General features: G+C 64.6%; 50 protein-coding genes and 1 tRNA gene (1 of these 51 only partly in view). 25 read left to right on the top strand and 26 right to left on the bottom strand.

Annotation, left to right across the window (positions count from 1 at the left end; all coding sequences use genetic code 11):
- On the top strand, positions 1–1,469 hold the 3' portion of the coding sequence (locus VGL01_RS19405; RefSeq protein ID WP_331572199.1) for a hybrid sensor histidine kinase/response regulator. Its footprint begins 523 nt before the window's first position; only the last 1,469 of its 1,992 coding nucleotides appear in the window; its start codon lies off the left edge, out of view; it ends in the stop codon at positions 1,467–1,469.
- A 68-nt stretch (positions 1,470–1,537) separates the two neighbouring features.
- On the opposite strand, the gene mscL is transcribed toward VGL01_RS19405, so the two are convergent.
- A complete protein-coding gene (gene mscL / locus VGL01_RS19410; protein ID WP_331572201.1) occupies positions 1,538–1,984 on the bottom strand; it encodes a large conductance mechanosensitive channel protein MscL in 447 nt (148 codons plus the stop codon).
- A gap of 143 nt (positions 1,985–2,127) precedes the next feature.
- The gene (locus tag VGL01_RS19415) at positions 2,128–3,534 is read right to left on the bottom strand and encodes a methyl-accepting chemotaxis protein (RefSeq protein WP_331572203.1); all 1,407 of its coding nucleotides are present in this window, start codon (positions 3,532–3,534) and stop codon (positions 2,128–2,130) included.
- A gap of 392 nt (positions 3,535–3,926) precedes the next feature.
- Between VGL01_RS19415 and VGL01_RS19420 the strand changes: the two genes are divergently transcribed.
- Positions 3,927–5,579, top strand: a complete 1,653-nt coding sequence (locus VGL01_RS19420) for a methyl-accepting chemotaxis protein (RefSeq protein WP_331572205.1) — start codon at positions 3,927–3,929, stop codon at positions 5,577–5,579.
- Positions 5,580–5,590: 11 nt separating this feature from the next.
- Here VGL01_RS19420 and VGL01_RS19425 read toward each other — a convergent pair whose 3' ends face one another.
- The 4 genes from VGL01_RS19425 to VGL01_RS19440 all read right to left on the bottom strand — a co-directional run bounded on the left by VGL01_RS19425 (position 5,591) and on the right by VGL01_RS19440 (position 9,964).
- Complete coding sequence (locus tag VGL01_RS19425; RefSeq protein ID WP_331572207.1) at positions 5,591–7,072, bottom strand: NAD(P)/FAD-dependent oxidoreductase; 1,482 nt, start codon at positions 7,070–7,072, stop codon at positions 5,591–5,593.
- Between the two features lie 76 nt (positions 7,073–7,148).
- Positions 7,149–8,309 carry a tetratricopeptide repeat protein gene (locus VGL01_RS19430; RefSeq protein WP_331572209.1) on the bottom strand — a complete coding sequence of 387 codons (1,161 nt, stop codon included), beginning with the start codon at positions 8,307–8,309 and terminating at the stop codon, positions 7,149–7,151.
- 142 nt (positions 8,310–8,451) lie between these two features.
- Complete coding sequence (locus tag VGL01_RS19435; protein WP_173258159.1) at positions 8,452–9,132, bottom strand: PspA/IM30 family protein; 681 nt, start codon at positions 9,130–9,132, stop codon at positions 8,452–8,454.
- Positions 9,133–9,397: 265 nt separating this feature from the next.
- A complete protein-coding gene (locus VGL01_RS19440; protein WP_331572211.1) occupies positions 9,398–9,964 on the bottom strand; it encodes a plasmid mobilization protein in 567 nt (188 codons plus the stop codon).
- A gap of 395 nt (positions 9,965–10,359) precedes the next feature.
- On the opposite strand from VGL01_RS19440, the gene VGL01_RS19445 reads away from it, so the two are divergent.
- Positions 10,360–12,843, top strand: a complete 2,484-nt coding sequence (locus VGL01_RS19445; protein ID WP_331572213.1) for a penicillin-binding protein 1A — start codon at positions 10,360–10,362, stop codon at positions 12,841–12,843.
- Between the two features lie 97 nt (positions 12,844–12,940).
- On the opposite strand, the gene VGL01_RS19450 is transcribed toward VGL01_RS19445, so the two are convergent.
- The 3 genes from VGL01_RS19450 to mfd form a co-directional block, all read right to left on the bottom strand.
- Complete coding sequence (locus VGL01_RS19450; protein ID WP_331572215.1) at positions 12,941–13,960, bottom strand: threonine/serine dehydratase; 1,020 nt, start codon at positions 13,958–13,960, stop codon at positions 12,941–12,943.
- 38 nt (positions 13,961–13,998) lie between these two features.
- Entirely contained in the window at positions 13,999–15,273 is a 1,275-nt protein-coding gene (gene argE / locus VGL01_RS19455; protein WP_331572217.1) for an acetylornithine deacetylase, read from the bottom strand.
- A 117-nt stretch (positions 15,274–15,390) separates the two neighbouring features.
- Positions 15,391–18,867, bottom strand: a complete 3,477-nt coding sequence (mfd, locus tag VGL01_RS19460) for a transcription-repair coupling factor (protein WP_331572330.1) — start codon at positions 18,865–18,867, stop codon at positions 15,391–15,393.
- Positions 18,868–19,036: 169 nt separating this feature from the next.
- On the opposite strand from mfd, the gene ispD reads away from it, so the two are divergent.
- Together ispD and ispF are read left to right on the top strand one after the other, a co-directional pair.
- On the top strand, positions 19,037–19,747 hold the full coding sequence (gene ispD / locus VGL01_RS19465; RefSeq protein WP_331572219.1) for a 2-C-methyl-D-erythritol 4-phosphate cytidylyltransferase: 711 nt from the start codon (positions 19,037–19,039) through the stop codon (positions 19,745–19,747).
- Between the two features lie 85 nt (positions 19,748–19,832).
- Complete coding sequence (gene ispF / locus VGL01_RS19470; protein WP_331572221.1) at positions 19,833–20,312, top strand: 2-C-methyl-D-erythritol 2,4-cyclodiphosphate synthase; 480 nt, start codon at positions 19,833–19,835, stop codon at positions 20,310–20,312.
- A gap of 22 nt (positions 20,313–20,334) precedes the next feature.
- Here the strand turns inward: ispF and VGL01_RS19475 are convergent, their stop codons facing one another.
- From VGL01_RS19475 to ompR, 4 genes are all read right to left on the bottom strand, one after another.
- The gene (locus VGL01_RS19475) at positions 20,335–20,862 is read right to left on the bottom strand and encodes a carboxymuconolactone decarboxylase family protein (protein ID WP_331572223.1); all 528 of its coding nucleotides are present in this window, start codon (positions 20,860–20,862) and stop codon (positions 20,335–20,337) included.
- Between the two features lie 90 nt (positions 20,863–20,952).
- Positions 20,953–21,501, bottom strand: a complete 549-nt coding sequence (locus VGL01_RS19480; protein ID WP_331572225.1) for a peroxiredoxin — start codon at positions 21,499–21,501, stop codon at positions 20,953–20,955.
- Positions 21,502–21,697: 196 nt separating this feature from the next.
- Positions 21,698–23,047: an ATP-binding protein gene (locus VGL01_RS19485; RefSeq protein ID WP_331572226.1), complete on the bottom strand. Its 1,350-nt coding sequence runs from the start codon at positions 23,045–23,047 to the stop codon at positions 21,698–21,700.
- A 49-nt stretch (positions 23,048–23,096) separates the two neighbouring features.
- Positions 23,097–23,831 carry a two-component system response regulator OmpR gene (ompR, locus tag VGL01_RS19490; protein ID WP_414720301.1) on the bottom strand — a complete coding sequence of 245 codons (735 nt, stop codon included), beginning with the start codon at positions 23,829–23,831 and terminating at the stop codon, positions 23,097–23,099.
- Positions 23,832–24,061: 230 nt separating this feature from the next.
- Here ompR and VGL01_RS19495 point away from each other — a divergent pair, with 230 nt between their 5' ends.
- Positions 24,062–24,391: a hypothetical protein gene (locus tag VGL01_RS19495; protein WP_331572228.1), complete on the top strand. Its 330-nt coding sequence runs from the start codon at positions 24,062–24,064 to the stop codon at positions 24,389–24,391.
- A gap of 42 nt (positions 24,392–24,433) precedes the next feature.
- On the opposite strand, the gene hpnD is transcribed toward VGL01_RS19495, so the two are convergent.
- Together hpnD and VGL01_RS19505 are read right to left on the bottom strand one after the other, a co-directional pair.
- Positions 24,434–25,294 (bottom strand): presqualene diphosphate synthase HpnD, encoded by an 861-nt coding sequence (gene hpnD / locus VGL01_RS19500; protein ID WP_331572230.1) that lies wholly within the window; start codon positions 25,292–25,294, stop codon positions 24,434–24,436.
- A 68-nt stretch (positions 25,295–25,362) separates the two neighbouring features.
- A complete protein-coding gene (locus VGL01_RS19505; protein WP_331572232.1) occupies positions 25,363–26,217 on the bottom strand; it encodes an alpha/beta hydrolase in 855 nt (284 codons plus the stop codon).
- A gap of 437 nt (positions 26,218–26,654) precedes the next feature.
- Between VGL01_RS19505 and VGL01_RS19510 the strand changes: the two genes are divergently transcribed.
- The 12 genes from VGL01_RS19510 to VGL01_RS19565 all read left to right on the top strand — a co-directional run bounded on the left by VGL01_RS19510 (position 26,655) and on the right by VGL01_RS19565 (position 35,618).
- The gene (locus VGL01_RS19510) at positions 26,655–27,854 is read left to right on the top strand and encodes an NnrS family protein (RefSeq protein WP_331572234.1); all 1,200 of its coding nucleotides are present in this window, start codon (positions 26,655–26,657) and stop codon (positions 27,852–27,854) included.
- 92 nt (positions 27,855–27,946) lie between these two features.
- Complete coding sequence (locus VGL01_RS19515) at positions 27,947–28,369, top strand: amino acid-binding protein (RefSeq protein WP_331572236.1); 423 nt, start codon at positions 27,947–27,949, stop codon at positions 28,367–28,369.
- Positions 28,366–28,869 carry an OsmC family protein gene (locus tag VGL01_RS19520; RefSeq protein WP_331572331.1) on the top strand — a complete coding sequence of 168 codons (504 nt, stop codon included), beginning with the start codon at positions 28,366–28,368 and terminating at the stop codon, positions 28,867–28,869. Before VGL01_RS19515 ends, VGL01_RS19520 begins: the two co-directional genes overlap by 4 nt.
- Positions 28,870–28,948: 79 nt before the next feature.
- Complete coding sequence (locus VGL01_RS19525) at positions 28,949–29,560, top strand: LysE family translocator (RefSeq protein ID WP_331572238.1); 612 nt, start codon at positions 28,949–28,951, stop codon at positions 29,558–29,560.
- A gap of 328 nt (positions 29,561–29,888) precedes the next feature.
- Positions 29,889–30,155, top strand: coding sequence for a phosphopantetheine-binding protein (locus VGL01_RS19530; protein WP_331572240.1), 267 nt, complete (start codon positions 29,889–29,891; stop codon positions 30,153–30,155).
- A gap of 32 nt (positions 30,156–30,187) precedes the next feature.
- A complete protein-coding gene (locus tag VGL01_RS19535) occupies positions 30,188–30,511 on the top strand; it encodes a hypothetical protein (protein ID WP_331572242.1) in 324 nt (107 codons plus the stop codon).
- Complete coding sequence (locus VGL01_RS19540; protein WP_414720302.1) at positions 30,508–31,716, top strand: beta-ketoacyl-ACP synthase; 1,209 nt, start codon at positions 30,508–30,510, stop codon at positions 31,714–31,716. Before VGL01_RS19535 ends, VGL01_RS19540 begins: the two co-directional genes overlap by 4 nt.
- Entirely contained in the window at positions 31,713–32,516 is an 804-nt protein-coding gene (locus VGL01_RS19545) for a beta-ketoacyl synthase chain length factor (protein ID WP_331572244.1), read from the top strand. Before VGL01_RS19540 ends, VGL01_RS19545 begins: the two co-directional genes overlap by 4 nt.
- On the top strand, positions 32,500–32,967 hold the full coding sequence (locus VGL01_RS19550) for a 3-hydroxylacyl-ACP dehydratase (protein ID WP_331572246.1): 468 nt from the start codon (positions 32,500–32,502) through the stop codon (positions 32,965–32,967). The genes VGL01_RS19545 and VGL01_RS19550 overlap by 17 nt, the downstream gene beginning before the upstream one ends.
- Before the next feature lie 23 nt (positions 32,968–32,990).
- On the top strand, positions 32,991–33,815 hold the full coding sequence (locus VGL01_RS19555; protein ID WP_331572248.1) for a ferritin-like domain-containing protein: 825 nt from the start codon (positions 32,991–32,993) through the stop codon (positions 33,813–33,815).
- Positions 33,805–35,208, top strand: coding sequence for a carotenoid oxygenase family protein (locus VGL01_RS19560; protein ID WP_331572250.1), 1,404 nt, complete (start codon positions 33,805–33,807; stop codon positions 35,206–35,208). Before VGL01_RS19555 ends, VGL01_RS19560 begins: the two co-directional genes overlap by 11 nt.
- Positions 35,199–35,618, top strand: coding sequence for a DUF3291 domain-containing protein (locus VGL01_RS19565; RefSeq protein WP_331572252.1), 420 nt, complete (start codon positions 35,199–35,201; stop codon positions 35,616–35,618). Before VGL01_RS19560 ends, VGL01_RS19565 begins: the two co-directional genes overlap by 10 nt.
- Here the strand turns inward: VGL01_RS19565 and VGL01_RS19570 are convergent.
- Positions 35,611–36,294: an alpha/beta hydrolase-fold protein gene (locus tag VGL01_RS19570; RefSeq protein ID WP_331572254.1), complete on the bottom strand. Its 684-nt coding sequence runs from the start codon at positions 36,292–36,294 to the stop codon at positions 35,611–35,613. The genes VGL01_RS19565 and VGL01_RS19570 overlap by 8 nt on opposite strands.
- Before the next feature lie 319 nt (positions 36,295–36,613).
- On the opposite strand from VGL01_RS19570, the gene VGL01_RS19575 reads away from it, so the two are divergent.
- Entirely contained in the window at positions 36,614–37,906 is a 1,293-nt protein-coding gene (locus VGL01_RS19575) for a hypothetical protein (RefSeq protein ID WP_331572256.1), read from the top strand.
- On the opposite strand, the gene VGL01_RS19580 is transcribed toward VGL01_RS19575, so the two are convergent.
- The 7 genes from VGL01_RS19580 to VGL01_RS19610 all read right to left on the bottom strand — a co-directional run bounded on the left by VGL01_RS19580 (position 37,907) and on the right by VGL01_RS19610 (position 48,284).
- Positions 37,907–40,183, bottom strand: a complete 2,277-nt coding sequence (locus tag VGL01_RS19580; protein WP_331572258.1) for an ATP-dependent DNA helicase — start codon at positions 40,181–40,183, stop codon at positions 37,907–37,909.
- On the bottom strand, positions 40,180–41,967 hold the full coding sequence (locus VGL01_RS19585; RefSeq protein WP_331572260.1) for a VRR-NUC domain-containing protein: 1,788 nt from the start codon (positions 41,965–41,967) through the stop codon (positions 40,180–40,182). The genes VGL01_RS19580 and VGL01_RS19585 overlap by 4 nt, the downstream gene beginning before the upstream one ends.
- 55 nt (positions 41,968–42,022) lie before the next feature.
- Positions 42,023–43,072 carry a mannonate dehydratase gene (gene uxuA / locus VGL01_RS19590; protein ID WP_331572262.1) on the bottom strand — a complete coding sequence of 350 codons (1,050 nt, stop codon included), beginning with the start codon at positions 43,070–43,072 and terminating at the stop codon, positions 42,023–42,025.
- 76 nt (positions 43,073–43,148) lie between these two features.
- Entirely contained in the window at positions 43,149–44,696 is a 1,548-nt protein-coding gene (locus VGL01_RS19595) for an altronate dehydratase family protein (RefSeq protein ID WP_331572264.1), read from the bottom strand.
- 40 nt (positions 44,697–44,736) lie between these two features.
- Positions 44,737–46,020 (bottom strand): MFS transporter, encoded by a 1,284-nt coding sequence (locus VGL01_RS19600; protein ID WP_331572266.1) that lies wholly within the window; start codon positions 46,018–46,020, stop codon positions 44,737–44,739.
- Positions 46,021–46,111: 91 nt separating this feature from the next.
- On the bottom strand, positions 46,112–47,242 hold the full coding sequence (locus VGL01_RS19605; protein WP_331572268.1) for a mannitol dehydrogenase family protein: 1,131 nt from the start codon (positions 47,240–47,242) through the stop codon (positions 46,112–46,114).
- Between the two features lie 19 nt (positions 47,243–47,261).
- Positions 47,262–48,284 carry a zinc-binding alcohol dehydrogenase family protein gene (locus VGL01_RS19610; RefSeq protein WP_331572270.1) on the bottom strand — a complete coding sequence of 341 codons (1,023 nt, stop codon included), beginning with the start codon at positions 48,282–48,284 and terminating at the stop codon, positions 47,262–47,264.
- A gap of 262 nt (positions 48,285–48,546) precedes the next feature.
- Here VGL01_RS19610 and VGL01_RS19615 point away from each other — a divergent pair, with 262 nt between their 5' ends.
- Together VGL01_RS19615 and VGL01_RS19620 are read left to right on the top strand one after the other, a co-directional pair.
- Complete coding sequence (locus VGL01_RS19615; RefSeq protein ID WP_331572272.1) at positions 48,547–49,254, top strand: FadR/GntR family transcriptional regulator; 708 nt, start codon at positions 48,547–48,549, stop codon at positions 49,252–49,254.
- Between the two features lie 172 nt (positions 49,255–49,426).
- Positions 49,427–50,281: a hypothetical protein gene (locus VGL01_RS19620; protein ID WP_331572274.1), complete on the top strand. Its 855-nt coding sequence runs from the start codon at positions 49,427–49,429 to the stop codon at positions 50,279–50,281.
- Positions 50,282–50,310: 29 nt separating this feature from the next.
- On the opposite strand, the gene VGL01_RS19625 is transcribed toward VGL01_RS19620, so the two are convergent.
- Positions 50,311–51,036 carry a pirin family protein gene (locus tag VGL01_RS19625; protein ID WP_331572276.1) on the bottom strand — a complete coding sequence of 242 codons (726 nt, stop codon included), beginning with the start codon at positions 51,034–51,036 and terminating at the stop codon, positions 50,311–50,313.
- Positions 51,037–51,170: 134 nt separating this feature from the next.
- Between VGL01_RS19625 and VGL01_RS19630 the strand changes: the two genes are divergently transcribed.
- The 4 genes from VGL01_RS19630 (at position 51,171) to VGL01_RS19645 (ending at position 54,814) form a co-directional block, all read left to right on the top strand.
- Positions 51,171–52,064 carry a LysR family transcriptional regulator gene (locus VGL01_RS19630; RefSeq protein WP_331572280.1) on the top strand — a complete coding sequence of 298 codons (894 nt, stop codon included), beginning with the start codon at positions 51,171–51,173 and terminating at the stop codon, positions 52,062–52,064.
- A gap of 160 nt (positions 52,065–52,224) precedes the next feature.
- Positions 52,225–53,379 carry a tRNA 2-selenouridine(34) synthase MnmH gene (gene mnmH / locus VGL01_RS19635; RefSeq protein WP_331572282.1) on the top strand — a complete coding sequence of 385 codons (1,155 nt, stop codon included), beginning with the start codon at positions 52,225–52,227 and terminating at the stop codon, positions 53,377–53,379.
- Positions 53,380–53,627: 248 nt separating this feature from the next.
- Positions 53,628–53,714, top strand: a tRNA-Leu gene (locus tag VGL01_RS19640).
- A gap of 83 nt (positions 53,715–53,797) precedes the next feature.
- Positions 53,798–54,814, top strand: a complete 1,017-nt coding sequence (locus VGL01_RS19645; RefSeq protein ID WP_414720305.1) for a 2-dehydropantoate 2-reductase — start codon at positions 53,798–53,800, stop codon at positions 54,812–54,814.
- An 84-nt stretch (positions 54,815–54,898) separates the two neighbouring features.
- Here the strand turns inward: VGL01_RS19645 and VGL01_RS19650 are convergent, their stop codons facing one another.
- Together VGL01_RS19650 and VGL01_RS19655 are read right to left on the bottom strand one after the other, a co-directional pair.
- Positions 54,899–55,351 carry a MarR family transcriptional regulator gene (locus VGL01_RS19650; protein ID WP_331572286.1) on the bottom strand — a complete coding sequence of 151 codons (453 nt, stop codon included), beginning with the start codon at positions 55,349–55,351 and terminating at the stop codon, positions 54,899–54,901.
- 61 nt (positions 55,352–55,412) lie between these two features.
- The gene (locus VGL01_RS19655) at positions 55,413–56,555 is read right to left on the bottom strand and encodes a glycerate kinase (RefSeq protein ID WP_331572288.1); all 1,143 of its coding nucleotides are present in this window, start codon (positions 56,553–56,555) and stop codon (positions 55,413–55,415) included.
- Between the last annotated feature and the right edge of the window lie 381 nt (positions 56,556–56,936).

The following is a 56,936-nucleotide window of genomic DNA, read 5'->3' on the forward strand; positions in this document are numbered from 1 at the left end:
AACAGTGGTACGCCTATACCGGGCTCGACGAGGCGGCGTCGCGCGGCCTCGGCTGGCTCGACGCGGTGCATCCAGACGATCGGGAAGCGCTGCGCCGCAACTGGCTCGACGCGGTCCGCGGCGATGCGGCCGATCACCGGCACGAGCTGCGCATTCGGGGCAGCGATGGCAGATACCGCTGGTTCGACATGCGCATCGCACCGGTGCGCGACGCGAATGGCGGCATCGCCAAATGGTTCGCCAGCTGCACGGACATCCAATCGCAGCGCGAGGCGATCGACGAGCGCGAGCGCTTGCTCGCTGCCGAACAAAGCGCGCGCCAAACGGCCGAGGAAGCGAATCGCGCGAAGGATCGTTTCCTCGCCATGCTCTCGCACGAGCTGCGCACGCCGTTGACCCCGGTGCTCGCGGGGACGCGCGTGCTCGAGGTGATGCCGGGCCTGCCCGATGCCGCGCAAGCAACCGTCAAGATGATCCGGCGCAACATCGAACTGGAGGCGCGGCTCATCGACGACCTTCTGGATCTCACGCGCGTTGCCAACGGAAAATTGCGCCTCTCGCTCGAAGCGGTCGACGTACACGAAGTGATCGACAGTGTGCTCGAACTCTTTCACAGCGAGATCCAGGTCAAGCAGCTCGACGTCAATGTCGAGAAAATGGCGAGCAACCGCTATGTGCTGGCGGATCGTGCCCGGCTGCAGCAAATGCTCTGGAATCTCGTGCGTAACGCGGCGAAGTTCACGCCTGACGGCGGCCATATCTATGTGCGCACGCGCGACGCGCGCATGCAGATCGAAATCTCGATCGAGGACACGGGAATCGGCATTGCTCCCGATCAGATCGGCAAGCTTTTCAATGCGTTTGAACAGGGCAGTCAACGGATGACCCAGCAGTTCGGCGGGTTGGGTCTGGGGCTGGCCATCACCAAGGCGCTGACCGACGCCCATGGCGGCACTGTCAGCGCCCACAGCCCCGGGCCGCATTGCGGTGCGACCTTCGCGATTGCTCTACCGACCGTTGCCGCGCCCGCGGCGGCGCCCGAGGTGACCGACGCCGCCGCGGGCGGCGCCGACGAGCGGTTGGCGATACTGCTCGTCGAGGATCACGCCGATACGGCCGAAGTCATGGCGCAGCTGATGCGCGGGCTCGGCCATGAGGTGACGGTCGCGTCCTCAGTGGCAAGCGCGCTGTCCGCATCGCAGGGGGCTTCGTTCGACCTCATCGTCAGCGACATCGGCTTGCCCGATGGCACGGGGATCGATTTCATCGGCGCATTCCGCCAGCGCTCGCAAGTCCCGGCCGTCGCGCTGACGGGCTTTGGCACGGACGAGGATGTGCGGCGCTGCCTGGCGGCCGGGTTCACTTCGCACCTCACGAAGCCCGTCAATTTCGCTCAACTTGAAGAGCTCATCCAGCGCACCGCGGCGGAAAAAGCCGGCGGTGGCGGCGCGCGCGCAGCGGCGGCGTGAGGCGACGCCCGACTGCGCAAGACGTTCTGCGCGCGTCCCCCGAGATCGGCCGCTGAGCGCTCGGTCGCTCAGCGCTTGAGCGAATCGCGTATCTCGCGCAGCAGTATGATGTCTTCGGACGGGGGCGGCGGCTCCGCCGGCGCGGCGGGCTCGGCGGCTTCGAGCTCGCGCAGCTTGTTGATGAACTTCACCATTCCGAAGACGATGACCGCCAGGATCAGGAAGTTGATGACCACGGTGATGAACGAGCCATAACCGAACACGGCGACGCCTGCCGTCTGCAGATCCTTGAACGAATCGGGGTTGCCCTTGAACGAGGGAGGGATGTCGCCCAGGCGAATGAACTTGTTCGAGAAATCGAGCCCACCCGTTGCCACGCCCACGAGCGGCATGATCAGATCCTTGACGATCGAATTGACGATCGTCGAGAAGGCGCCCCCGATGATGACGCCGATCGCGAGATCCATCACGTTGCCCTTGACGGCGAATTCCTTGAATTCCTTCACGATGCTCATGTTTTCTTCCCTCCTTGTGAAGGGCGCGCGGCAATGAATGTTGGCACCCGCGGCCATGATAGCGAACGGGTGCGCCGAGCGCGCGTTTTTTCGTTCGGTGCGCGGCGCGTCTTCAGCCGTCGCGTCGATCTCGCCGTGCTTGCTCAGATCCGATAGGCGAGGCGCAGTCCGCCCCAATGCCGTGCTGCGACGAAGATCGGTGCCGATGCGTCTTTCATCGTCACGAACTGGCCGCCGCCCATGTCGCGGCGGTAGGTCTGCAGCAGGAACGGTTTCGTATGCGTGGCGCAAGCGAGTCCCGTTCGGTCGTTGAAAATCCTGCGATTGCGACAGTGCGCGGCGTTCCAGGCGGGCTCGCCGGGACGCTGCGGCTCGGAAAACTTCCTGTTATGCGTCGGCAGGTAGCCTCGGACGTCGACGGCCGCGCAAAACGCGACCCGCTCGTCGAGCGCGAGCAGCGGCTCCTGGAACGCCGGCAACACCCGGTCGGTGAATTGCGTGAAGCGCGTCATGAACTGCTGCGGATCGGAGCCGGGGATCGGGACATAGTTGGCGTCGAAGAGGTCATCGAGCCGGATATCGCCGCGCGCGATGGCGGCCTCGAACGCCTTGCCGATCGCCGCGGCGGTGCGCTGCACGGCCTCGATGAAACGCGTATCGGGTGTCTCGACGCCCGTTGCGGCGGTCAGTTCGATCAGCGTCTCCGAGACGCTGACGAGGTTGGAAAGGCGGTCTTTCGCTTGAAGGAAGTTCTCGCCCGATTGCTCGACGTCGTTCGCGATGGCGGCCACCGCCTGTTCGAGCGTATGGCACTGCGTTTCGATTTCGGTCGTGAGCGTCGCGATCTCTTCGGCTTCGCCGTGCAGTTTCGTCACGGCATTGCCGGTGGATGCGACGATTTCGCCGATCGCGCGCGTACCGTCCTTCACGCGATTGGCGCGAGCGGTGTTCTCCGTGCCGTCGGCAATCAATTGCTCCGTCTGTGAGGTCAGGCGCGCGAGTGTGGCTTCGATCTGCGATGTCGCTTGAGCCGTCTTGCTCGAGAGGTTTTTGACCTCGGCGGCTACGACGGCGAAGCTCTTGCCCGATTCGCCCGCGCGCGCCGCTTCGATCGCGGCGTTGATCGCGAGCAGATGCGTTTGCCGGGCGATGAGCGAAATCTCTTCGGATACGCTGCTGACATGAGCGAGCGCGTCGCGCAACGCGTCGATCTGCGTGGCGATGCCCGTCACGCCACGCACGAGCCCATGAATATCCTCGAGCGATGCGTCGAGCGTGATACGCGATTCGTCGACGGCTTGCGAGGCTTCGGCGCTGACGACACGCACCTGGCGCGCCGCTTCGGCGATACGGTGGTTGCCGGCCATCGTCACGGCGGCGGATTCGCGCAACTGCCGGCACACGTGCGCCTGAGTCGCGACGCGGTTGGCGACCTCTTCGACGTGGCCGGATACATCGCAGATTTCGACGCCGAGCTTGCCCGCGTGCTCGGCGATATCGCCGACGAGCGAGTGCGCAAAGCGGGGCCGGCGCTTGACGAAGCGCATCATGAAGGTCTCCTGACGGAGCTCGGCTCCGGTCGTTTTTCTTCCCGGCCAACGCCGGTGCGAATCAGTTCTATCGAATCTGGCTTACGCAGGCCTTACGCGCGAGTGCATCGAGGGCGTCGCGAACGACACGGCCGCCGCATGCTCGACCCATGTGTTTACGGCGCGACAGCGTTCCGACTTGAGGTTTGCGGAGTAGTGAATTTCCGCCATTGCGCGTGCGCGAACAAGTCTTTAGATTGAGCGGCGGCTTTGCACGCACGACGCGCCCGATGAGACCCCTCGCAGCAGCCCCGGGCTAGTTCCCACGCTCCGTCAGAGAGCCCATTCGTGCGTGCGTCACACATTACGGGAGAAACCGTGCGCGTTCCTTTTGCGGCGCGCATGCCGATATCATGTTCAATCGCTTGACGATACGCGGCGGGCTGACGCTCACCATCGCGGGTTACACACTCGCCCTCATTGCAACGATGGTAGTGGCGATGCTTGGGCTCAATCAAAGCAACGATGCGCTTCGCCAGATGTATGCGACCGATACGGCTGCGCTCACGCATCTGAAAACGAGTTCCGAGCGCATGCTGCAACTGCGGCTGGCGCTGGCCAGCTACGAGACGCTGTTTGCGATGGGCGAGGCCTCGGACGACATGCTGCCGAAAGCGCATGACGTGCTCAAGCAGAGCGACACGGAATGGACCGAGTATCTGCGCAAACCGCGCGACGCCAAAGAAACCACGCTGGCGAACAATGTCGGCGAGGCCCGCAAGGCGCTCATCGACCAGGGCATCGAGCCCGAGTTCAAGGCATTGACGGACAACGATTTCAACGCATTCCGCAATATCCAGGGACGCACAGCCAATCAGCTCTACGCGCGCTACGATGCCGCGATCACGGCGCTCGAAGCGTTGCAGGTCCGGCATCAGCAGGCGCGCTACGATCGCGCGCAGCAGGCGTTCCACACGCTGGCGCTTGCGGCCGCCGCAATGGCGTTCGTTGCCTTCGTCATCGGCATCATCGCGCGTACGGCGCTCGTCGCGGCGGTCGTGCGGCCGATCGACAGCGTCATTCGTCACTTCGAGCGGATTGCCTCGGGCGACCTGACCGGTGCGATCGATACGAGCCGCAACAACGAAATGGGGCGTCTCGTGACTGCGCTCAAGCAGATGCAGACCGCGTTGGCCTCGACCGTGGGCCGGGTGCGCAGCGGCTCGGAGGCCATCATGCACGGCGCGCGCGAGATCGCATCAGGCAATGCCGACCTCTCGCAGCGCACCGAAGAGCAGGCGTCTTCGCTGCAGCAGACGGCCTCGAACATGGAAGAGCTGACCGCGACGGTCAGACAGAACGCGGATCATGCGCGCGAAGCCAATGCGCTCGCCGACGAGGCATCGCTCACGGCGACGCGCGGCGGCGAGGTCGTCAGCGATGTCGTGCGGACGATGGAAGACATCGCATCGAGTTCGAATCAGATCGGCGACATCAGCGGCGTGATCGAGGGCATCGCTTTCCAGACCAACATTCTCGCGCTCAACGCGGCCGTCGAGGCGGCACGCGCGGGCGAGCAGGGCCGGGGCTTCGCCGTGGTGGCCGGGGAAGTGCGCTCTCTCGCGCAGCGCAGCGCGAGCGCCGCCAAGGAGATCAAGGCGTTGATCGCGCAGTCGGCCGACAAGGTGCAGGCGGGCACGACGCTCGTTGCGCGCGCCGGGACGACGATGCAGGAAGTCGTGGGCGCCGTGCAGCGCGTGACCGATATCATCGGCAAGATCAGCACGGCTTCGGTCGAGCAATCCAACGGCATCGATCAGATCGGCCAGGCTGTCATGCAGATGGACACGGTGACGCAGCAAAACGCGGCACTCGTCGAAGAAGCCGCCGCCGCGGCGGCGTCGCTCGAAGAGCAAGCGGCACAACTCGAAGCTGCCGTTGCGGCGTTTCGTGTCGACGCGCATGCGGGCGCTGCCGCCACGGGGAATGCGCGCGCGGCCGTCGCTCATGCGCCGGCATCACACGCACGGCGCGAGCCTGCCACGGCTGCCGCATTGCCGGTCTGACACGCAGCGGGTTAGGCGAACCTGTAATCGCGGACCCGCACGCGGCGCGTGCGGTGTTTGAAAACGAACGAGAAGCCCGGCCACAGCGCGGTATTTTTTCCGCTGGCGCTCAGATACCAGCTGCGGCATCCGGTCTGCCAGACCGAACGGCGCAGCGTGTCCTGCAGCCGCTCGTTGAACGCGCGCTGCGCGGCGTCCGTCACCGTCATCGTTCGGGCGCCGCGGCGAGCGAGCGTGCGCAGACAATCGGCGATGTAGTCGATCTGCGACTCGATCATATAAACCATCGAGTTGTGGCCGAGCCCCGTATTGGGGCCGACGATCATGAAAAAATTCGGAAAGCCGGCCACGCTCGTGCCGAGATAGGCTTCGGGGCCGTCTCGGCGCCAACGCGCATCGAGATCGGCCCCGTTCGCGCCGATGACCGTGAAGGGCGCTCCCACATCGTTGACCTGAAAGCCCGTTGCGCAGACGATCGCGTCGAGCGCGCGATGCTTGCCGTCCGTCGTGACGATGCCGTCCGTGACGATCTCGCCGATGGCGTTCGTCACGAGTTCGACGTTCGGCTGCGCGAGCGCCGGGTAGTAATCGCTCGAAAGCAGGACGCGCTTGCAGCCGAACCGGTAGTCCGGTGTCAGCTTCTCGCGCAAATGGGCGTCGGGGACCCGTCGCGCCAGATAGGCGAGGCTGAATGCCGTGGGCCCCTTCATCAACCGCGGATGGAAGACGAACGCGACGGCCCGGGCTTCATGCTGCCAATAAAGTGCATGGCGCAACAGACGTTGCGACAACGGTAAACGCCGAAAGAGCCGCTGTGCGCGCTCGCTGATCGGCCGATCCGGTCGGGGCATGATCCATGGCGGCGTGCGCTGAAACAGGTGAAGCTGCGCAACGCGCGGCTGGATGCGCGGCACGAACTGTATCGCGCTCGCACCCGTCCCGATCACGGCAACCGTTTTTCCTTCGAGCGCATAGTCATGGTCCCACGCCGCCGAGTGAAAGAGCTTGCCCGCGAAGCGCTCGATGCCCGGGATGGCCGGTAGCGCCGGCCGCGACAGTGCACCGTTGGCCGCGATGACGATATCGGCTTCGACGCGCTCGCGCGAGCCGCCGCGCACGATGTCGAGCTGCCAGACGCGCGTGGCGGTGTCGAAGCGGGCCGCGCTCACGCGCGCGCCGAAGCGGATGGATGGCCGGAGGCCGTACTTCTCGGCACAGCGCTGCAAATACGCGAGAATTTCGGACTGCGAAGCAAACGTGCGGGTCCAGTATGGATTGGGCTCGAACGAAAACGAATAGAGATGCGAGGGGATGTCGCACGCAGCGCCGGGATAGACATTGTCCCGCCAGGTGCCGCCGACATCGTGGGCTGCCTCGTAGATCACGAACGAGGCGATGCCCATGCGTTGCAAGCGGATGGCCATGCCGATACCGGCAAAACCGCTGCCGACGATTGCGATGCGAGGCGTGCTCGCGGGCCGTGCGGCCGGCATCGTCAGTGCCCAACGAGAGAGGCTCCCACGCGGGGAGCCTCTGTCGAATACAGCGGGCGGAGTGCGATGCGCACGCTCAACTGTCGTTCCAGTCGCCGCCGCCCGAATCGTTGCTGCCATAATCCACGCCGCCACCACCGTCGTTCCAGTCGTTCGAGCCCTGACCGAAGTCGACACCGCCATTGTCGCCCCCGGCTGCGCGACGGCGCGCTTCGTCATCGTCGACATAGACATCGCGTTCGATCACACGGTCGCGCCCATGCGACAGTGCTTCGCCAAGCAGCACGCCCGTCAGCAAGCCGCCCATTCCGCCGCCGAAGCCGCCGCCTTGCTGGACGACGACGGTCGGCTGTTGCTGCACCGGCTGCTGCGGCGCCTGTTGCTGAAGGCGCTCGGCCTCCTGCGCATACGGGGACGCCGGTGCGCCGGCGGCCGGCGTGGCATGCGGATCGGGCCTGCCTTCGGCGCGCGCTTTCAAGCTTTCGAGCTGACGATCGAGCTCGTCGAGCCGATAGCCCGGGACGGGATTGCTACCGCTCGAGAGCGTCTCGACGAGCTCGCGCAATTGGGTTTCGGCACCTTCGACTTCGCTTGCAAGCGCCTCGTGCCCCGGCGTGGCTGAAAGCCGCGTATCGAGCTTCAACGAGCGTGCCGCGTTGAGGAGTTCGGTGGCACGCTTCAATTGCGCGCGACGCTCTTCGTCGGCGCGACCGTCTTCGGTCGTGCGCGCGCGGCGCAACGTCCAGCGCAGCACGAGCGCGATCACGACGACGAGCAGTACGATGCCGATCCACATGCCCATCGACGGTCCGCGGTGGGCGAGGGCGCCCGGTACCGCTTGCGCCGGTGCGAACGCGTTGGCCGCCGCGTGTTGCGCGGGTGCGGATGGCGGAATCGTCGTGTTGGCACGGTTTGCAGCCGCGCGCACGCGTGCCTCGACTTGCGCGAAGCGTGCCGGGTCCGTGAACTTCAGTTGCGGATCGAGTGTTTTGGCCTGCTCGATCTGTGCGAGCCCGTCGGCGTAGCGGCCCTCGCGGGCGAGCACTTGTCCGTACAGATAGTGAGCGTGCGCATTGTTCGGATGGGCTTGCAGAACCTGCGTGAGCTCGGTGTCGGCCTGCTGCCAGTTGCCTTGCGCCATCGCGCGCTCGACTTGCTGCGCGCTCGGTACGGCGGCGAATGCGGCACTCGCGGTCAGTGCAAGTACCGCTGCCACGACTGCGACAAATTTCTTCATGAGCTCAACCGGGCGCATTGCGCCCGTCTCCATGCCATGGGTCCGATACCGATGCGACGGGCGCCATTGCAGCGAAGCGCGTGCGACGGCGGCCCGTTTGCCACTGCTGTTTTGCCGTATCGGTCCTGAGCACCGCGCGTTTTTATTGCGCCGGCGCGTTCAACTGCTTCTTCAACGCGGCCAGCCGCTCGTCGACCGACGGGCCTTTGTCGAGCGCCGCGAGTTTGTCCTCGAGAGCCTTGCCGCTCGAGACGTCCGCCGAATTGAGGCGTGCATCCGAGCGCGCATTAGAGAGCGCGACTTTCTCTTCGAGCTTGTTGAAGTCCTCGGACAGGTTCTTGCCGCCAATGCCGCCCAATGCCGTCGCGGCGGTGTCCTTGGCCTGGGCGATCTGCTGCTTCGCCTGCAGGATGTTCGAACGCGAGTTCAGATCGTTGCGGCGCCCGCGCATGTCGGCAATCTGGCTCTTCAATTGCTCGACCGAGGGCTCCAGCGTGGCGAGCTCGCGTGCGAGCGCATCGCGCTCGGCTTCCGCGGTGGCCTGCGCCGCCAGCGCTTCGCGCGCAAGGTCTTCGTTGCCCGATTGCAGCGCGCGTTTTGCGCCGTCTTCGTACTTGCGGGCCTTTTCGGCGGCCGCATCGCGCTTGCTTTGCTGCGTGGCGACCTGCGCTTCGATTTCGATCAGCGAATTCTCGGCTTTGGCGATGCTGTCGTCGAGCTCGCGCACGATTTGACGCGCATCGCGCGACGGATCCTGTACGGATTCAGCCGCGTCATTCAAGAGCCCCTTGACGGTGCGCGAAATAGTGTCGAATAGCGACATGTAGTTCTCCTCAGTTGACTCGGCGCCGAACGAAAGATTGCGGGTGTCCGGTTCATCCTCTACTTTACGCCGCGTTGCCGGGCCGCGGCGGCAAGCGTACGCAGCGGATATCGGGGCGCGCGGCGGCTTTGCAAGAGCGCGCAGGTGCCGCGTGCCGTCCGAACCCTCGTCCGCTGGCGGATATTACAACAAGGGATCGTTAACTCCCGCTTAAATGCGGCGCGAAAATACGGCTTGCAGCGGGCCGCGGCGGGGCGCGCGCGACTCAGGCAAGACGCGGCGTGAAGCGCTTGCGTGGGGGGCGCGAGGGGCTGTCGGCCGGGTCGTCGGCGGATGTTTCGGACCAGCGCGACGTCAGACGCGTGACCGTTTCGAGATCGAGCGCGGGAGGCGGTTCGCTGTCTTGCATACGGGCCTCCTCGACCGGCTCGCAGGCAAGCGCTTGCGCGACGGCCGCCGCAACGGGTATGGCCCCAGGCCGTACGGCGGCGGCCTCGTCCCGTTCTCCGCCGGCCCCCATGGCCTCGGACGCGGCTGGCGTTTCGGCGGGCGGCTCGCACGGCGATATTCGATGCTGAGTGGTCGATTCCCGAGCGGGCGCCGCATCGGCGATGCGCCGCAGCGTCTCGTTGAGCGAATCGGGGGCGGCCGGCGCTCTCCAACTGTCCACGATCCGTGCCGCACGCACGTCGTCGGCCGTTTCCTCGAAAGCGAGCACGGCGCGGCGCACGAGTTCGCTGATGCTGATACCAAGGCTGTGCGCCTTGGTCGCCAGGGCGCGCTTTTGCGCCGGTGTCACGAAGACGGCGATACGTTCGCTGCGGTGATTCATGGTCGGCTCGCTGGCGTAAGGAGACGGTAAGGCCGATCGGTTGCGTCGGCACGAGAACGGCGGTCGGCCTCCATCATAGAATGACGGCCGCTGCCGCAAAATGTGCGCGTTGCGCATAATGAGTGTCCGATCAAGGACTTGACTCGCTTGTAGGCGGCTTGTCCACAGACCTTTCAACATTTTCTGTTGATAACCCGGCGGCGGCTGTGCGGCAGCCAACGTGGGGAATTCTTACAAAAAAACTTCGTTGCCGGCCAGGCGATTTCATTAAAATGCGCTGTTGCGTCGCCGGGCCGCGGGCGTTGGCCAGTCGCGGCACCGTTATAATTACGATTTCGAGCGCCGCCCGGCGGGCGAGCGCGCAACGGCGCGGCAAGCCGCGCTGACCATGCGTCATGCCTATCATTAAACGACCCCGATCCTCCGAGTCTCCGGCCGACGGCCGACAACCTTCCCGAGTGAGTCCCGAACGCCAGCATGGCTCGTTCGGCAGCAGCCTGCTGCTGACATTGGGCGGCCTCGTCGCAACCGTTGCCGTCGTCTTCGCGCTGATTATTGGCTATGCATTGATCGTGATGGCGCCGCAATTGCCGTCGCTCGATGCGCTGACCGACTATCGCCCGAAGGTGCCATTGCGCGTCTATACGGCCGACCACGTACTGATCGGCGAATTCGGCGAGGAGCGGCGCTCTCTCGTGCGTTTCGCCGATATTCCCGATTCGATGAAAAAAGCGGTGCTCGCGATCGAGGACTATCGCTTCTACGAGCATGGCGGCGTGGATTTCCTCGGCATCCTGCGTGCCGGTATGGCGGACATCCTCCATGGCGGCGCGTCGCAAGGCGCGAGCACGATCACGATGCAGGTGGCGCGCAACTTCTTCCTCTCGAGCGAGAAGACCTACACGCGGAAGATCTACGAAATGATGCTCGCGTACAAGATCGAGCGCGCGCTGACGAAAGATCAGATCCTCGAGCTCTACATGAACCAGATCTATCTGGGCGAGCGCGCGTATGGTTTCGCGGCGGCCGCCCGGGTGTATTTCGGCAAGGATCTCAAGGACATCACGCTGGCTCAGGCGGCGATGCTGGCCGGGCTGCCCAAGGCGCCCTCGGCATACAATCCGATCGTCAATCCGAAGCGCGCGAAGATCCGGCAGGAGTACATCCTCAAGCGGATGCTCGATCTGCGCTATATCACGCAGGCGCAATACGATCAGGCCGTCAAGGAAGACATTCACACGAAGGTGTCGGGCAACGAATACAGCGTGCATGCGGAGTATGTCGCCGAGATGGTGCGACAGATGATGTACGCGCAATACAAGGAAGAAACGTATACGCGGGGCTTGTCGGTCGTGACGACCCTCGACTCGGCGTACCAGGATGCGGCTTACCGCGCCGTGCGCAAGGGTGTCATGGACTACGAGCGCCGGCACGGCTATCGCGGACCGGAAGGCTTCGTCGAGCTGCCGGCCGGCCGCGACGAACGCGACGAGGCAATCGACGATGCGCTCGCCGATCATCCGGACGACGGCGAACTGGTGGCCGGTGTCGTCACCGCAGCGAGCCCGAAGCAGCTGACCGTGCAATTCGTCGACGGCAATACGGCCAACGTGACCGGCGAAGGGCTGCGTTTCGCGGCGACGGCACTGAGCGCGCGCGCCAGCGCGGCGCAGCGGATCAAGCCCGGTTCGATCGTCCGGTTGATGCCCGATGCGAAGGGCAACTGGCAGATCACCCAGTTGCCGCAGGTGGAAGGCGCGCTCGTTTCGCTCTCGCCGCAAGATGGCGCGCTCCGTGCGCTCGTCGGCGGGTTCGACTTCAACAAGAACAAGTTCAATCACGTGACGCAAGCCTGGCGTCAGCCCGGTTCGAGCTTCAAGCCGTTCATCTATTCGGCGTCGCTCGAAAAGGGCCTCGCCCCGGCGACGATCATCAACGATGCGCCGCTTTACTTCCCCCCGAGCACGCCGGGCGGGGAGGCGTGGGAGCCGAAGGACGACGATCAGCCCGATGGCCCGATGTCGATGCGCGTGGCGCTCGAGAAGTCGAAGAACCTCGTCTCGATCCGGATTCTTTCCTATATCGGTACCAAGTATGCGCAGGACTATGTGACGCAGCGCTTCGGTTTCGACGCGGACAAGACACCTCCTTACTTGCCGATGGCGCTGGGCGCTGGGCTCGTCACGCCGCTGCAGTCGGCCGCGGCCTACGCGGTGTTCGCGAACGGCGGCTATCGCGTCAATCCTTATCTGATCGCGGAAGTCGATGACGCGCACGGTCAGCCGATCTCCAAGGCGCAGCCGATCGTGGCAGGGCGGGACGCGCCGCGTACGATCAGCGCGGCCAACGCCTTCATCATGAACTCTCTGCTGCATTCGGTGGCAACGGCAGGTACCGGTGCGGGCACGAACGTCTTGCATCGCTCGGACCTCTCCGGCAAAACCGGTACGACGAACGACGCCAAGGACGGATGGTTCGCGGGTTACCAGCCGACGCTGGTCGCGGTGGCCTGGATGGGCTACGACCAACCGAAGAGTCTCGGCAGCCGCGAATTCGGTGCGCAGCTCGCGCTGCCGATCTGGGTCGACTACATGGGCCAGGCGCTGCGTGGCGTACCGCAGGTGCAAATGCCGATGCCCGAAGGTGTGACGACGATCGGCGGCGAGCTTTACTACGCGGACATGACGCCTGGCAATGGCTTCGTTGCGAGCATCGGCACAGGCGGCGAACCGGGGACTGCGCTGGCTGGCGCCGGCGCGAGCGAAGCGGTCGGCAGCATCGGACCGGCGGGGCTCGCGGCGCCTGCGGCACCGCCGCCCAGTGTGTCGTCGCAGGAGAAGAAACAGATTCTCAATCTGTTCAATGACAACCGGCCCTGAGCGGTCGCCATCGCGCAGGTGCGATGGGAGGCTCCTCGCATCCACCTTCGCGCGATCAATTACCCGAATGGCCTGGGAGTCGCGCTAGGCCGGCGCGCTAAGTCGACGCGCGCGCCCGTTCGAGATGGGCGGACAACGTGGCCGGGTCGGTATTCGTTCCGCACAGGATGACGCCGACGCGCTTGCCTTGCAGCGTTTCGCGCAGCGGCCCCAAGAGCGCGGCCGTTGCCGCGGCGCACGCCGGCTCGACAGCGAGCTTGAGCTGGACGAACAGCTTGAGCATCGCTGCGCGCAACTCATCGTCCGAAACGGTGACGATCCGATCGATGTGGCGCCGGCACAGCTCGTAGCTATATTGCTCGGTGTGCGGTGCCATCAGGGAATCGGCGATGGTGTGCATCGCGCCCATCTTCACGGTGTGATTGGCGGCGAAACTGCGCGACATTGCATCGGCGCCCTCCGGTTCGACACCGAACACATGCACGCGCGGATTGGCGAGGCGCAATGCGGTCGAGACGCCGGCTGCCAAGCCGCCGCCGCCGATGGGGACGATCACCGCATCGAGATCGGGCGTCTGCGTCGCCCATTCGTAGCCGAGCGTTGCCGTGCCCAGCACCGTGCGATAGCCATTGAACGGGTGAACGAAAAAGCGGCCTTCCTCGGCTTCGATTCGGCGCACGACATCGAATGCTTCGGCCGGCGAGTCGGCCATGACGACCTCGGCGCGGTACTGTTTGCACAGCGCGATGCGCGCAGGGCTTGCCGTGCGGAACATCACCACTTTCGCGCTCGTACCGAGCCGCATGGCCGCATAGGCAACCGCCGCCGCATGATTGCCGCCCGATACGCAGGTCACGCCGACACTGCGCTGCGATGCGTCGAGCGCGAGCAGATTCGTGAATGCGCCCCTCACCTTGAAGCTGCCGCTCGACTGCAGCAATTCGAACTTGAAATTGATGTTCGTGCCTTCGAGCGTCGGAAAGTCATGCCGTTCGAAGACCGGCGTCCGCACGACCCAGGGCGTGAGCGCGAAATGCTGTGACGCGATGGCGTCCAGCGTGGGAACCGGCTCGGCGTCGATCGTATGGTCGGTATGCTGCGATGAAGCGGTGGACATGAGCGAAGCCATCGTAAAGGACAAGTGAGGGACCCGCGCTACTGTTGCTGCTGTTGCGTATCGACCGACATGCTGCGAATGAATTTGCGCAAGAAGCTTTCACAGGCGTCGAGCTGCGCGAGCTCGACATACTCGTTCGGCTTGTGCGCCTGCTCGATGTCGCCCGGCCCGCAGACGACGCTCGGCACGCCGGCCAGCGCGAACAACCCCGCTTCCGTGCCATAGGCGACCTTGCGCGTATCGCGATCGCCCGTCAAGGCGCGCACGAGTTGCGTGATGGCCGCCTGCTCGGTGGCGTCGAGACCCGGCGCCGCGGCGATCCGCGTGAACTCGATTGCGGCGTTCGGATGCTCGCGCCGCATCTGCGGCAGCAGCGTTTCGTTCGCGTAGCGCTCGATGCGCGCGAATACGACGGCCGGATCGAGCGTCGGCAGGTTGCGAAACTCGAAGGCGAAGCGGCACTCGGCCGGCACCGTGTTGATCGCATTGCCGCCTTCGATCGTGCTCGTCTGCGCCGTGGTGAACGGCACGTCGTAGCTCGTATCGAACGGACCGTCGCGCCGCATTTGGTCGGCCACGTCGCGAATGTGGCAGATGAGGCGGGCCGCATATTCGATCGCGTTGAGGCCCTTGGGCGTCAGCGACGAATGGGCCGCATGACCGCGCACGCAGCAGCGATACGCGTTGATGCCTTTATGCGCCACGATCGGACGCATGCTGGTGGGCTCGCCCACGATGCAGCCGTCCGGCTTGATGCCACGCTTTTGCAGGTCTGCGATCATCAGCGGCGCACCGGCACAGCCGATTTCCTCGTCGAACGAGAAAGCCAGGTGAATCGGCTTCGCGAGCCGTGCCGATTGCATTTCGGGCACGAGCGCGAGCGCCGCGCCGATGAAGCCCTTCATATCGCAGGTGCCGCGGCCATACAACCGGCCGTCGCGAATCTCGGGCGAAAACGGATCGCTGTCCCACTGTTGTCCATCGACGGGCACGACGTCCGTGTGGCCGGACAGCACGACGCCGCCTTGCGTAGAACCGTCGTGCGCGGGGATCGTGGCGAACAGGTTGGCCCATTCGCCGCGCTCGCCGCGCGCATCGCGCGTCAGCAGGGAAGAAATGCCTCGTGCCGCCAACGATTCGCACACGAGTTCGATCAGTTCGATATTCGGTACACGGCTAGTCGTATCGATCGAGACGAGCCGTTCGACCCATTGCAAACTGAGCGGAACCGGTGAAGCGGAGGAGGGGGCCGAAGCCAGCGAGTGGGGAGAGGACGTGGAGGATCGGTGCGCCGTTTCAGCGTCTTGAGACATGACAAGCTCCAGCTCGAGAGTGCCTCCGATCATACCGAAAAACCGCGTGCAACCCAAATAGTGCGAGCGACAGCGGCATGCTGCGGCGCCGCAATCGAGCGCCGCAGCATGCTTTTTTCATCGCGCGGCGGCGGCCGGTTGGCGCGCGGGCGCGCCCAGCGCACGCAGCGTCTCCTTGGCGGTCGCGACACGCACGGCCAGATCGGGGCTGCGCGTTTCGATGCGCAGCTTGTCCTGTCCCGCCAGCTTGATGTGCTTGTTCTTGTGGACCATCTCGATGATGCGCATGCCGTCGATGGGCGGATTCGGCACGAACTGAAGGCTGATCGCGGCTTCGCCCGCATCGATCTTCGAGACGCCGAGCGGCTTCGCCGCAAGTCGCAGCCGGTGCGTCTCGACGAGCGCGTGGGCTTGCGTCGGCAGCTTGCCGAAGCGGTCGATCAGTTCTTCCTGGATATCGTCGATGGCGTCGCTGGTCTCGCAATTGGCGAGGCGTTTGTAGATCGACAGGCGCTCTTGCACGTCGCCGCAATAGTCTGCGGGAAGGATGGCGGGCGTATGCAGATTGATCTCGGTCGTCGCCGCGAGGGGCGCGGTCAGATCGGGCTCCTGGCCGTTCTTGAGCGCTTTCACGGCGTCGCTGAGCATCTCCGAATACAGCTGAAAACCGATCTCGTGGATTTCGCCCGATTGCTTGTCGCCCAGTACCTCGCCGGTGCCGCGAATCTCGAGATCGTGCATCGCCAGATAAAAACCGGAACCGAGTTCCTCCATCTGCTGAATGGCTTCGAGTCGGCGCTGCGCCTGCTTCGTCAATCCTTGCGGATCGTGCACGAGCAGATAGGCATAAGCCTGGTGGTGCGAGCGCCCGACGCGTCCGCGCAATTGATGCAGCTGCGCGAGGCCGAACTTGTCGGCGCGATGAATGAGAATCGTATTCGAGCTCGGGACGTCGATGCCGGTTTCGATGATGGTCGTGCACAGCAGGACGTTGGCCCGCTGAGAGACGAAGTCGCGCATGACGCGCTCGAGCTCACGTTCATGCATCTGCCCGTGTGCCACCGCGATCCGCGCCTCGGGCACGAGCGCTTCGAGCATGGCGCGCCGGTTTTCGATCGTTTCCACTTCGTTGTGCAGGAAGTAGACTTGCCCGCCGCGTTTGAGCTCCCGCAACATCGCTTCGCGAATGACGCTGTCTTCCTCGCGCCGCACGAATGTCTTGATCGCCAGCCGTTTTTGCGGCGCGGTGGCGATGACGGAAAAGTCGCGCAGGCCTTCGAGCGCCATGCCCAGTGTTCGCGGAATGGGGGTGGCGGTCAACGTCAGCACATCGACCTCGGCGCGCAACGCCTTTAGCGCCTCCTTTTGCCGTACGCCGAAGCGATGCTCTTCGTCGATGATGACGAGGCCGAGCCGCTTGAAGCGCACGTCCGACGACAGCAGCTTGTGCGTGCCGATGACGATGTCGATCGAGCCGTCGTTGATCTGCTCGATGGCCGCGTTGACCTCCTTCGTCGACTTGAAGCGCGAGAGCTCAGCAATGCGCACGGGCCATTCGGCGAAGCGATCGGTGAAGGTCTGCGTGTGCTGTTCGGCGAGCAGCGTGGTGGGCGCGAGCAGCGCGACCTGCTTGCCGGCCATCACCGCGATGAACGCGGCTCGCAATGCCACCTCGGTCTTGCCGAAGCCCACGTCGCCGCATACGAGCCGGTCCATCGGACGACCCGTCGTCATGTCGCCGATAACGGCGGCGATCGCGGCGGCCTGATCCGGCGTTTCCTCGAAACCGAAACTCTCGGCGAATTTGCCGTAGTCGCGCGGATCGAACCGGAAGGCATGGCCCTCGCGCGCGGCGCGCCGCGCATAGAGGTTGAGCAGCTCGGCGGCCGTGTCGCGAATCTGCTGTGCCGCGCGGCGCTTGGCCCGTTCCCATTGGCCGGAGCCGAGCGCGTGCAACGGGGCGGTGTCCGGGTCCGCGCCGCTGTAGCGGGAAATCACATGCAGTTGCGCGACGGGGACGTAGAGCTTGCTGTCGCCGGCGTACTCGAGATGGAGGAACTCGGTTTCGCCTTCGCCGAGGTCCATCGTCACGAGTCCCATATAGCGGCCGATACCGTGCTGCGCATGCACGACAGGATCGCCCACCTTGAGCTCCGAGAGGTCGCGCACCATCGAATCGACGTTGCTGGCCTGCTCCTGACGCCGGCGGCCGGCGCGCCGGGCCAGCGGGCCGTAGAGTTCGGTCTCGGTGACGACGGCCCAGCCTTCCGCCGGCAGCACGAAGCCCGTCGAGAGCGGCGCCACCCCGAGCGCAAACGCGGCGTCGCCTTGCAGCCAGCTCTCGAAGCTCTCGCCCGCTTGCGGCTTGAGGCCATTTTCGGCGAGGAACTGGGCGATCGTTTCGCGGCGGCCGGCCGACTCCGCGGCGATCAGCACACGCCGGCCGCTCGTGGCGAGGTAGGCGCGCAGCGCGGCGACCGGATCGTCGGCACGACGATCGACGGCCAGCGACGGCAGCGGCGTGCTCCAGCCTCCGCCGCCGTCGGTGGGCACCACCAGACGCGCGAACGGCTTGGCCAGCGTATAGAAATCCTCATCGGAAAGGAACAGCCGCTGCGGCTCGAGAATCGGCCGCTCGCGGTCGTGCGACAAAAACGCGTGGCGTTGCTTCGTGTCGGCCGTGAAGCGCCGGATCGCGTTCTCGAGATCGCCGACGAACGCAAGGTGGGCGTTTGCCGGCAGGTAGTGGAACAGGGTGGCCGTCTGCTCGAAAAAGAGCGGCAAGTAGTACTCGATGCCGGCGGAGGGCACGCCGTTGCCGATGTCCTTGTAGATCGACGAACGGCTCGGGTCGCCTTCGAATACCTCGCGCCAGCGGCTACGAAACGCGGTGCGGGCCGCTTCGTCGAACGGAAACTCGCGGCCCGGCAGCAGGCGCACGTCGCGCACGGGGTACAGGCTGCGTTGCGTGTCCGGATCGAATGCCCGGATCGAATCGACCTGGTCGTCGAAAAGATCGATCCGGTACGGCAACGCGGAGCCCATCGGATAGAGGTCGATCAGCGAGCCCCGCACGCAGTACTCACCGGGGCGCACGACCTGGCTCACGTGCTCGTAGCCCGCGAGCGTGAGCTGCGCTTTCAGTTTGGCTTCGTCGAGCCTGGCCCCTTGCGAGAACGAGAACGTGTAGGCCGCGAGGAACGAGGCCGGCGGCATCCGGTAGAGCGCCGTCGTGGCGGGTACCAGCAGTACGTCGCAACGACCCTCGCCGAGGTCGTGCAGCGTCGCCAGGCGCTCGGAAACGAGATCCTGGTGCGGCGAGAACGTGTCGTAGGGCAGCGTCTCCCAGTCCGGCAGCCGCCGCACGCGGGCGCCGGGCGCGAACCAGGCGAGCTCCTGGGAAAGCCGTTGCGCGTCGACGGCGCTCGCGCAGACCACGGCGAGCAGCGGCACCGCCGCGCCCGCCGCCTGCAGATATCGGGCGATCAGCAGCGCGTCGGCCGAGCCATGCGCCCCGTCGAACGCGAAGCGCTGGCCCGGTTTGACGAGCGGAAACGGTAAAAGCGGCGAAAAGGGTGTTGCGGCAGTCTGCATGACGGGAATGTAGGCCGTTTCAATGAACGGCACGTGCGCAAAAAACGGACGCAGCACGGGCCGGAAGGGGTTGAGCGCGAGCACGGACCCGGGTCGGCCGAATCGGACCCGCCTCGCGCGAAGCACCTATTATAAAATCCGTCCTTTATTTTGACCCGCGGCCCGCTCCTTGACTTCTCGTCTTTTTGCCCTGATCCCCTGCGCCGGCACCGGCAGCCGCTCCGGCGCACCGATGCCCAAGCAATACCGCACGGTCGCCGGCCGGCCGTTGCTCCACTTTACGCTGGCCGCTTTCGACGCTTGCAGCGAGTTTGCGCAGACGCTCGTCGTGCTGGCGCCCGACGACACGCACTTCGATGCGCGTCGTTTCAGCGGCCTGCGCTTCGCCGTGCGGCGCTGCGGCGGCGCGACGCGGCAGGCTTCGGTGATGAACGGGCTCGCGGCGCTCGCGGAGTTTGGCGCCGCCGCGGACGACTGGGTGCTCGTCCATGACGCAGCGCGCCCCGGCATCACCCCCGCGCTGATCCGTTCGCTCGTCGCAGCGCTCAAGGACGACCCCGTCGGGGGCATCATGGCGTTGCCGGTGGCCGACACGCTCAAGCGCATGGATGCGGCGCGCGGCGGCCACATCGCGCGCACCGAGCCGCGCGACGGGCTGTGGCAGGCGCAAACACCGCAGATGTTCCGCATCGGCATGCTGCGCGAAGCGATCGAACGCGCGCAGCATGATGGCCATGATTTGACCGACGAGGCAAGCGCGATCGAATGGCTCGGCCACGCGCCGCGGCTCGTTCAGGGCAGCCTGCGCAATTTCAAGGTGACTTACCCTGAGGACTTCGAGCTCGTCGACGCGATTCTCAGGCATTCCCCGGCTGGCTGAGCGGTTCGCCGGCGGCGGGCGGCGGCCCGCTCAGCCAGTGGCGCTGCACTCGGACCTATTTATTCAATCGAAACCGGAAGCACGGATGGACTACAGAATCGGACAAGGCTACGACGTACACGCGCTCGTGCCAGGGCGGCCGCTCGTGATTGGCGGCGTGACGGTGCCGTACGAGCGCGGGCTGTTGGGGCACTCGGATGCCGACGTGCTGCTGCATGCGATCACCGACGCGCTTTTCGGGGCGGCGGCGCTGGGCGATATCGGCCGGCACTTTCCGGACACCGACGAACGCTTTGCCGGCGCCAACAGCCGCGTGCTGCTGCGCGAGTGCGCCGCACGGCTCGCGCAAGCCGGCTTTGCGATTCAGAACGTCGACAGCACGGTCATCGCCCAAGCCCCGAAGCTCGCCCCGCATATCGATGCGATGCGAACCAATATCGCCGACGATCTGGGCCTGCCGCTCGCGCGCGTGAACGTAAAGGCCAAGACCAACGAAAAGCTCGGCTATCTTGGCCGCGGCGACGGGATAGAGGCGCAGGCGGCCGTTTTGCTGCGCGCGCTTTAGCGCCTGTCCCGCTGATCGCGGGCTAGTTGCCTTCGATCGCGAGCACATTGGCTGCCGCGCTGACGACGGCCGCGATGCGCCCGACATCGCGCAGTTGCTGCGCCGACATGCCCTGCTCGTTTTTCAGCAGCGCGTAGTGCGAGCTTACGCAGAAATGGCACTTGCCGACGATCGACGCGGCGAGCGCGTACATTTCGAAGCGGCGCTTGTCGACGCCGCCATGGGTGGCGTACGCGCTCATCCGCAGCTCGGGCCGCTGGGTTTTGAGGTCCTCGTCGTTCGCCATTTCGACGTACGGATACCAGACATTGTTCATGCCCATCATGGCGGCCGCCGTCAGCGCGCCTGTGACCTGCTCGGGCGGCAGGACCCCGGACGAACGGATTGCATCCACGATCGTGGTGCATTTCGCGGCGAAGGCAGCGGCCAGCGCCACACCCGCCGCATCGGCGCCTTCCAGCGACGAGCGCGCGATCGTGCCATCGAGGTTCAGGCGGATGTCCTTCGCGTAATCGGGGATCTTTTCCTTGATCGCAGACAAGAATTCCATTGAAGACTCCTATCGAGTGACCGATAAAAAAGCCCGCCGGCCTTGTCGAGCACAGCGGGCTCGGTGCTTGACCGAAGCGGTTGCCGCAGCTTAAAGCGTTGCGCCGCCGACCGTGCGGTTGCACGGGCACAGTTCGTCGGTTTGCAAGCCGTCGAGAATACGCAGGACTTCCTGCGGGTTGCGGCCCACGTTCAAGTTGTTCACCGACACGTGTTGAATCGTGTTGTCCGGATCGACGATGAACGTTGCGCGCAGGGCCACGCCGGCTTCCTTGTCGCGCACGCCGAGCTGATCGATCAGCTCGCCCTTCACGTCGCCGAACGCGTAGTGGTTCAGGCGATTGAGGTCCTTGTGCTCGCGACGCCATGCCAGCTTCACGAACTCGTTGTCGACGCTACCGCCCAACAGCACGGCATCGCGTTCCTCGAAGTCCTTTTGCAGCTTCCCGAACTCGACGATCTCCGTCGGGCACACGAACGTGAAGTCCTTCGGATAGAAATAGATGATCTTCCACTTGCCCGGGAACGATTGTTCGGTGATCTCTTCGAACGCCGATTGACCGTTTTCTTCATGGTTGTTGAAGCCCGGTTTCGCGGCAGTGACGGTGAAGGCTTCCAGCTTATCGCCCACGGTTTTCATGCAGTGACTCCTCATCGGGTTGAAAAAACGCACTTCAAAAATACGCGCCCGCTGTAACGGATGCGTTACACGCCCCAACTATAACGCTATTGGAAAATTGTTGCAATAGATTTTATCTAATGAAACCGATAGCCTGCCGCGTTGCGGCATGCGAGGCGAGGGGGGTCGAGCGCTGCGCGACAGCCGGTCCGCGGCATCAAGCGCTTTTTCCCAGGGGGAACTCGATCGTGACTTCGAGACCGGGGCCCGGCGTACGGTTGCGCAAGCGCAACGAGCCGCGGTAGCGGCTCACGAGCCGCTGGACGATGGCCATGCCAAGGCCCGTGCCGTTGGCCTGGCTGCGCGCCGAGTCGACCCGATAAAAGGGACGCGTCACGAGCGCGAGCTGGTCCTCGGGAATGCCGGGGCCCTCGTCCAGCACGGCGAGTTCGACGCGCGAATGCGCGACTCGCGTCTCGAGCATGATGTGCGGAATCCCATCCATCTCGCTGTGGCCGTACTTCTTTGCGTTTTCGAGCAAATTGCCGACCACGCGTCGGACGTCGGTTTCGTCGGCTTCGATGATCGCGGACGGTGCGAGCCGCGTAATGAGCCGCACGCCGTCCTCACAGGCCATGCGGGCGGCCATCTCGCCCGCGACCTGCGAAAGATCGACCGACTCGGACGTACGCTGAACCGGCCGCGCATAGTCGAGAAAGCGGCCGATGATCATGTCCATTTGCTCGATGTCGTCGATCATGGCGTCCTTCGTTACCTGATCCGACGGGCTCATCTCGGTCTCGAGCCGCAGCCGTGCGAGCGGGGTGCGCAAGTCGTGCGAGATACCGGCGAGCATCAGTGCACGATCGGCTTCGAGCTGCTCGAGATCCCGCACCATCTGGTTGAAGCTGCGATTCGTATCCGCCGCGACACCGAGACCGCGCTCGGGCAGCGGTTCGGGGGCTTGACCGGAGCCGACCTTGCGCGCGGCGACGGCAAGCCGCGCAAACGGCCGGTTCACGAGGCTCGTGATGAATGCGGCGCCGAACAGCGACAGCGCGAGCGCAAAGATGCCCCAGCCGGCCCATTGCAGACCCGTGACGTTATCGAGCTGTTCCCGGTCGAGGGCGACCCAGTAGTCGTCCTCGTCGATCTTGAAGCTGATCCATACACCGGGAATGTCGTTGACCGATTGAGCGATGACGGTATCGTCGCCAAGCCGGCCGCGGATGTCATGTTCGATGAGCCGGTTGAGCGACTCGTCGGGCTGCAGCGTGTATTTGTCCGTCGTCTCGCGCGGATAGACGCGCACGCCCTCGTTGCTTTCGAGATCTTGCAGGAGCGCCCGCCGCAGGTCCGGATCCGAGTAGAGCAGCGCCGTGCGCGTGAGCTTGACGATCGCCACGAGCTGCAGCGCCACCCGTTGAGCGCGTGGCTCGCGCTCAATCACGCGAAAGCTCTGGAACCACGCGGCGAGACTCACCGCGATCAGCAGAGCGATCAGCAAGAAGGTGCGCCAGAACAGGCCCCCGAAGACGTGCGTGAGAATACGCCGGTCGATGCGCATGGGGCCTACTGACACAAAAGGAAAGGGACGGGCGACGGCAACCCGCCGATCACGCCGATCCGTCGGGGATGAAGACGTAGCCGAGCCCCCAGACGGTCTGGATGAAGCGCGGGCTGCTCGGATCGACTTCGATCAGCTTGCGCAAGCGTGAAATTTGCACGTCGAGGCTGCGATCGAATACTTCGTATTCGCGGCCCCGCGCCAGCTCCATCAGTTTTTCGCGCGAAAGCGGCTGGCGCGGATGGCGTGCGAACACCTTGAGCACGGAGAACTCCCCCGTGGTCAATGGGATTTCCTGGCCGGCTTTGGTCAGCGTACGCGTGGCGAGGTTGAGCGCGAAGTCGCCGAACTCGAAGACCTCGGCCGTTTCGGACGGCGCACCGGGCAACTCGGAGGGCGACTGTCGCCGCAGCACGGCGTGAATACGCGCAACCAGTTCGCGCGGATTGAAGGGCTTCGGCAGGTAGTCGTCGGCGCCCATTTCGAGCCCGACGATACGGTCCACGTCTTCTCCCTTGGCGGTCAGCATGATGATGGGCGTACGGTCGTTGCTGCCGCGCAGGCGGCGGCAAATGGACAAGCCGTCCTCGCCCGGCAACATCAGATCGAGCACGAGCAGATCGAAGCGCTCGCGCACCCAGAGCTTGTTCATTGCCGGCGCGTTTTCCGCGACGTAGACATTGAAGCCTTGTTCGCCGAGGTAGCGGCGCAGGAGATCGCGCAGGCGCGGGTCGTCGTCGACGACGAGAATTTTCGAGGGGTTTTTCGTTTCCATGGTCGGCATCTTAGCGCGATTGCAAACAGGGACGGGAAAGTACGAATTCTCGCGTTACAGTCAGTTACAAAATTTACCCCGCTTCGAGGGGGTGCGTAAACAGCGCACACGTAAACTTCTTCACCGAAAGCGGCTCTTCGGTGGATACTTCATCCGATACATTTTCATGCCCGCCACTCGCTCGGGCTCAAGCACACGTAATTCGAGGTCGCCGGTTGCCGCACAACGAAGGGAACAAGATGATGGACAGCGCGTGGCCGCGTATGCGCGCTCGGATCCTGGCGATCGCCGTTGCGGGCGCCATCGTCGGCGCTGCGGCTCCGCTCGGGGCCTACGCCCAGCCGCAGCGCCGAGGTGACGGCGAGGCGCAGCCCTCGTCCTCCTTTCGCCGCAACTCGTCCCATTCTCAACATCCCCGCGCGGCCAGCGCCGCTTCAGCGCCTATCGTGCGAACGAATACGCCGTTCGACTTCGGCACTCAGCAACGGGACGGACACCTGACACCGGAAGAGCGCCGCTTGCTGCGTCAGCACATCGAAGACGCCGTGCGCGAACTGTACAAACGCTGAGGCCGAGCGGCGACGGCGCGGCTCGCGCACGCTGCGACGCTTTCAACGCGAGCGGGCCGCGCGCCAGGCGATCCAGAGCTTGCGAATGGGTGTCAGCGCGATGCGCTGATGAAGCACGCGATAGCCGTCTCGTTCGATTTCGTCGAGCAGCGCGAGCGCCATGGCCGATTGAGCGCGCAGCGTACGCTGGGTCTTGCGTTCCGGTTGCGGGATGCCGGCAAGCGCGGCCACGATGGCCTCGCGTGCACGCCGCGTCTGAAAGCGCATGAGCTCGTCGAACGCGGGCGTGTACTTGCGGTTGATGAGCTCAGCCGCGCTGACCTGGAACCGCTGCAGTTCGTCGATCGGAATATAGATGCGGCCGTGGCGCGCATCGTTGCCGAGTTCCTGCACGAGCTGAGCCAGCATCAACGCGTTGCCGAGCGGCGGCGCCCATTGCGCGGCCGCCGCCGTGTCGCGGGCGGTGACGCGCGCCACGGCAAGCGCGAATGCGCCGCCGACCTGCTCGATATAGCTGCGCAGGTTGGGGTAGTCGAGATAGCGCGCCTGGTTCAGATCCATCTCGAAGCCGTCGACGAGCGCCTGCAGCGTGGCCGCTTCGCCGCCGATGTCCGCGCGGTGCGCGGCAAGTGCAACCGATACCGGGTGCGTCGGCTGTCCGGCCGCTAGCGAGGCGAGCTCTTGTTGCCACCACGCGAGCTTGGTTCTGCCGATGGCGGGATCGCTCGTCTCCCTTGCCGCTTGTTCGAGTTCGCGGCGCAGCGCGAAGAGCGCGGTCAGCAGCGGCTGCTTCGCAAGCGGTGCCTGGCGCAGCGCGTAGTAGACGCTGGAGCCCGGCGGGGCGGCTTTTTGCGCGCAGTACTCGTCGAAGTGACCCTGGATGGAACTGGATTCTTGTGACACGTCCGTAAAACTGATGAGAGGCGGCAGGAGCGGAGTGCGGATACTACCTCATCCCGACACGCCGCTCGTCACGCGGGCTCGCTTGCGCGAGCTCGCGCCGCCGGCGATCGGATATCGGTCTCGTCGAGAAAGCGGAGCACATGGCCGGCTCCCCCTTTCGTCCAGACATCGACATGGTCTGCGCCATCGACCACGGCGAGCCGGCGCGGCGCACGCACTCCCGCGTAGAGCTGCGCGAACTGCCGCGGGGGAATGACACCGTCCGCGTTGCCGCCGTAGATCAACACCGGCACGCGTACCGCGCCGATCTTGCGCAGGTTGTCGTAGCGATCGCGCACGAGCCAGCGTACCGGCAGCCGCGGGAAACGGGTAACGGCAACATCGGCGATGCAGGTAAAGGGGGCCTCGAGAACGAGCGCCTCGATCGCGAACTCGGTGGCGAGCTGGACGGCGACGCCCGAACCGAGGGAATAGCCGTGCAGCACGACGCGCGGGGTCTGCCGCAGGGCGAACTCGATCGCCGCTCGACCGTCGGCATAAAGGCCAGCTTCGCGCGGCTTGCCCCCGTTGCCCCCGTAGCCGCGATACTCGGCGAGCAGGACGCCGTAGCCGGCCGCGATCAGATCGTGTGCGATATGCACGCGCTGCGAAAGATCCTCGCCGTTGCCGTGAAAGAGCACGACGACGCGGCCGTCGGTTTGCGCAGGCGGCTTATAGCGAACGCTCAGCGCGAGTCCGTCCTGCGTTTTCAGCGTGACGCGTTCGAGTCGGTCCGCGGCGGGGTTGGGGGCGAGCCCGCGAATCTTTTCGAGTGGATAAATGAGCCGGCCCTGGAGCCAGAGCACAGCTGCCAAGGCGGAACCGACGCCGAGCCCGGCAACGCCGGCAGCCGACAACAGCGCGAGACGCGATGGGCGCTTCATCAATGCGAACCTCCCGATGGGAATTCTCTCGGTCTCCGGCGCGACATCGGTACTCGCGCAGGTGTGCACTCGATGACAAAGAGGGTAGCGCCGGGGGCGAAGCTGCGCAGCACAAATTCACGATGAGCGAGCGGTAGCGCGCCATGCTCGAGACAAAAGTAGCGCTTGGAAGCAGGACGCCGCATCGAACGCTGTGCAATGTTCGGGCCCGGTAGAGGGGGGGGCGGGAAGGCAGGGATCGACTCGCGCCTAGGCGTGCATTGCCGACGAATCGGTACAAACCTTGATCCTGCTCAGACATTCGATCCGGGACTGTGCTTATATCACGCTATGAGGTAAGTGCACGCACGTCACCGTTGCCCTGGCGGATAGGGCCTTTGTGATCTGCGGCTGCACCATGATCGACCACACGCGAGAAGCGGCATACGGAAACCAAGATGAAGATCGGCGAACCGGAGCAACGTATCACTGACCAACGAGCGGCCGGCTGGCCGGTGCTGAGGCTCGGATTCAGGCCTTTCTATCTGGGAGGTACCGCTTTCGGTCTCCTTGCCGTCGGGCTCTGGCTCGCCGGCTTGCATGGCTATCCGGTCGCCGGGCGAGAGCCGACGATGACGGGCGTGATCTGGCATGTTCACGAGATGCTTTTCGGGTTCGTGGCGGCCATCGTCGTCGGCTTTTTGCTGACCGCGGTGCGTGCGTGGACCTCGCGCGAAACGCTGCACGGCATACCGCTCGCGCTTGTTTGGCTGCTCTGGGCCGCGGGACGTATCCTCGTCTGGACCGGGCCGCCGCTCGTAGCCGCCGTCGTGGACTGCGTCTTTTTGCCGCTGGTGGCGTTCGTGCTTGCGCGTGTATTGCTGCGTGCGGGCAACCGGCACAACGTTTTTCTGCCCGTCGCGTTGGGACTGCTCGGGATTTTGAATGTGCTGTTTCAGATGTGGGCCTGGCAGGGACGATTCGATCTCGCGCTCCGTACGGCGTATGCGGCGACCGGGCTCATCATCCTGTTCGTCGCCGTCATTACCGGCCGCGTCGTCCCGATGTTTACGATGAACGCCATTCCCGGGTTCACTGTGCGCCGTTGGAAGTGGATCGACGCGCTCGCCTACCCTGTTCCGCTCGTCGCGCTCGTGCTCGATGCCGTGAATGCGCCGGCCGTCGCGGTCTTCGTCTTCGCACTCGCTGCCGCAGTGATTCACGCCATCCGTATGATCGGTTGGCGCTCCTGGCGCGTCGGAGCGCGCCCGATACTCTGGATCCTGCATGCGGCTTGTCTCTGGATACCGATCGGCTTCGTGCTGCTGGCATGCTCCGCGCTCGGTCGCGCGCCGCATTCGCTCGCGATCCACGCGTTGACGGTGGGCGCGATGGGCGGCGCGATCATCGCAATGGTGACGCGCACCGCGCTCGGTCATACCGGACGGATGCTCGTGGCCAAGCGTCACGAAGTGCTGAGCTATTGGCTGATGATGGCCGCCGCGGCATTGCGCGTCCTTGGACCGCTGGCCGCGCCTGGCGCGACGGGCGTTTGGATCGATGCGGCCGGCGTATGCTGGTGCCTGTCGCTGTTCGTCTATCTGATCAAGTACGGACCGTTTCTCACGGCGCCGCGGGTGGACGGCAAGGCCGGATGATGTCACGCACGTTTTCCCTTTTGCTGAACCCTTGAATGCAGCGTTGCGGATATAGTCGCGCCAAGACCAACAGCATGATATGGAGAACGGCAATGAACGACCTGTGTATCGAACTCGACCATCAGCCCGGCGCCTTGGCGCGCATGGGGGAAGTGCTCGGCGCCAAAGGCCTGAGCGTGGAGGGCGGCGGCGTATGGAGCGTCGACGGACGTGCGACCGCACATTTCCTCTTTGAAGATGGCGCAGCGGCGGCGCATGCGCTGCGGGAGGCCGGCATGGTCGTCCATGCTGTCAATGACGTGCTCGTCCAGCGGCTGAAGCAGGACGTCCCGGGCCAACTGGGCAAGATCGCCCGGCGCATGGCGGATGCCGGCGTCAATATCGAAGCGATGTATAGCGATCACGACCATCGACTGATCCTGGTGGTCGACAACTATGCGGCGGGACGAGAGGTTTCGGAGGCGTGGGAGCGGGAGCGTGCCGAGCATGAGAACAACAAGGGAGGAGGGCACTGATGAGTCAGCACCGATACGCGTTGACGGTGGAATGGACCGGAAACCTCGGCGTGGGTACGCGCAGCTACCAGGCGTACAGCCGGGATCACGTGGTCCATGTTTCGGGTAAGCCGTCGATCGACGGATCGAGCGATCCGGCATTTCGCGGCGACGCCACGCGGCACAACCCCGAGGACCTGTTTGTCGCCAGTTTGAGCGCGTGCCACATGCTCTGGTATTTGCATCTGTGCTCGGCCAACGGGCTTGTCGTCAATCGTTATCGCGACGCTGCATCAGGCACGCTTTCGTTGAAGGCCGACGGTTCCGGCGCATTCTCGAACGTGACACTGGCACCGGAGGTCGTGCTCGCCGCCGGCATCGACGAGCACACGCGGCAACGCGCGATCGAGTTGCACGAAGCGGCACACCACATGTGCTTCCTGGCCAATTCGGTTACGTTCGAGATGGTCGTCGAACCCACGGTCCGTTTCGAAGACGAAGCGGCGGATACGGGTAGCTGAACGGTCCTTCGCGCCCATGGCGGCGTGACAGACGCGGCCTCGCTAGAATTGGCGGCAATCCGGGAGAAAGGAGGATGCGATGACCGCTTCAGGTTTGTCCGTATTCGCGCTGGCGCTGGTCGTGACGGCTGGCTCGCCCGGCCCAAGCGTCGCCGCACTCGTCGCGCGCGTGCTGACCAACGGCGTGCGCGACGTGCTGCCGTTTCTCGTGGCGATGTGGTTCGGTGAAGCGTTGTGGCTGACGTGTGCCGTGACGGGACTCGCGGTGCTCGCGCGCACGTTCGAGGCAGTCTTTGTCGTCATCAAATTTGCCGGCGTCGCCTATCTGCTGTTTCTCGCCTGGAAAATGTGGTCTGCGCCGGCGCAGGTTCGTGACGATGCATTGCCGAGCGCCAGGTCGCCCGTTCGCATGTTCACTGCCGGCCTGACGGTCACCCTCGGCAATCCGAAGATCATGATTTTCTATCTGGCGCTGTTGCCGACGATCGTCGATCTATCTCGCGTGAGCCTGCATGCATGGTTCGAACTCGTGGCGACGATGCTCGTCGTGCTCGCGAGCACCGATTCCTTCTGGGTCCTCGTCGCGGCCCGTGCGCGCAAGCTGTTGACGAGCCGGCGCGCCGTGAAGATCTCGAATCGCGCGAGCGCGACCATGATGGCCGGCGCTGCCGTCGTGATTGCGACACGCTGATTCTCGTAGTTCGCGCAAGTTTCCGTAGTTCACCGTTACGCCCCGGCTAAACGAACATCGCGCGTTGCGCGCGTTGATACTCGAGTTTGCGTCGCTCGACGCATTGGCAGCCGATGCGGCGAGCTGCAGGATTCCGTAGTCGCTCTTGCGGCGATCCATCTGCTGGCGTACGCATGCAGGCCTTATCCGATAAGCCTCATGGCGCTTTCGCCCGGGCGTTCAGGCGAAAGTGGAGTCTACGAAATCTAGCGCCGATCTGCCTCCGTTCCCGCGCTAACCTGAAGCTATGCAGTTTCGGTGACCGATCTTCGAGGGAGACGTTGACGTCATGGATGAAATCGAACGCGAGCTGGCCAAGCTGATCACCGAGGGACTCGATCTGGACATCGACCCGCAGAGCATCGACCCCGCGACGCCCATTTTCGGCGAGGGTCTCGGTCTCGATTCGATCGATGCACTCGAGCTTGGTCTGCTGTTGTCGTCGACCTATCGGATCACCATCACGCCGGGCGACCAGAAGAACCACGAGATATTCCGCTCGCTGAGGGCGCTCGGCCGTCATGTCGAGCAGCATCGGGCCGCACAGACTCATTGATGCCAGCCGTCACGAGGGTAGAAGGCTCCACGATGACGGTGACGGGAGGGGCGAGATGCGTGATTCGCGATACCGTGGGTGCCAGCCATGCGGCGATACCCGGCCATTTTCCCGGCCATCCGGTCGTGCCGGCCGTCGTCCTGCTCGAGCGCGTCAGCCGTGCCGTCGCGCAATCGTATGCCGGCGCCGCGATTACGCGCATCGAGCACGTGAAATTCATGGAGGTACTGCGCCCCGGCGAACCGTTCGAGATCGTGCTCTCGATCGATGACGACGTCGTCTCTTTTCAATGCGTGAAGGACGCCGGTTCGCTTTTCGCGGCCGGCAGGCTCCGCGCGGAGGTCAATGCAGCATGACGAACGCATCGGCGCCGATCGCGCCGCTTTACGTGAACGCCTATACCCTGACCAGTGCGCTCGGTGCAGGCAACGAGGCTGCGTTGGCCGCGTTGCGCTCGGGTCGGGGCGGGCTGCGCGAACTCGAGTTGCGCACCGGCCGCAAGACATGGCTCGGTCTCGTGGATGACGAGGCCATCGGCGGTTCGCTCCGTGGCGAGTTTGCGGGCTTCGATTGCCGCGCGCATCGCATGCTTGGCCGGGGCGTCGAGCGCGACGGCTTTCCGCTCGCCGTGGCCGGTGCCCGCGAGCGGTATGGCGCCGAGCGTGTCGGATGTTTCGTCGGTACGATCGCGTCGGGACTGGCACATCTCGAAGCGTGCTATGTCCGTCATGCCCCGAGCACCGACGATCTCGGTTCGGATGTCCGCGTGCGTCATACCGCGCACCTTTTCTCGGCAACGGAATACGTCATGCGTGTGCTTGGTCTCGACGGGCCGTCGGCCACGATCTCGACGGCATGCTCGTCGAGCGCCAAGGTGTTCGCTACCGCATACCGTCATATCGCGGCGGGTCTGTGCGATGCGGCGGTCGTGGCAGGCATCGATTGCGCGAACGAAGGATTCATTTACGGTTTTCACTCCTTGGGCTTGCTGTCGGCGCAACCGTGCCGGCCGTGGGACCGCAATCGCGACGGTATCAGCATCGGCGAAGCAGCCGGCTTCGCCTTGCTCGAACGCGCGCCGCGCGGCCATGGCGCCGTGGCGTTGACGGGCTTCGGGGAGAGTAGCGACGCCTACCATATGACCGCGCCACACCCGGAAGGCGAAGGCGCGCGCGTCGCGATCGAGCAGGCGTTGCGCCGCGCCGGTCTCGCTGCGGCCGACATCGACTACGTCAATCTTCACGGCAGCGGAACGCCCTCGAACGATCGGTCCGAAGATGCCGCGATCGCCTCGGTGTTCGGCGGCGCATGCGCTAGCAGTTCGACCAAGGGCTGGACCGGTCATACCCAGGGGGCTGCCGGTATCACCGAAGCGGTGCTGTCGTTTCTGTGCATGCGCGCGAACCTCGTTCCATCGACATTGAACACGACCGATCCCGATCCGGACCTGCGAACAGACGTCGCGCTCGAGAACCAGGAGAGGCCGTTGCGCCGCGTGCTCAGCAATTCATTCGGCTTCGGCGGCAACAACTGCGCGCTCATTTTCGAGGCGGTCCAATGAAGACACTCTTCGTCGAAGCGCTCGAGGTACTGGGCCCCGGACTGTCCGGCTGGGACGAGGCTGCCGCCACGCTGCGGGGCGAGAAGCGCTATGCCCCGTGCGAATTCGAGGCCGGCGAACCGGAAATGCTGGCGCCGAACGAAAGGCGGCGCGCGACAGCCGCGATTCGTCTTGCGTTGCGTGTCACCGAACAACTCGCGAAGCGCTCGTCGCTCGATCTGGCCGCGCTGCCTTCGGTGTTCGCGTCTTCAGCGGGCGATCTTCACGTGACCGATCGCGTTTGCGTTGCGCTGGGTCGACCGGGAGTACCTGTGTCTCCGTTCCATTTCCACAACATCGTGCACAACGCGAGCGCCGGCTATTGGTCTATCGGTGCGCACGCGTGCGGCGGCTCGACGAGCCTCAGCGCGGGCGAGACAACGTTTGTCGCGGGTCTGCTCGAGGCCGGCTGCCTGGTACTGACCGAGCGTGCACCCGTGCTCTTCGTCTGCTACGAGCAGCCGGCGCCTGCGCCGATCGGAGCGCATCTGCCCATCGTCGCACCGTTCGCGGCGGCGATGACGATTCATCGCGAGCGCGCCGGCCCCGATTGTTTCGCGATGCATATCGAGCATGTCGCGAGGCGGGACGTTACGGCTATGGCGGACGACGCGCTCGAACGCTTGCGCAGCGGTAATGCAGCCGCTCGCGCATTGCCGCTGCTCGCCCGGCTCGCATGCCGCAGCGACGAGCGCGTCTTTCTCGCAACGGCGCCGGAAGGCGCGCGAACGAGCGTGGCCATTCATGTCGAACCGGCTTGACGGTCCAGACATCTATCGCCGGATTCCCCATGCGGGAGCCATGTGCCTGCTGGCGGCCGTTCGGGAGTGGGATGCGAGCGGAATTGTCTGCACGGCGCATTCGCATGCGCAGGCCGACCACCCGCTGCGCGAAGACGGTCGATTGAGCAGCATGCATGCGATCGAGTATGCGGCGCAGGCCGCGGCGCTTCACGCGAGTCTCACCGGCGAGACCGGCGAGACCGTCGGGACCGGCGAGGCTCGCGCGCTGCGGCGCGCGTACATTGCTGCGCTGCATGCAGTCGAGCTCTGTTCACACTCGCTCGACCACGATGAAATGATTCGGAGTCCTCTGGAGATTCGAGCGCAATTGACTGCGGCGGGCGCGACAGCCGCGCGCTATGGGTTTTCCGTGGTGTGCGGCGCAGTCTGTATCGCTCGCGGCACGATGACCGTTGCGATGCCAGAGTGAATTTTTTCGATGGAGCGCAAACGATGGCATTTCAGATCGACGACCTCAGTAACCAGCTCGGCTATTTCCGCCTGCTCGAGACATCGGAAAAAGCGCGCTGGATCTTCCGCGACCAGCGGTGGGACGAGATCGACGAGAGCAAGGTGAGCGCCGAGCTGATCGAGGATGTAAAGATCGCGGCCTATGCCGAGCTGACGACGTTCTCCGCGACGGAAGCATTCATGAAGCTGCTGCACGACGATGTCGACTTCACTCAATGGCTTTCCGTGTGGTTCTTCGAAGAGACCAAGCATCCGCTCGCGCTGATTCGCTGGCTCGGCAAACTCGGCGTGCCGACCGCGCAGGATTTCATCCATCGCGGCAGGAAGATCGAGCCGATGACCCACTCGCGCGTGGAAATGCTGACATCCAATATCTGCTCCGAGATCGCGGCCAACACCGCATACAACCAGTTCGCGAAGACCGTGGAAGAGCCGGTGCTCGTCGAAATCGTGAAGCACCTTGCGCGCGACGAAATGCGGCATTCGGTCGGCTTCGAACACTACTGTCGGCAAGCGATCGAGCGATCCGACGACCCCGAGCGGGACCGCCTCGTCGCACTGCGCACGGCATGGTTCCTCTTGCAGCCGGCAAGCGACGGCGTCACGCAGCACCCCGTGTTCCTGACATTGCTCAAGATGAAATGTCTCGACATGAAGGAAGTGGAGCGGCGCTACCGCGAACATATCGTGAGCCGGATCGCGAAGATGCTCGATCTCGAGATCCCGGGCGTCGACGCGTTCTATGAGGTCTACGCGGGCATGAAAAAGCGCTACCGCGCCGCACGGCGTTCCGCGCATGTTGCGTGAGGCGACGCACCGCGCGCTCGCCGATATCGCGGGTTACGGCGCGAACGGCGTGTTCGTCCCACTCGACGACGAGCGGGAGGCCACCGATCTGCCTGTGCGCGGCGTCATTCCGCCTGAGCTGGACGGCTTGTATCTGCGCAACAGCTTCAATTCGCATCCGTCTCGCCGTACACCGCAGCCGCACGTGTTTCTCGAAGATGGCATGGTGCACGGTGTGAGGATCGCGCAAGGCCGTGCCCTCTGGTATCGCAATCGCTGGGTATCGACCGATGGCCTTGCGCAGGTAGCGAACCGCGCGCCACCGGGCGGTCCCGCCGATCGTCGCTGGAGCTTCGGGAACGCGGCCAATGTCAGCGTCGTCGCGCATGCGGGGCGATTGCTGGCACTGGGCGAGACAGGGCTGCCCTATGAGCTGAACGAACAATTGGAGACAGTGGGGCGCTGCGATTTCGGCGGCGGCCTGGCTCGTAGCATGACCGCACATCCCAAGCGCGATCCCGCCACCGGCGCCTTGCACGGCTTCGGCTATTGGCCACGGCGTCCCTACGTGACCTATTTTCGCGTGGACCCCGATGGACGAATGGCGCGCGCCGAACCGGTCGATGTCGCGGGCGCCACGGTCATGCACGATTTCGCCGTTTCCGAGCGCTTCGCAGTTTTCATCGACCAGCCTTTATTGTTCGAGAGGCCACCGCGCCCAGGAGGCGGATTGCCGTTTCGCTGGGCACCCGAGTACGGTTCGCGTCTCGGCTTGCTCGATTTGCACCGTGAAGGCGTGCCGGTGAGGTGGTTTGCGATCGATACCTGCTTTATCTCGCATGTGCTCAATGCATTCGACGACGGCGCGCAAGTCGTGCTGCGCGCGGTTGTCAGTCACCCTTACTACCTGACCGGTATGCCGCGGCCGCACGCGGCTTCGTTATCGATGCATGAGTGGCGGATCGACACATTGACGGGGCGCGTCTCGAGCACCTGCATCGCCGATTCGCCGGGCGAGTTTCCGCGGTTCGACGACCGGTTGACGGGCCGCGCGCATCGATACGGCTATTCGACGGAGATTGTGCTTCGTCACGGTTGGCTCGCCTGTGGCGGCCTTTTCAAATACGACTTCGCGAAGGGCGCCGTCGAACATCGTCGCTTCAGCGAGTATGAAGCGGCGTCCGAGGCGCAGTTCGTGCCGGCGAGCGAGGACAGCGCGGAAGACGAAGGCTGGGTGTTGTGTCTCGTCTATGACGCGCGCGTCGATCGCAGCCGGCTGGTCGTGCTCGATGCTCAGCGGTTCTCCGGCGAGGAAGTGGCGTCGATCGAGCTGCCGCAGCGCGTGCCGTATGGCGCGCATGGAACATGGGTCGAACGGCAGGCGCTCGAGCGCGCCACGTCGCCATGCCGGTGATTTCGGTGACGCGCTTGCATGTGCGCGCCTGGCGGCACATCCCATCCGTGCTGGCCGCGACGATGGCCGCCGCCTGGCAGGCGCGCGCGGCACCTGGCAACCTCGCGGTATCGGTGCTCAGCGCGAGTTGCGATACCTATTGGACGCGAACCGTGTGGCAGGACGAGCCCGCCATGATGGCCTACGTGCGTGCGGGGGTCCATCGCCGGATCATGCGGCATCTGCTGAGATGGTGCGACGAAAGCTCGGTCGTTCATTGGCACGACAGCGTGGCGCGGCTGCCGGCCTGGGACGAGGCCCATCGGCGCTTGAGCGACGAAGGACGTCATTTTCCGCCGCCCGGGGCGGGGTTGCCGCCCGCGTTTGCGTTGCCGCGCCGTAGATTTTGGCGCGAGCTTCGCATCAGGTAGCCCGCGCCGTTTTTGCCTCGAAAGGGTCCTGGTCGAGAACGCTTGCCCATAGCGCGGACCAGGTCGGCCAATCGTGGGTGCCGGCAATGTCGATGCTGCGTTGCGCCGGCAACAGCGCTTGCAGCAGCGTGCTGCCCAGCGCGAAAGGATCGCTGCGTCCATAACCGAGATGCACGCGCAGGCCGCTCGACGCGTCCCGTACTTCACGGCGTAGCCAGTCGAGCACGCGCCACTCCATATCGCCCGGCTCGTTCGCTTCGGGGCGCCATGCGTCGAGCCCGCCCGCTTTGGCGATCTGCACGAGCATCCGCCGACTGGCGAGATAGGGGGCGAGCAGGACGATGCCGTCCGTGCTGCCAGGGTGCGCACGGCAATACATCAGGGCGCCCATGGCGCCGAGCGAGGTGCCGACGAACCAGAGCCGTTCGATGTCGCGCCGATGAGCGATCCGATCGATCTCGCCGTGCAATCGGGGCAGTAGTGAGCCATCGGCATAGGCTGGGAAATCGACGTCGATACCGAGCGCATCGACGGGCAGTCGGCGCTCACGCAGCGCCTGCACGATCCCGTTGGAAAAAAAGGAAGCGGCGCGGTCGTTGACGCCAGGGAGCATGACGAGCAAGACCCGCCCGGCTGCCGCATCGGGCGACGGATCGAACAGAGCGTTGATTGACATGCGATGGTCCGTTCTCGCAGAGGGACGGAAAAGCAGTACTCATTATGGGACAACTTTGGGGTTGCGCATTCGTCCCGATGGTCGAATTTTCGTAGGAGTGGCAAACCATGTTGCATATCGGCTTACTGTTTCGCCGAGAGGACAGGCGGGCGAGGCGATGAGCAATCGTATTTCACAGCACGATCCTGACGAAGCGAGGCATTCACCGTGCGCCGTCGAGCGTCAGTGCGGCAACCAGGCGAATTTGCCACGACCGACGGCTGCGCCTGCCGGCAGCGCTGCGCTGCGCGGACTCCCCCCGCGTTTGCCGACGAGGCGCATGCATGTCGATATCGAGGGAACGTACGGCGCATTGCGCGATCGGGCGCGCGAAGTCATCGGTCCCGACGCATTCGACAAAACCGCATTCGCAGCGCACCTGCGTGGCGCGAGGACAGGGAGGCTCGATTTATCGGGCGGGCTCGAAAATCGCCTGCATGAAGCGGATCATTGGACGTTGATGCATGTGGATCCACTGGCCGGCGGCCCGTTGAAGCTGATCGGTCACGGCACCGATCATGCCGTCTACCGCGATCCGAGCCGGCCGGGCCAAGTGACGAAAATCAGTGTCGAGACGCTCGGACGTCTGATCAGGTGGCTCATGCTGTTCGGTCGCGGCGAGGATCTGAGAACGCCGCAAGCCATTCGTGCCGCCGGGCAGAGACTGGCTCGCATGGAGATCGGGCGCGACGGGCGGCTGCGCGCGGAATTTCCCGCACGAGCCGTGCCGCGTCAGTCCATCGGGATCGACGAAATCTCTGTGCGTGCCGAAGTGGCGCAATTCCTGTTGCAGGGCGGCTTGCTCGTCGATCCGCATCGATCGATTCCCAAGCTCAACCCCAATGCGATCTACCGGCTGCCTGCGCTCGTGAGGCATCAGGATTTTCTGCCGCAGCTATCGGATTCCGACACGATGCACTTCAGCCTCAGTCTGCATTACGTCGAGCAGTTCGACGAGCGGCCGCCCGACGACCGCTATGCCGATATCAACGACAGTTTGGTGCTGAATCGTCCCGGCACATTCAATGAAGACCATTTCGATTATTGCTTCGCGGGGACGAAGCTGAGCGAACTGTACGACGCCAGCAAGACCGATAGGAGATTGCGCGAGAGCATTCGCGATTTCCTGCCGCACGGTATCGACTTCATGAACAAGACGCGGGAGGTGATCGACATCGCAGGCGACGGCAACGTCATCTTCAACGCAGGAGAGTACTACCTTCCCGACGGGCTGGTTTCCCCCAACTTCGAAGGCGCGCTTGGCTTGTCGGGCAATACGCTGCGCCGGCTCAAGCAGGGCAGGCAAATCGCGGGCAGCGAGGCATGGATGCTGACCTTCACGCTCAGCATCGTGCGGGCCATGAACGCGATGGCGCAAGCGCTAGGCATCGACAAGCGGGTTCACTTGTTGCGCCCTGACGAAGAGTCCGAACCCATCGACTGGGCGAGCGTGCTGCCGGAGTTACGCGACAAGCGGACGGTGGGCATGCGGCATTCGCTCGAGCGCGAACCGCTGCTGATGCCGATCGAATCGTTCCCCTGGGGCGTCAATACGCAGGGCCTCGCCGCTTGATCACTGAACGCGCCACCAGCGTGGCAAGAGCCGCCGCACCTCCGGGCGGCGATACCGATCGTCGATCAAATGAAGTACGCCGACATCCTGTTCGGTGCGCACGACACGGCCAGCGGCCTGGACGACTTTTTGCAGGCCCGGAAAGAGGTATGCATAGTCGTACCCATTGCCGAACTTGGCTTGCATCGCCAGGCGCATTTGCTCGTTGACGTCGTTGACCTGGGGCAGCCCGAGCGTGGCGATGAACACGCCAATGAGACGATCGCCCACGAGGTCCACGCCCTCGGAAAACGCCCCGCCCAGTACCGCGAGGCCCACGCCGCATTCGCCGCTTCGGAACCGGGCTAAAAACGCGTCCCGTTGCGATTCGCTCATTCCGGGAGATTGCATCCAGAGCGGCAGACCAGGATGTTGCGCGCGCAACAACGCCCCGACACGCTCGAGATAGTCGAAGCTGCTCACGAAGCCCAGATAGTTGCCTGGCAATGTTTCGTATTGTTTGGCAATGAGTTCGACTATCGGTGCAAGCGATCTTTCCCGGTCGCGCCATCGGGTCGAGACCTGCGCGCATACGCGCACGGTCAATTGCTCGGGCCGGAACGGCCCCTCGACATCGAGCACGCGCGTTGCGTCGGGCAGCCCCAACGTGTCGCGATAGAAATGCGTCGGGCTCAGCGTGCCGGAAAACATCACCGTCGCGTGCGCGGCGGCGTGGCGTTGCGCTAAAAACGCGGCAGGTACGACGTTGCGCACGCACAGCGTCGACGTCGTTCCTGCACGCCGCCCTGAGGCGTGCGGCTCGCTCGAGAACGTGCTGTCGAAGATCGAATGGTCGTCGAACTGTTCGGCCAGCGTCACGAAATGCAGCACGTCGAAGAAAAATCGCCGCACTGCGTCGTCGATCGCGGACGCATCCTCGGCAAGCTGATCGGTCACTGCGCCAATGAGGTTTTGCGCTGCAAACACCAGCTTGGGCGGAATCTCGGCATGAACCGTATAGCGCTGCTCTTGCGTGCGATCGAGCGCGTTCCATTCGCGTTGGAGTCGCTGAAGCGGCTTTTTCAGGCTGTCCGGTGCCGCCTTCAATGCGGCGCGCAGCGCCGGCCGCTCGAGTGAGGCCGTGTACATCTTGCGGCCGCGCTCGAGCAGGTTGTGCGCTTCGTCGACGAGTACGGCCACGCGCCATTCCTGGGCGCGGGTGAGCGCATAAAGCAGTGCGCTGCTGTCGTAGTAGTAGTTGTAGTCGCCCACGACGATGTCGACCCATCGCGCAAGCTCCTGCGCGAGGTAATACGGGCACACGTCGTGAGTCAGTGCGACCTCGCGCACGCTCTGGCGGTCCAGCCTGCGCTCGGTCAGCGCGGCCTCGCGTGCCGCCGGCAGGCGATCGTAGAATCCGCGCGCAAGCGGACAGGACTCGCCGTGGCAGGCTTTGTCGGGATGCTCGCACGCTTTGTCGCGCGCGACGAGCTCGAGCGTGCGCAGCGGTAACGTTTCGACGCCGGTATTCGAGCGCAACGCATCGATCGCGTCCAATGCCAGTGCGCGACCCGGCGTTTTCGCCGTCAAAAAGAACAGGCGATCGACATGCTGTTCGGCGCAGGCCTTCAGCACAGGAAAAATCGTCGCCAGTGTCTTGCCGATGCCGGTCGGTGCCTGAGCCATCAGAACCGCGCCATCGCGCGCCGCGCGATAGACGGCGACGGCCAGCTCGCGCTGCCCGCTCCGAAAGGTGCCGTGGGGAAATTGAAGCGCGCGCAGCGCCGCGTCGCGGGCCGTGCGATGCGCGTGCTCCTGTGCCGCCCACTGCATGAAGCGTTCGCACTGCTCGTTGAAAAATGCCTCGAGCGACGAGGCGTCATGCGTCTCGGTCAGCACCGTCTCCTTCTGGCTGCCGATGTCGAAATAGACGAGGGCGACCTCGATCCGCTCGAGCCCGCGGGCCTGACAGAGCAGATGGCCGTATAGGCGCGCCTGAGCCCAGTGGAGTGCGCGATGATTGCCAGGCATGGCATCGAGCTCGCCCCGGTAGGTCTTTACTTCCTCGAGCCGATTGAGCGAGGCATCGTATCCGTCGGCTCGCCCGCGCACGGTCAGCTCGCCATGGGCGCCGACGAGCGCGATTTCGGCTTCGTAGCCGGCGCCGCGCCGTTTGGCAACGACGGCATGCCCTTCGATGCCTTCGAGCGCGCTCGGTGCCGGCGTGAAGCGCAAATCGAGGTCGCCGCATTTCGCGGTGAACTCGCACAGCGCTCGAACGGCGACCACGAAGCTCACGGGGTGACTCCGGCGCCCGGTGTCGTGACGCCGGCCACGGCGCGGTCTGAGCCATCGATACCGCACTCGTCATCGACCTCGGGCTCGACTTCGCCCTCCCAGCGCACGTCGAGCACGCGCGCCGGCATGCCATGTTGCGCGCAATAGGCGAGCCACCGGATCTGGTTGTCCTGCAGGCGGTCGCCGGGGCCCTTGACTTCGATCAACTCGTAGCGCCGGTCGGTGGGCCAGAACCGAATGAGATCGGGAAGGCCCGACCGATTCGCTCGAATATCGCTGACAAGCCGTGCGAACCAGAGCTTCAAATGCCTGGCAGGCAGACAGTCGAGTGCCAGCGTCATCAGTGAGCTCGTCAGTGCGCCCCAAAAGACGAAGGGCGATTGCATACCGGCTTTGTGCTCGTAGTGGCGCCAAATGGTGTCGTGATAGGCGCCGCTATCGAGTTGCGCGAAGCAGCGTGCGAACGTTTCGGCGCGGCGAGCCAGGAAGTCGGGTGCGTGAAGATCGGCGGGCCCGCGCTGGAATGGGTGAAAGAACGAGCCCGGCACGGGTTCGAACACGGCTTCCCAGCACAGTAGCCCGAACAGTGAATTGATCAATGTGTTCTCGACATAGAACACGGGCGCCTGCGGCGCATCGAGATGATCTTGTACGACATATTCGACCGCGACGGGCACGGCCGGGCGCATCAGCGTGAGCGTCGAGCGTGCGAAACCGGCCGGCTCGGCCGCACGCTGGACGGGCTGCCCGAGCCGGCGTGCAAGGCGTGGCATCATGCGTGCGGCGCGCTGGTACTCCGCCTCGTTTTCGGGCGCCTCGAGCGCGCGCGTGACGAGCGCGAACGCATCGCCGAAGCGTGCGCAACGTTCGAGTACACGCATGCGCCGGTGACGGGCTTCGGGCCATTGGCTGCGCTCGTAGACTTCGAGCGCGAATTCCCAATCCCGCAGTTGTTCGGCGCGATAGCCGATTCCATAGAACAGTTTGGCGCGCCGCATTTCAAGCCAGGCGTTCTCGATCGGCATGGCAAGCACCGCGCCGAACAGCTCGCGCAGTGCCGCGATCCCGTCGCCCCCGTCGATGCCGTCGAGCGCTTCGCGGCATGCCTGCAGCGCGAGGTAGGCGTCGACATCCGAGCGACGTTGAAATGCACGGGCGGAAGGTTCGAACGACACGGCCTCGTATCGATAGACGCCAAGGTCCGCCAACACGAACTCCGACCAGCTCTGATGCAGATTGCCAAAAAACATGAGCCTCACCCGATCGCAAACGGGCGTGATTTCGAGTTCGAACACCTGTTCGTCGCTCGTGGCGTCCCATGCTCGATAGGGGCGCGTCTGGGCGCCATACTCTTCGCGCAACAGCTCGCGCAATTCCGACTTGCTGCATCGGCGTAACGCAACGGCTTCGGAAAAAATCCGCTCCAGCTCCGGGCGGGTCGCGAGCGCGAAGAGATCGTCGATCGAAAGGTGCGGCTCGGGATCGATCCAGCCCAGTGCGATCAGCGGCGCGGCCGCGGCCAGCGGGCAGCCGATCTCCGCGTAATTCAGCTTGCTCGTGCGAAAGCGCGGGCCGTTGCGCATCAGCATGCGAACGAGCAAGGCACGCGAGGCGAGGGGCAAGCGAGCGAATGCGGACGCGAATTCGCGCTCGATGGCGTCGAGCAGATCGTCGTAGCGTTCCGATACCCACGCGAGCGCACGCTCGAAGTTCAGCAGGTAGTAGAGGGGCGATGGGGAAGAGGGGGAGGGCTCCACGGCATTGCGATCGACCTGTATATCCATACAGGATAATAGCAGAGTCGCTCCAGCCTCATTTCGCGGGCGGCCGCCGCGTTTCCTACGTCGTTTCCCTGGTTTTCTGCACGCCTTCCCAAAGGCCGTTCAGATAGACCGCTCCGAGGGCACGATCGTAGAGGCCGTAGCCCGCGCGGCCGGTTTCGCCCCAGATCATGCGTCCATGGTCCGGTCGTGCATACCCGTCGAAACCGACTTCGAAATACGCCTTGACGATCTCGGCCATATCGAGCGAACCGTCGGCCGACCGGTGAGACGTTTCGTGAAAATCGCCGGCCGCGTTCGTATGAACGTTGCGCAGGTGGGCGAAATGAATGCGTCCCCGGGCACCGAACTCGCGCACGAGCGAAGGGATATCGTTGCGTGCGTCGGCGCCGAGCGAGCCCGAACACAGTGTCAAGCCGTTGGCCGGGTCGTCGACGATTGCGAGCAGGCGTGCGAGATCGTCGCGGTTCTTGACGATGCGAGGCAGACCGAAAATCGGGCGTGGAGGATCGTCGGGATGGATGGCCATCTTGATGCCGGCCTCCTTCGCGACGGGCACGACCGCGCGCAGGAAATAGGCGAGATTGGCCCACAAGCCCGACTCGTCGAGTGCGGCATACTCGGCCAGCAGCGCTTTCAGTTCGTCGGGCCGGTAGCTCGTATCCCAGCCCGGCAGTGCGATACCTTGCCCGATGTCGAGCGCGTCGACCTGCCGCGCGTCGAAAGCGAGCGTCGTGGAGCCGTCGGGCAACCGCATGTCGAGCGACGTGCGTGTCCAGTCGAAAACGGGCATGAAGTTGTAACAGACGACCTCGATGCCGCAAGCGGCGAGATTGCGCAAGCTCTGGCCGTAGTTGTCGATGAGCCGGTCGCACGACGGCTTGCCGAGCTTGATGTCCTCGTGAACCGGCACGCTCTCGATGACTTCGAGCTTCAGACCGTGCGCCTCGATCGTGTCTTTCAGCGCGCGGATCTTTTCGACGGGCCAGACCTCGCCGACCGGAACGTCGTAAATCGCCGAGACGATCCCATACATCCCGGGAATCTGGCGAATGTAGGCGAGGGGCACGGGATCGCTCTCGCCGTACCAGCGAAACGTCATCTTCATGTTGGTTAGGAATCCTAGCTATTTCGAAACGAGCGGCACTTCCTCCGCTCGTCACATTGGCAACTGCAAGTGCGGCTCAGGTAATGACGCCGACTTGCCAGGGCACGAATTCGTTTTGCCCATAACCCAAAAGCTCGCTCTTCGAACGCGTACCCGACGCGCAGTCGAGCATCATGCGAAAGATCTTCTCGCCGAGTGCGTCGATCGTGTCGGTGCCGTCCACGACACCTCCGCAGTTGATATCCATATCGTCCTCCTGCCGCTCCCAGAGGGCCGTATTGGTCGAGAGCTTCAGCGACGGTGCGGGCGAACAGCCGTAGGCCGAGCCGCGTCCCGTCGTGAAGCAGATCAGGTTCGCACCCGAGGCCACCTGCCCGGTGGCCGAGACGGGGTCGTAGCCGGGCGAATCCATGAAGACGAAGCCCTTCGCGGTAATCGGCTCGCCATACTCATAGACTTCGACGAGGTTCGTCGTGCCGCCTTTCGCGACCGCGCCCAATGATTTTTCGAGAATCGTCGTCAATCCGCCCGCCTTGTTGCCGGCCGAGGGATTGTTGTCGAGCGCGGCGTGATTGCGCGCACAGTACTCCTGCCACCACGCAATACGTGCCAGGAGCTTTTCTCCGACTTCCCTGCTCACCGCGCGGCGCGTCAACAAATGTTCGGCGCCGTAGATCTCCGGTGTTTCCGAGAGTATCGCCGTCCCGCCATGCCGCACGAGACGATCGACGGCCGCACCCAGCGCAGGGTTCGCGGAAATGCCGGAGTAGCCGTCCGAGCCGCCGCATTGAAGCCCGACGACGAGATGCGCTGCCGGCACGCTCACACGCGTGGCCCGATTCGCGTCGCCGAGCATCTCGCGCACCATCGCAATGCCGCGTTCGACCGTCTTGCGGGTGCCCCCGCTGTCCTGGATCGTGAAGCTGCGCAGCTTGGGCGCATCGCCGCGCAGACCGCCGGCTTCCAGTACGCCCTCGATCTGGTTCGTCTCGCAACCGAGTCCGACGAAGAGCACCGATGCGAAGTTCGGATGGAGAGCGTAGCCCGCCAATGTGCGCCGCAAGATGCCGATGCCTTCGCCATGCATATCGATGCCGCAGCCGAGCCCGTGCGTGAGCGCAACCACGCCGTCGACGTTGGGGTAGTCGGCCAGTGCCTCGGGATGGACGTCGCGCCGGAAATGATCGGCGATGGCGCGGGCCACCGTGGCCGAGCAGTTGACGCTCGTCAGGATGCCGATGTAGTTGCGCGTGGCAACGCGGCCGTCGTCCCGGCGAATGCCCATGAAGCTGGCGGGTTCGGGGACATAGGCGGTCGGGTGGACATCGGCGCCGAATGCGTGCTCGCGCGCGAATTCGGCCATGCCGAGGTTATGGACATGCACATGCTGCCCGCGCGCGATGTCCTCGCGCGCCACGCCGATGACCTGGTTGTAGCGTTTGACCGGCGCGCCCGCGGCGATGGCACGCGTGGCGATCTTGTGGCCGGGCGGGATCAGCCCCGACACCACAAGGTCTTCGCTCGCGATGCGCGCGCCGGACATCAGCTGACGCGTGGCGATGACGACATCGTCGTTTGGATGAAGGCGGATCACGAGGTGATCCTGAGAAGCGAGTGAAGACATGGCATGCCTCGAATGACGAATGACGGGTGCGCGAGCGAGCTCACACCGCGGAGCGCGCGCCGGCGTCGACGCTGCGTGCGTCGGGCTCGACCGGCAGCGGCTCGATTTTGCCGACGATCACCAGATAGCTGAATGCGCCGAGAAAGCAGAATCCCCCGGCCACGACGAGCGGGATCGTGAACGAGCCCTTGGTCATCGCGACCATGACGCCCGTGAACGTCGTGATGACGATGCCGGCGAGATTCGATGCGAAGTTCTGGATCCCGCCGATCGAAGCGACGTGTCGCGGGGTGGGCGCGACGTCGGCCGGCAGGGACCAGATGCTGGCCGCGGCGAAGGCCAGGCTGCCGTATGCGATGCCGAAGAACGCAAGCATCAGATAGACGTTCGATGTGAGCGTCGAAAGGGTGATGACCGACGACATCAGCATACCGCCGACCATGCAGGTCTTGCGCGCCGCCGTGAGGCTCCAGCCGCGGCGATAGAGCGCGTCGGACACGAGGCCGCCGATCCAGCCGCCCGGAATCGCCATCAGCGCCGGGATCATCCCCAGCGTGCCGAGCGACTTGAGCGAGAAGCCCCGCGTTTGCACGAGGTAGCTCGGAAACCAGGTGATGAAGAAATAGATGACGAAGTTCAAGCAGAAAAAGCCGAGCATCATGCCCCAGAGCGTGCGGTGCTTGAACAGCGACGCCCAGGTGACCTCGTTGCCCGTCCGGGCCGGCGCTTCGTAGACGGCGTCATGTTCGCCCGTCATGTCGGCATGCGCGGGGCTGCGATAGATGACGAACCAGCCCACGATCCAGAGTGCGCCGAGCGCGCCCGTGATGACGAACGCGGCTTTCCAACCGAGCGTGCCGATGATGAGCGCGACGACGGGGATCGACAGTGCCGATCCCACGCGCGAGCCGCTATCGAAGATGCTCGTGGCGAGCGCCCGCTCGCTGGGCCGGAACCACTGGCTCACGAGTTTGGCGCACGAAGGGTAGGCGCCGGCTTCGCCGATGCCGAGCAGCAGGCGGCAGCCGAACATGCCGGCCACGCTCGTGACGCCCGCCGTCGCGGCGGTGAAAATCGACCACCAGCCGACCGCGAGCGGCAAGGCGATGCGCGCGCCGACGCGATCGACGAACCAGCCGAACGGAATCTGCATCAATGCGTAGGTCCAGAAAAATCCGCTCAAAATGAGCCCCATCTGTGCCGGTCCGATGCCGAGCGCCTTTTCGATTTCAGGCGCGGCGACCGCAAGATTGGCGCGATCGATGTAATTCACGGCGATCGCTAGAAAGCACAACAAAATCACGACCCAACGCATTTTCCTCATTGCTTGTCTCCTGGTTGCTTGCCGGAGCGGGTGCTTTGTGCCCGCTCCAGTGATATGAATACCGGCTTTGAAACGAGACGGCGGCGGCTACTCAAACTGCGGTGGCCGTACGCAGTGCTTCGTTGAGTCGCGGTTGCGCCAGCCCGAGGCTGAGTTCGGCGGCCATCGCGACGACGGGGCGCAAGCGCCGTTCCTTCTTTTCGCCGTGGTTGCGGGCGATATCGGCGAGCCGGTGGTCCAGAAACGGGTTCAGGAACCGCTCGCGCACGTCCTCCAGATACCGGCGTGCCGCTTCGCCCTGGCCCTGCGCATCGAACACCGGCAGCACTTCGTCACGCCAGACGGACTCGAGATCGGCGCGCAAGGCGGCGTCGCGCATCGCATGCAGCGTGTTTTCGTCGGCGGGGCGCCCGTCGGTTTGCCAACGCTCGGCGAGATAGGTATGCCCGAGGTTCAGCAGGAACAACTTCAAGCTCTCGTAGCGGTGCAACTCGTCAGTGACGATCATGGCGTCGTGCTCGCACGGCAGTACCATGCCCGCGCGCCGCTCGATCGCCCAAAGGGCGTAAGGTTCGGCGATGGCGCCGACGGGCCGGATCGGCTCGGAGACGATGCGGTCGACGAGCGAATTCACCCAGACGCAAGTCTCTTCGATATAGCGCACGAATGCGGCATCGCCATGCCATTGCCGCGCGAGGCCGGCGACGAGCGCGCGCAGCGTATCGCCGTTCTGGCTGACGAGCTCGCACGGCAGCAACGTGAGCGGTGCGCCTGAGGCCGCGAAGCGCGCATGTAGCAGCACGGCGAGTTTGGCGGCGAAACCGCGCGGCACGCGCGTCTCCTCGTGCAGCAGTTCCGCTGTGTCCTCGTCGTCGCATCGATAGCCGCTGTCGCCGGTGTTCGAGATCACGACGCGCGCATCGCGGACGAAGCGCTCGCGCACCGTCGCCCAGTCGCTATTGGCATCGAGCGCTTCGTCGACGGCATCGCATTCGATCGTCGTGTCGACGACGGTCTCGCGTTGCAGCCCGCGCACTCGAACGGGATAGCGCTTCGCGGCGCGCAACGCTTCGATTCGCGCACGGCTTTCGGGATTGCTCGTCGTCTGGACCACGGTGACGTGACCCAGTGCACGACCCGTTTTCAACGCCTCGGAGATGAACAGATCGACATGCGCCTGTAAAAAGCGGCTCGTGCCGAATTGAATAATCGGATTACCCATTATCGATGACGGTGGAGTTTCAGCAGGCAACGAGGGCTTTGATGACGCCGGCGTTCGGATCGAGCAGCTTCGGAAACGTCTCCGGCAGTTCGGCAAGCGTCAGCCGGTGCGTGTTGAGGGCTTCCGTCGGAATCTTGCCTGCGCGCATGGCGTCGAGCACGGTCTCGAAATCGGCCGGTGTCGCGTTACGGCTTGCCAACAGCGTTGTCTCCCGCTTATGGAATTCGGGATCCGAGAAAGAAATCCGATCCCGCACGATCGAGATCAACACATACTTGCCGCCGTGCGCGACGAATTCGAGCCCGCGCTCCATGGCTTTGATATTGCCCGTCGCGTCGAAGACGACGTCGAAGAACTCATCGCCGGTGACCTGTGCGAGCGCCTTTGCGTCCGTGGCCGCGTCGCTCGTATCGAGCAGCACCGTGTGGTCCGCGTGCAGCGCCTTCGAACAGACCTCGAGCCGGTCTGCGCGGCCATCGAGCACGGTGACTTGCGCGCCGCGAAGCTTGGCGAAAATCGATGCGGCCATGCCGATCGGCCCCGCGCCGACGACGAGGACGCGTTGTCCGTGCTTCACCTCGGCACGCGCGGCGGCATGGGCGCCGATCGCGAGAAATTCGAGCATCGCGGCCTGGTCGAGCGTCACGCCGTCGGCCTTGAAGACGAAGCCCTGGGGCACGGCGAGATATTCGGTCATCCCGCCGTCCGCATGAACCCCGAGCACGCGGATATTGACGCAGCAGTTGGTCTTGCCTGCACGGCATGCGACGCAGTGGCCGCAGGACAGATAAGGCATCACATAGACCTGGTCGCCGGCCTTGACCGACGCGCTCGCAGGCGCGGATTCGACGATGCCGGCCAATTCGTGGCCCATCACGCGCGGATAGGCGAGGTAAGGCTGGTTGCCGGTAAAGATGTGCAGGTCGGTACCGCACACGCCCACTCGCTTGATACGGATCAGGACGTCGTCCGGGCCGGCTTCGGGCCGCGGGCGCTCGGAAACGGTAAGCTTGCCCGGTTGTTCGCAAATGACGGTTTTCATCGAAGGCAGAAGGGTTAGGGGACGGATTGCCGCCGAACTGGGCGGCCTGTGCGGCGACCTGCTGAGAGACATTTGGCCTTACCAGCGTGCAAAATATAAAAATTGAGCGAATTGGTCAAGCCAATTTTGCGAGGGCGCATTGGTCTGTCGAATGCACCGAGGTGCCCGTCGAGGGTATGTGCCGAGGTGCGGCTTCGATTTACAATCGCGGCTCGTTGGCGGGCGCTGGAGTCCGCCGGGGTCTCATCGACAGGATGTACACGTGGCAGCCAAACCCGCCGAGACGCGTCGTCTTTATCTTCAGATTGCCGACAAGCTGCGTGCATTGATGGAGCAGCCTGATTTCGCGCGCAATGGGCGATTGCCGCCCGAGCGGGAACTGGCCGAGCGGCTGGGTGTATCGCGCCCCACGGTACGCGAGGCGCTCGTCGCACTGGAACTCGAGGGGCGCGTCGAGATTCGCATGGGCTCGGGCGTCTATGTTTGCGCAACACAGGGCGAAGCACCGAGCGCCGTGCCGAACGAGGATGAACTCGGCGACAGCCTCGTCGACAACATGGCGGCTCGCTCGCTCATCGAGGGGGCGATCGTCGCGAGCGTGGCGCCGTTTGCGAAGCCGAAAGCACTCAAGGCGCTGCGGGGCATTTACGACGACATGGCGCGCGAAGTCGCGGCGGGGCAAATACCGATCGGCCCCGATCGTGCGTTTCATGCGGCAATCGCGCAAATGTCCGGCAACGAGGTGTTGATTCGACTGATCGCATCGCTCTTCGACGAGCGGCACAGTCCGCTTTCGACGAAATTGCGGGATCACTTCGAAAACGACGGCACATGGCGCGCGGCGCTGGGCGAGCACAAGGAGATTCTCGAAGCGCTCGAGGCGCGCGACCCGGTACAAGCGCAAGCAGCGATGCAACGCCATATCAAGGCATCGCTCGAGCGCGTGATGGCGCAGCGCAAGCAGGGCTGATATCGCCTGTGCGGGCGGCGATTTTGCGCGAGACAGTCGTCGCGCGGCGCATACGGATATGCATGCCGTATGCGTGCATTCGGTTTGCGGATTGCTTCTTCGTACATTCGATTCTTCGGATGCGGCCGATCGCTATGCTGCATGCACTTGTTCGCGCTTCAGGAGAATCGTTATGTCTTCGCTGTTCGTTTCTGCGGAATCCACCGGATCTCATCCGTGCTCCGGCCAAGATGAGTCTGGCGTGAACCTACCGCGGAATACTCCGGTGGGAGCGCGCGAATTGGCGGCTTTCGGTAGATTGGCCCCTCTGTACCGATTTGCCGTTACGCGTTCCGGTGAAGTAGTCGATTGCGAGGCTGAACGCTCCGCGGGTCTTGTGTGTGCGCCGCTTCGTTCACATGTGCCGACGACGAGCTTCGTGACAACGGAAGCCATCGACTATCGCGCGTTGCTGCATTCGGTCAGGCAACACGGTAAGGAGCCCGGTCCCGCTATGAGCGAAGAGTTTTCGACGGTGATGAGGGTCGTGCGCGCGCTCATGACGGAGCAAGACGGCAAGCCTCTATCCCCGGGGCAGCGCGAGCAATGCGCCTTGCTGTTGGACGCCGTCGGCTCATGGTCGAAGCAGCCGCCCGACATGATGCACGCCAATATCGAGCGGGCGCTCATGGAGTGTTCAACGCTGCCCGACGATGCTCGCGCGATGCTGTTGGGTGCGATCGTGAAGTGGGACCTGTCACGTCTCCCGGAGGCCGCCCAGGCCGGCGACTATTATCGCCTGGACCGGATGATCGACTCGCTGACGGGCAACGCGCGGTTCGAATTGTCGGGGCGCCTCTCCGCGTCTCTCCGAACGTTCGACGATGAAGCACGACGGCGCTCATGGATAGGCGTTTCTGGATCGGCGCTTGGCATCCCGCCCCGCGAAACAGCCCCGAAACGCGATATCCCGATAGCCGTCGCCGGAAAAGTGGAGCGGCAGTTGGTAAGGGATCCGAACGACCGCAATGCCGACGCGGGCGCGTGACCACACGTCAGCGCTCGCGCCGCGGCCGCTTACTGCCAGAACTCCGACATTTCGATATTGCGCAAATCGAAGACGAGCACTTCGGCATCGCGCCCGTTGCTGAAGCTCAGATTGCGCTCATCGCGCAAACGCATCCCGTCGCCTTCGCCGAGCACTTGTCCGTTGACGGTTACGCTGCCGCGCGCGACATGGACGTAAGCGAAGCGGTGCTCGTCCAACGTCAGTTGCGCGGCTTCGTCGCCGTCGAAGAGCCCGGCATAAACACGCGCATCCTGGCGTAGCTCCAGGGATTCCTGCGCGCCGTCGGGCGAGAGGATCAACCGCAGCTTGCCGCGTTTTTCCGCCGGCTCGAACGTGCGCTGTTGATAGCGCGGCTCGGCGCCGTTGCGCGCAGTGGCGATCCATATCTGCAGAAAATGCACCCGCTCCGAGGGCGAGGGATTGAACTCGCTGTGCAGCACGCCGGTACCCGCGCTCATCAATTGCACATCGCCGGGGCGAATGACCGAACCCGTGCCCAGCGAATCCTGATGCTCGAGCGCGCCCTCCAGGACATACGAGAAGATCTCGACATCGCGGTGCGGATGCTTGCCGAAGCCCCGGCCGGGCATCACGCGATCGTCGTTGATGACGAGGAGATCCGAGAAGCCCATCTGCTCAGGATCGTAATAGCCGGCGAACGAGAATGAGTGGCGCGAGCTGAGCCATCCGTGTTCGGCGCGTCCGCGCTCGTTGGCATTTCTGATTTCAACCATGTCGACCTCCGTCAAATCGTTAGTCCGGCAGCGGACGCTCCGCCGCCGTTCACCGTAACGACAGTCTAGGTCAACCGGAACGTTCAAAATCATGTGAAAATGAGACTCACTGTCACGTCATGGTGGACATTCGCATGCAACTCGATGACCTCCGCATTTTTGTCGCCACCGTGGATGCGCGGAACTTCACGTCGGCGGCAAATCGCCTGCAGCTTTCGAAGCAGTTCGTGAGCCGCCGGGTCATGGCGCTGGAGTCGTCGCTCGGCGTGCGGTTGCTCGTGCGCAACACGCGCAAGCTGGCAGTGACGGATCTCGGCCAGGACTTGTACGAACGCGCGAAACGGATTCTTGCCGAAGTGGCGGATGCGCAAGCGGCGCTGTCGCTCGGGCGAACGCGGCCGCGCGGTCTCCTGCGCGTGAGCGCGCCGCTGTCGTTCAGCACTGCCCACCTATCGCCGCTCGTCGCGGACTTCATGCGCGCGAACCCCGACGTGCGCATCGATATCGAGCTGAGCGATCGCACCGTCGACGTGATCGGCGACGGCTTCGATATGGCCCTGCGCATCGGCACGTTGACGGATTCGACGCTGATCGCTCAGCAGCTTGCCGAAATACGGATGATCGCCTGCTGCTCGCCACGCTATCGCCCGGCCGAGCGTTTGCCGGCGACCCCCGCCGATCTCGCCCGTCATGCCTGTCTGCTTTATGGGCGGGAAGGGGTGACCGGATGGACGCTGACCGTCGACGGAGAAAAGCGCGTTTTCGAGGTCAGCGGACCGTTGCGTGCCGACAATGGCGAAGTCGTTCGCGATGCGGCCATTGCCGGCCTTGGGATTGCACTGTTGCCGGAGTTCATCGTTTCCCCTGCGCTGGCGAGCGGGGCGCTCGTGGAAGTCCTTTCCGAATTCGCCGCGCCGTCGCTCGCGCTCTATGCGGTCTACCCGCAGCACCGCGAGCACTCGATCACGGTGCGCTCGTTCACGCAGTTCCTGCGTCAGCGTTTCGCGCGCGGGTTGGGGCAGCAATAAGCCCGTGCGCCGCATGCGATGTGTCAGCCAGCGGCAAGCGCGCTCGCGAGCGGCCCATGCGATAATGCCGCACATCTCTTTCCAGCCGGGCCGCGCAGTCGATCGAACCGCAACGTTTTTCGTCGCTGTCTCCTCGTGCTCATCCGGCCTCGCAGCCCTCGTGAAAAATTTCGTTGTCCCAATCGATGCGCTCGCTTCGTTCGACGAGATCGTCGACGTGCGAACGCCGCTCGAATTCGCCGAAGACCATATCCCGGGCGCAGTGAGCGCGCCCGTGTTGAGCAATGAAGAGCGCGTCATCGTCGGGACGCTGTACAAACAATCTCCATTCGAAGCGACGCGGCTCGGCGCCGCCATGGTCGCGCGCAACATCGCCCATCATCTGGAAACCACGTTTGCCGATCGTCCGCGCAACTGGCGTCCGCTCGTCTATTGCTGGCGCGGAGGCAAACGCTCGGGCTCGATGACGACATGGTTCAACCTGATCGGCTGGCAGGCGCGGCAACTCGACGGCGGCTACAAGGCTTACCGTCAGCGGGTGCTCGACGATCTGGAACGATGGCCGTCGCGCTTTCGCTATGTTGCGTTGACGGGGCACACCGGTACGGGCAAGACGCGGCTGCTGCATGCGCTCGCCGAGGCAGGTGCGCAGGTGCTCGATCTCGAAGGCCTGGCCCGGCATCGCGGCTCTTTGCTCGGCGCGCTGCCGGGCGAGCCCCAGCCGACCCAGAAGGCGTTCGATACGGCGCTCGTGGCGGCGTTCTCGCGCTTGAGTCCGGAGCGGCCTGTGTTCATCGAGGCGGAAAGCCGCCGCATCGGTCAGATCACGTTGCCGAGTTCGCTGCTCGATGCGTTTCACGCCGGGCGATGTGTGCGCGTGTGCACGCCGTTGCCGATCAGAGTGAAATTCCTGCTGGAGGATTACGGACATCTCTTCGATACGCCGCAATACTTCAAGGACCAACTCGCGCGTCTCGTCGGACTCCACAGCCGTCAGACGGTCGGGCATTGGCATGCGCTCGTCGACGCGAACGAACGCGAGCGGCTTTTCACCGAACTGGTCGAGGCGCACTACGATCCGGCCTATGCACGCAGCAGCCTGCGTTCGTTCGGCAATATCGATCGTGCGCTCCCGTTTTCATTCGATCCTTGCTCGTCGACGCAAGTGGAACAGGCGCGCGAACTGATCTCGCGTATCAACGCGGAGCCGCTGCCCGCGGGCTCGCCGGTGCCAACCCCCGATGCGCGGACCGAGCGGACCGGCGCCGCGCGCAACCCGCGGCACGGCGCGCCGGCCAATCTTGCCGACAGTTGAGGAGCGCCGTGGGCGGCGCCCGTCCGCGTGTGTCGCTTGGGCGGATGGTCTGTGCATGTCGAGACGGTGCGGAACAGTCGCCGTCCGAATCGTGGATCGTCATGCAGGGAAAGACATCCGCGGGCGAATCGGTTAAAATCCCGCGCTTACGCTTCGGGGCGTTCGCACCGTGTGCACCGTGCACACATCACGGGCGCGATGCCTCGGTGTGCCGGATATCGGAGCGCGCATCGCGCGCGCGTCCGGCTGCGAGGATGGCGAAATTGGTAGACGCACCAGGTTTAGGTCCTGACGCCCGCAAGGGTGTAGGGGTTCGAGTCCCCTTCCTCGCACCACTTCTTTTTCGTTCACCGGCCAGGCTTTCGCCACAGGCACCCGGCCTCGGCTCGATGCCTTCACTCGGCGAGACATGAACACCATCCACGACACGACGCACGGCACTGATCGGCCCGTACGCACGGCTATCGTCGGTGCCGGCGCGATCGGCGGAGCCCTTGCGATCGCACTGGCCCAGGCGGGGCACGCGGTCAGCGTGCTTGCGCGCGGTGCGACCCTTGCGGCTATTCGCCAACATGGCATCCGCATGGTGGACGCCGCCACCGCGAGCGACACCGGGCGGGCCGCAACGGTCCGCGCGAGCGACGACCCGAGCGAGCTCGGCGAGCAGGATTTCGTCGTCATCGCGCTCAAGGCTCAGGCATTGCCTGCCGTGGCGGCAGCGCTTGCGCCGCTCGTTGGCGCGTGCACGGCCGTGGTGAGCGCGACCAACGGATTGCCGTGGTGGTTTCTCGACGGTATGGATACGCCGCTTGCCGACAGCCGCCTCGAAGCCGTCGATCCCGGTGGTTGCATCGGTCGTATCTTGCCCGCGGCACGCTCGATCGGCTGCGTCGTCCACCTCTCGGCGTCGACCGACGCGCCCGGCATCGTCCGGCGCGGAAAAGGCAACCGCCTCATCGTCGGTGCCGCTCAGGCGGCGCTCGGCCCGAGCGCCGCCGCCTTCGCGCAAGCGCTGCGCGAAGGCGGGTTCGACGCCGAATGCACCGATGCGATCCGCGGCGACATCTGGGCGAAACTCTGGGGCAACATGAATATGAACCCGTTGAGCGCGCTGACCGGCTCGACGGCCGATCGTCTGCTCGACGATCCCTACACGCACGCGCTCACCGTGCGCATGATGGAGGAAGCCGCCGCGATCGGCGGCAAATTGGGCTTCTCGAGCGGCATGACGATCGAAGCGCGTCTCGCCGTCACGCGCGAGCTCGGCGCATTCAAGACTTCGATGTTGCAGGACATGGAGGCGGGCAGGCCGCTCGAGATCGGCCCGATTCTAGGGGTGTTTCCCGAGCTGGGCCGCAAGCTCGGCGTGCCGACGCCGTTTTGCGACGCTGTGCTCGGCTTGCTGCGTCAGCGCGCCGCATCGAGCGGCCTCTGAAGTTCCCGGCTGGCGTCTTTCGCCGCGTCCGCGCCGATTCGTTCCGTCTGCTTTAAGCGCTTTGCTGCCTGTCGCTCGCCGCGGTCATTCACGCTCCGCGAGCGCATTCGCGATCACCTTGTCGAGCACACGGCCGAGGCTGGCTTTTTCCGCATCGTCGAGACATGCGAAGAGCTCCGCGTTCCATTTGCGCGCAATCGGCATGACCTTGCGATACAGCGCCCGGCCTTCGCTCGTCAGCGAAACGAGCACGACGCGCCCGTCCTCGCTGCTGGCCTCCCGCCGAACGAGTCCGCGCTGGATCAGCGCTTCCGCGGCGCGGCTTGCCTGACTTTTGTCGAGATTGGCGCGCCGCGCGAGATCCATGATCGAAAACGGACCGAAGGAGCCGACCGCCGCGATGACGCGCGCTTCGGGCAGCGTGATATCGAGCTTGGCATGGTAGCGTTCGCTGATGCCGCGATCGGACAGTTTGTTGAGCACGTGCATGCGGTAGGTCAAAAACTGCTCGAGCCCGAGTTTGGCGGCGGCCTTCATAGCGGTCCTTTTGGTTATCGGCACAGTGAGGCGAAGCCCGCGCGGGCACCGCGCGCGAGGTTCATGCGCCGTATTTTATGCGCGTCAGCTGCTCGGCCGCGTTGGCGAGCAACATTGCGGCATCGCGGATCGCCGCTTCCAGCGTGATCGGGCCGGGCGCCGGCGAGAAGCAGCCATCGAAATGCGCGGACAAGTGCGCAAGCGCCGACGGATCGACGGCGCCCGACAGCAGCGAGGCGGGCACCCCCGCGGCGCGCGCGTGCTGGCAGGCGATGAACGGCGCTTTGCCCCGCAGCGTTTGCGTATCGGAACGGCCTTCGCCGGTAATGAGCCAGTTCGCTCCGCTCAGCGCCGCATCGAGTCCCTGTTGAACCGCCACGACTTCCGCGCCGGGTTGGAATTGTGCGCCGAGCATATGCAGCGCGAAGCCGAGGCCGCCTGCCGCACCGGCGCCGGGCAGCGCGCGTGCGGTCCGGCCCAAAGCCGTTTCGAGCATCGTCGCGAAGCGTTCGAGCACGGCATCGAGCGGCGCGACCTGAGCGGGCGCGACGCCTTTTTGCGGACCGAAGACGGCCGTGGCACCTTGCTCGCCCGAGAGCGGATTGTCGACGTCGGACATGGCGACGAACGAGACTTCGCGAAGCCGCGCATCGAGCCCGGCCACATCGATGCGCGCGAGGCGTGCGAGCGATTCGGGCGTCGGCTCGAGCTCGCGCCCCTCGGCGTCGAGCAGGACGAGCCCAAGGCTCGCGAGCAGGCCTGCGCCGGCGTCGTTGGTGCTGCTGCCCCCGAGCGCGACGAAAAACCGGCGCACGCCGAGGTCGAGCAGCGAACGAATCGCCTCGCCCATGCCGCGCGTGCTGCGCGCCTCGACGGGCGTGCGCATCGCGACCGCATCGGTGATGCCGACGATCTCCGCGGTCTCGACGATCGCGCTGCCGTCGGGCAAGAGCCCGAGCGCTGCCTCGCGCACTGCGCCGGCTGCGCCGCTCACTTGCACGACGCGGCGTTCGCCGCCGTGAGCGAGCATGGCGTCGAGCGTGCCTTCACCGCCATCGGCCATCGGCGCGAGGCGAACGACGGCGTCGGGTCGTGCGCGCTTGATGCCGGCGGCGATGGCGGCGGCCACGGCCTGCGCGCTCAGCGATCCTTTGAACGAATCGGGCGCGATGACGACGACCGGGGCGGGCGAGAGGTTGGGCATGACGTCTCCTGTCAGTTTTTTTCATGTGCCGGGCGAGCGGGCCGCCAGCGTCGGTCGACAGCATATCAGCGCCCCGGCGCCGACGGGTAGCCGGCGGCGGACGCGGGACATTCGAAGCGGCGCGCGCGAGCGGACGCGATATATCCTGAAATGTGCCTTGAAAAACCGCGATTCGGGGCTTGCTGGACCAATAATTTGCTAGAATGCTCGATTCTTCCGATCCAACCCGTGCCGTCGCCTCCCTGCAGGCATGCGGGCACGGAGCAGGGCGACGCGCGCGTCGGGCCGAAAAGGTGATGCGGCGCCTTTTTGCGAGAGATGCGCCGCCCCTGGCACGGAGAAGGTAACCCGATTCGCTAGATCAATTTAGGACGATTGAAG

Origin of the sequence: Trinickia sp. (assembly GCF_036503415.1) — a bacterium.
Classification (GTDB): domain Bacteria; phylum Pseudomonadota; class Gammaproteobacteria; order Burkholderiales; family Burkholderiaceae; genus Trinickia.

Bases quoted from the DNA above. Each gene is read 5' to 3' on its own strand.
- VGL01_RS19445 (WP_331572213.1), top strand. From the start codon at position 10,360: ATGCCTATCATTAAACGACCCCGATCCTCCGAGTCTCCGGCCGACGGC.
- VGL01_RS19475 (WP_331572223.1), bottom strand. From the start codon at position 20,862: ATGGAATTCTTGTCTGCGATCAAGGAAAAGATCCCCGATTACGCGAAG.
- mscL (WP_331572201.1), bottom strand. From the start codon at position 1,984: ATGAGCATCGTGAAGGAATTCAAGGAATTCGCCGTCAAGGGCAACGTG.
- VGL01_RS19420 (WP_331572205.1), top strand. From the start codon at position 3,927: ATGTTCAATCGCTTGACGATACGCGGCGGGCTGACGCTCACCATCGCG.
- VGL01_RS19415 (WP_331572203.1), bottom strand. From the start codon at position 3,534: ATGATGCGCTTCGTCAAGCGCCGGCCCCGCTTTGCGCACTCGCTCGTC.
- VGL01_RS19655 (WP_331572288.1), bottom strand. From the start codon at position 56,555: ATGCCCAACCTCTCGCCCGCCCCGGTCGTCGTCATCGCGCCCGATTCG.
- VGL01_RS19530 (WP_331572240.1), top strand. From the start codon at position 29,889: ATGGATGAAATCGAACGCGAGCTGGCCAAGCTGATCACCGAGGGACTC.
- VGL01_RS19510 (WP_331572234.1), top strand. From the start codon at position 26,655: ATGAAGATCGGCGAACCGGAGCAACGTATCACTGACCAACGAGCGGCC.
- mfd (WP_331572330.1), bottom strand. From the start codon at position 18,867: ATGCAGACTGCCGCAACACCCTTTTCGCCGCTTTTACCGTTTCCGCTC.
- VGL01_RS19585 (WP_331572260.1), bottom strand. From the start codon at position 41,967: ATGGATATACAGGTCGATCGCAATGCCGTGGAGCCCTCCCCCTCTTCC.
- VGL01_RS19430 (WP_331572209.1), bottom strand. From the start codon at position 8,309: ATGAAGAAATTTGTCGCAGTCGTGGCAGCGGTACTTGCACTGACCGCG.
- VGL01_RS19605 (WP_331572268.1), bottom strand. From the start codon at position 47,242: ATGGGTAATCCGATTATTCAATTCGGCACGAGCCGCTTTTTACAGGCG.
- VGL01_RS19485 (WP_331572226.1), bottom strand. From the start codon at position 23,047: ATGCGCATCGACCGGCGTATTCTCACGCACGTCTTCGGGGGCCTGTTC.
- VGL01_RS19630 (WP_331572280.1), top strand. From the start codon at position 51,171: ATGCAACTCGATGACCTCCGCATTTTTGTCGCCACCGTGGATGCGCGG.
- VGL01_RS19620 (WP_331572274.1), top strand. From the start codon at position 49,427: ATGTCTTCGCTGTTCGTTTCTGCGGAATCCACCGGATCTCATCCGTGC.
- VGL01_RS19450 (WP_331572215.1), bottom strand. From the start codon at position 13,960: ATGTCCACCGCTTCATCGCAGCATACCGACCATACGATCGACGCCGAG.
- VGL01_RS19505 (WP_331572232.1), bottom strand. From the start codon at position 26,217: ATGAAGCGCCCATCGCGTCTCGCGCTGTTGTCGGCTGCCGGCGTTGCC.
- VGL01_RS19440 (WP_331572211.1), bottom strand. From the start codon at position 9,964: ATGAATCACCGCAGCGAACGTATCGCCGTCTTCGTGACACCGGCGCAA.
- VGL01_RS19495 (WP_331572228.1), top strand. From the start codon at position 24,062: ATGATGGACAGCGCGTGGCCGCGTATGCGCGCTCGGATCCTGGCGATC.
- ompR (WP_414720301.1), bottom strand. From the start codon at position 23,831: ATGCCGACCATGGAAACGAAAAACCCCTCGAAAATTCTCGTCGTCGAC.
- VGL01_RS19540 (WP_414720302.1), top strand. From the start codon at position 30,508: ATGACGAACGCATCGGCGCCGATCGCGCCGCTTTACGTGAACGCCTAT.
- VGL01_RS19555 (WP_331572248.1), top strand. From the start codon at position 32,991: ATGGCATTTCAGATCGACGACCTCAGTAACCAGCTCGGCTATTTCCGC.
- VGL01_RS19515 (WP_331572236.1), top strand. From the start codon at position 27,947: ATGAACGACCTGTGTATCGAACTCGACCATCAGCCCGGCGCCTTGGCG.
- VGL01_RS19550 (WP_331572246.1), top strand. From the start codon at position 32,500: ATGTCGAACCGGCTTGACGGTCCAGACATCTATCGCCGGATTCCCCAT.
- VGL01_RS19595 (WP_331572264.1), bottom strand. From the start codon at position 44,696: ATGTCTTCACTCGCTTCTCAGGATCACCTCGTGATCCGCCTTCATCCA.
- VGL01_RS19570 (WP_331572254.1), bottom strand. From the start codon at position 36,294: ATGTCAATCAACGCTCTGTTCGATCCGTCGCCCGATGCGGCAGCCGGG.
- ispF (WP_331572221.1), top strand. From the start codon at position 19,833: ATGGACTACAGAATCGGACAAGGCTACGACGTACACGCGCTCGTGCCA.
- VGL01_RS19575 (WP_331572256.1), top strand. From the start codon at position 36,614: ATGCATGTCGATATCGAGGGAACGTACGGCGCATTGCGCGATCGGGCG.
- VGL01_RS19545 (WP_331572244.1), top strand. From the start codon at position 31,713: ATGAAGACACTCTTCGTCGAAGCGCTCGAGGTACTGGGCCCCGGACTG.
- uxuA (WP_331572262.1), bottom strand. From the start codon at position 43,072: ATGAAGATGACGTTTCGCTGGTACGGCGAGAGCGATCCCGTGCCCCTC.
- VGL01_RS19525 (WP_331572238.1), top strand. From the start codon at position 28,949: ATGACCGCTTCAGGTTTGTCCGTATTCGCGCTGGCGCTGGTCGTGACG.
- VGL01_RS19535 (WP_331572242.1), top strand. From the start codon at position 30,188: ATGACGGTGACGGGAGGGGCGAGATGCGTGATTCGCGATACCGTGGGT.
- argE (WP_331572217.1), bottom strand. From the start codon at position 15,273: ATGTCTCAAGACGCTGAAACGGCGCACCGATCCTCCACGTCCTCTCCC.
- VGL01_RS19560 (WP_331572250.1), top strand. From the start codon at position 33,805: ATGTTGCGTGAGGCGACGCACCGCGCGCTCGCCGATATCGCGGGTTAC.
- VGL01_RS19600 (WP_331572266.1), bottom strand. From the start codon at position 46,020: ATGAGGAAAATGCGTTGGGTCGTGATTTTGTTGTGCTTTCTAGCGATC.
- VGL01_RS19625 (WP_331572276.1), bottom strand. From the start codon at position 51,036: ATGGTTGAAATCAGAAATGCCAACGAGCGCGGACGCGCCGAACACGGA.
- VGL01_RS19435 (WP_173258159.1), bottom strand. From the start codon at position 9,132: ATGTCGCTATTCGACACTATTTCGCGCACCGTCAAGGGGCTCTTGAAT.
- VGL01_RS19610 (WP_331572270.1), bottom strand. From the start codon at position 48,284: ATGAAAACCGTCATTTGCGAACAACCGGGCAAGCTTACCGTTTCCGAG.
- VGL01_RS19650 (WP_331572286.1), bottom strand. From the start codon at position 55,351: ATGAAGGCCGCCGCCAAACTCGGGCTCGAGCAGTTTTTGACCTACCGC.
- VGL01_RS19565 (WP_331572252.1), top strand. From the start codon at position 35,199: ATGCCGGTGATTTCGGTGACGCGCTTGCATGTGCGCGCCTGGCGGCAC.
- VGL01_RS19480 (WP_331572225.1), bottom strand. From the start codon at position 21,501: ATGAAAACCGTGGGCGATAAGCTGGAAGCCTTCACCGTCACTGCCGCG.
- VGL01_RS19425 (WP_331572207.1), bottom strand. From the start codon at position 7,072: ATGCCGGCCGCACGGCCCGCGAGCACGCCTCGCATCGCAATCGTCGGC.